Raw genomic sequence first — 57,201 nt, 5'->3', positions numbered from 1 at the left:
TGGTGGTGGACTCCATCCAGACCATGTACCTGCCGGAGCTGGGCAACGCGCCGGGCAGCATCACCCAGGTGCGCGAGGTGGCGGGCCGGCTGATGGCGTTCGCCAAGCGCAGCGGGGTGCCCACGTTCCTGGTGGGCCACGTGACGAAGGAAGGCTCCATCGCGGGGCCCCGGGTGCTGGAGCACATGGTGGACACGGTCCTCTACTTCGAGGGCGAGCGAGGCCATCCGTTCCGGCTCCTGCGCGCGCACAAGAACCGCTTCGGCAGCACCAACGAGATTGGCGTCTTCGAGATGAAGGGCGCGGGGCTGGTGGAGGTGGCGGACCCGTCCGCGCTGTTCCTCTCCGAGCGTCCGCAGGGCAAGTCCGGCAGCGTGGTGACGAGCACACTCAACGGCACGCGGCCGCTGTTGGTGGAGGTGCAGGCGCTGGTGGCGCCCACGGGCTACGGCACGGCGCGGCGCACGGCGATTGGCGTGGACGGCAACCGCGTGGCGCTGCTGGCGGCGGTGCTGGAGAAGAAGGAAGAGATTCCACTGGTGGGCTGCGACCTGTTCGTCAACGTGGCGGGCGGCATGCAGTTGAGCGAACCGGCGTGCGACCTGGCGGTGTGCGCGGCGCTGGTGAGCAGCCTGCAGAACCGGCCGTTGGACGCGAAGACGCTGGTGCTGGGAGAGGTGGGGCTCGCGGGCGAGGTGCGCGCGGTGGGCCAGGTGGAGCCGAGGCTCGCGGAGGCCGCGAAGATGGGCTTCCAGCGGGTGGTGTTGCCGGCCGGCAGCGCGCGGCGCGTGGAGAAGACAAAGCTCCAGGTGGTGGGCGTGGAGACCTTGAGCGAAGCCCTGGCGGCGATGTTCGACTGACGTCTGGGGCGTCAGTGCTTGTGCAGCATCCAGGACACGTCCGGCACGCGCGTGGGCTTCGTGAGGGTCGGCAGGTCGAAGAAGGACTCGCGGCCCAGGGTGGCGATGAGCTGGCTCTCCGCGGCGTCACCTTCCGGGGTCATGGCCTGGGTGGGCAGCTCATAGGGCTGGACGAGGACGAGGCCCCCGTCGAGTGACTGGCGCTGGGACGCGGGGATGGCGTCCAGGCGCGGGCCGAAAAGGTCCACGAAGGGGGCGCCGAAGATGTTGCGCCAGTAGAGGCCTTCGAGTCCTTCGCTGTAGTCGCGAAGATTGAAGACCAGGGTGGAGCCAAAGCCATCTGCGTTGGGCTCGATCCGGTCTCCCTTGCGCTGGAAGTCGTCATCGAGACCTGACTGGGCCAGTGGGGAGCCCAGCAGGGTCATGATTTCAACCACCTGACGCAGGTGGGCTTCACGCCAACGGGCCGTCCGGGCTTCCACGACGGACGTCATCCAACTGAATGATCCAACGAATGGATACTTCCCACGGCGGTCGGGGGAGAAATGGAGGAAGTCCCGATCTGTCTTCGCACCGATGAAGAGGCGCTTGGACTCATCGTAGTAGGCCGCGAGCACATCCGGGTCGAAAGAACCGGGCTCGAACTGCGCATCCACTCCGACGCCCCCGTAGCGCACAGGTTGGAACCAGCGGCCCTCCGTGAAGAATCGATGGACCAGTTCGCGAACGACGCTCGTGGGTGGAGCGCCAGGAGGCAGCGCGAAATTCGTGCTCAGGTATCGAATGGCCATGAAGCGTTCTCACGGAAAGGGCCTGACCGTTGCCTGGCCCTGCTTGCCAAGGTCGCGCAGTTCCTTGGCCAGAGGATTGGTCAGCCGCGTTGCCCCCTCGGAATGTTTGGCGGAACGGATCCAGAGTTCGAGCGAACCACCGTACTTCTGGACGTACTCAATCATGGCCTTGATGTTCCCCGTGAGGGCCATCTCCGCGCGCCCCTTCACTTCGATGAAATCGTAGGGGCTACCCCAGACCAGGTCGCCCTTGTGCCCCGTCACGGCATCCGGGACGAACCCCTGGGCCTTGCTACCGGGTGGCGGCAACAAGAGGTCCGTATTCTTCGGCAGCTTCCGGCTCTGGAGCACGGACTGTTCGAACGCACTGCCCACGCCCTTGTTCTTGATGACCGTCTGGTAGAGCCGCTCCCACTCCGCATCCACGGCGTAATTGAAACGGGGGTACTTGCCCGGGTGACGGAACTGGTAGTCCACCCACGCCTGCGCCAGATGCTCCGCGCTGCCCGGCACCAGCCGCGCGCCCTCCGCCGTCGCACGTGAGCCCACCAGCGCCACGCGCTTACCCTTGGCCAGCACGCGCCCAGCCTCCGCGAGCGGCGCCTCCAACCTCTTCGCCAGAGCCCGCAGCTTCTCCACATCCTCCACGGACACCGCCTCACCACGCCCCGCCGCGCGCAGCACCTGGCGAAGCTCCTGGGCCTCCAGCGGCGACAGGTGCTGCACCACCCGCTGCAACACCTGAACCTCGCGCAGGCTCCGGCCCGTGAGCAACGCGACGCGCTCCGCCCCCTGCGCGCCTTCCGACAGCAAGCGTCCCGACACCACCGGCAGCGCCACGCTCACCGCGCACAACAGCCGCTCGCCGTCCGTCAGCGGATATCCCAGGATGCTCTGCCCCAGCACCACGCCGCCCACGTCCGCCACCTCGCCGGTGACGGGCAGCAGGCCCAGGGCGATCTCCAGCACCACCTCTTCCGGAGGGATGGGCGGAGGCTCAGGGGTCGGGTCCCACGTCGGGGGCGCGAAGCGGCCCACCTCCACCGCCGATGCGAGGAGGCTGTCGCGCGCCAGCAGGTAGAGCGCCACCTCACTGGGGCTCTTGCGCGGAAAGTCCGGGTCCTCCGTATGCGTGAACGCCCAGTCCAGCACCGCATCCACCAGCGCCAGCTGCGTCTCCTCGTAGAGCGCGCTCTCGGTGAGCAGCCCGTCACTCCCGAGGCGGCGGAAGTGCGCGTCCGCCAGGACCTGACGACGCGCATCCGCCCAGCGGTGGAACTCCTCCAGCTTCGCCTCCGCCCGCGCGGACCGCTTGCCGTCCTCAAGGAGCGCCTGCGCGTGCTTCGCCTTCAGCCGCAGGTACACCTCCAGCGGCTCGTCCTTCGCGAGCTCCTCCTCCGTCCGCGCGGACGCCCAGAGCATCAGGTCGTTGAGCGCGGCATGGCCCACCTGACGATCCGTCTCCATCACGGCGGGCTGCTTCAACGCGGCCCGCTTCTGGCGGATGAACGCGAGGTAGCGGCCCAATTCCTCTCCACCCACGGTGCCGTTCGAACCCGCGCCGCCCCAGGCGGTGTCACGCGTGAACGAAGCCGGGGATGCACTGTGATAGCGCCCGTAGCCGTGCATCCCCACCGGCAGGGTCCGGGAGCCCGGCGTCCCGCAGGCCGTGAGCGACAGGACCAGCACCAGCCCCGCGCTGAATCGTCCCAGCCATCCTGTCAGCATGACGCGCCCCCTCAATCACTCATCACATCTACCAGCCGTGTCTGACGTGTTTCGTGAGCCTCTTCCTGACGCGCTTGGGGCCGCGCCCCCCCCTTCGGTCATGGAGCAGGGACAACAGGCTCCGGCAACAGGTTCCACGGCATGCGCCCCACCTCCTCGCGCGGCTCGCGGAACGAGGACTGGCCACGGACGGGGGCATGCCGTTTGATGCGGGGGTGTCAGGAGCACCGCCCGGATGACGCATCGCCCCCATTCCTCCCGTCTGCGGGACGCGCTGGGCTCCCTGTCCGCGCGGCTGCTGCTGGCGTTCCTCCTGCCCACCCTGCTCTTCCTGTCGCTCGCGGGCGCTTCCGTGTACGCGCTGGCCCGCGCGAGCCTGGAGGACGAACTGGGCGCGAGCCTGTCCGCGCTCGCCGCCGCCACCGCCAGCCAGGTCAGCGGCGAGCGCATGCTCACCATCGAGCCCGGCGACGACGTGTCCGGCACCCGCACGTGGCGCAACCTGGTGCGCCTGCTGGATGGCGTGCGCACCGCGAGCGGCGTGCGCCGGGTCTACGCCGTGGACGCGCGGGGCCGTGTGCGCGCGGACGCGGGCGGCAGCCTGCCCGTGGGCACGGAGCTCCCGGACCTCGCGCGCGACCGGCTGGAGCTGACGCGCGTCCTCGCCGGCAAGCGCGCCGCCAGCCAGGTGCTCTTCACCGGCTCCGACGGGCTGCTCTACAAGACGGGCTACGCCCCCGTGGTCCAGGACGGCCAGGTGGTGGGCGCCATCGGCGTGGAGGGCAGCGCGGCCTTCTTCGGACCGCTGCGACGGCTGTGGCGCACCTTCGTCATGGCCAGCGCCGTGGCGCTCGTCGCGCTGGCCGTCATCGCCGTCATCACCGCCCGGGGGCTGGCCCGTCCGCTGCGGCGGCTGATGGACTCCGCGCTGAGAATCGGCCGGGGAGACCTGACCACGCCCGTGCCGCCGGAGCCCACCCGCGAAATCGGCGTGCTCGCGCGCGAGCTGGAGGTCATGCGCGGCGCGCTGGAGAGCCGGGACCGGCAGCTCAAGCTCATGCTCGCGGGCGTGGCCCACGAGGTACGCAACCCGCTGGGCGGCATCGCGCTCTTCTCCGGCCTCTTGCAGGAGGACCTGCGCGCGGGCGCCCACGCGGACGCGACCAGCCACGTGGACCGCATCCAGCGCGAGGTCGCCTACCTCCAGCGCATCGTCGAGGACTTCCTCGCCTTCGCCCGCGAACAGCCGCTGGCGCGCGCGCCCATGGAAGCGCCCGACCTCGTCTCCAACGCGTGCGAGCTGCTCTCCGCGGAGGCGCACAACAAGGGCGTGGCCCTGGACGTGGCCGCCTCGCCCGCGCACCTGGAGGCGGATGGCAGCCTGCTGACCGCCGCGCTCGTGAACCTGGTGAAGAACGCCGTGCAGGCCGCGCCCGCCGGAAGCCACGTGCGGATCCGCGGCGAGCTGCGCGACGGGCGCTATGCCATCGACGTCCAGGACTCGGGCCCGGGCGTGCCCGAAGCCGAGCGCGAGCGCATCTTCGAGCCCTTCTTCACCACCCGCGAGCAGGGCACCGGCCTGGGCCTGCCGCTCGCACGGAAGATCGTCCGCGCCCACGGCGGCGAGCTCTCCCTGCGCTCCACGCCCGGCGAGACCGTCTTCACGCTCACGCTGCCTTGCCCTGCCCCCGGAGCCGTGGCGGCACCGGCGTACTGACGGACTCCGCCTCCTGGACGTCGAACTGCAGCGCCATCTGCCCCACCTCTCCGGAGACGACCTGCAGCGTCCGCGTGGCCTCCTGCGTGGAGGACAGCCGGTGCAGGGTGCCGTCCATCAGCTGCGACAGGTCCGCGATGACGGTGGTGATCTGCGAGAAGGCCGCGTTCTGCTGCGTCACCGCGTTGGCGATCTTCCGCGCCGCCTCGGAGCTCTCCTGCGAGCTGTGCGACAGCGCTCGCAGGGACTCGCCGGAGGCGCGCATCTGGTCCAATCCGGCGGCCACCCGACGGCCGCCCTGCTCGCTCATGGACGCCGCGTCGCGGATGCCCTGGCTGATGTCCGCGAGGATGTCGCGGATGCGCCGGGTGGCCTGGACGGACTGGTCCGACAGCCCGCGGATCTCCTTCGCCACCACCGCGAAGCCCCGCCCCGCCTCGCCCGAGCGCGCCGCCTCGATGGCCGCGTTGACGGCGAGCAGGTGGGACTGGTCCGCCAGGTCCTTCACCGCGCCGGTGATTTCTCCAATCTGCACCGTGCTCTCCTCCAGACGCGACAGCCGCTGCTGGATGCCGGACACCGCGCTCCGGATGGCCGACAGTCCCTCCAGGCTCAGGACCACCGCGGCCTCGCCCTGCTGCCCCAGGGTCTCCGCGCGGCGGGCCACGCGCAGGACCTCCTCCGCGGAGTCCGCGGCGATGCGCGACGCCCGCCGCAGCTCTTCCGACGTCACCTGCGCCTCGTGCAGCGCCGCTGCCTGCCGGGTGAGGCCCTGCTGCTGCTCTTCGTTCGACACGCGCAGCTCCGTTCCCGCCTGACCCAGCCGCTGCGCGGAGGTCTGGAGGAGCCGGGGAAACCTCCGCAGCCGGGACAGCGCTCCGTTCATCCCCGACGCCAGGTCGCCCATCTCGTCCGTGGACACCCAGCGCGGTGAGCGGATCCGCCCGGACGCCAGTCCGGAGATGGCCCCGTGCACCGCGCTTGCGCTCGTCGCCTGCCGCCTCGCCAGCATCCACGTGGTGAAGGCCGGCAGCACGAACACCAGCGCGCCCACCCAGGGCAGCGCGAAGCCCAGGTCCGCGAACAGCGAGCTGCCCACGTCATCCAGCCGCGCCGCGGCCTGCGTGGCCCCATCCGCCAGCAGCACCTCCTGCAGGAGGGTGCGCACCGCCAGGAGCTTCACCACCACCACGCACGCGCTCAGCACCACCGTGGCGAAGATGGTGGACAGGAACGTGAGCGGCAGGAACCACGACTGCCGGGGCCAGAAGGGGCCGGAACCCGCCGGCGTCAGCTCCGGATGCGCGTCCTGTTCACGCAGCGCCCACGGCAGGACCAGCCGCTCCAGCCCCAGCGCGATGGGGAACGCCACCACCACGCCGAAGCAGAACGCGATGAGCGTGCCCAGCCCCAGCCGGAACCAGTCCTTGCCGAACCACAGACACACCGGGAGGCTGAAGAAGAAGCCGCCCAGCGTCCACGCCGCGCACGTGGTGAAGACCATGGAGCGCCAGGGCAGCTCCAGGACGCGCCGCAGCCGGTCCCCCGGTCCGTCCCCATGGCGACGCCGCAAGGCCTGGCCCGCCAGCCACCGCAGCGTCACATAGGGATGCAGCAGCCCGAACACGAGCACGATGAACGGCAGGACGGTGGCCGTGACGAGCAGCCCCTCCTGGCTGGACAGCCCCATCACCATCGCGATGAGGTAGGCGCAGACGATGGAGGGCGGCAGCACCCACCGCAGGAACAACCACATCCCACGCCAGGCCAGGTCCCGGATGTCTTGTGTTTCATTCATGTGCGTACGCCCCCCATCCGGTCCGACGGGAGGCCGGACCGGCGTACATCGCGACTGCGTCGTCACCACCGATGAAACGGCTGCTTCAACCCGCGCGGGGGCTCACTCCTCGCAGCAGGACTCGAACACGCGCGCCAGCAACATCAGGGACTGGTGCGCCGCGATCTCCACGCGCACCGGCTCTCCCGTCGTCACGTCCGTGGACAGCTTGATGATCTCCAGCGCCTCGTCCGGGTGCGCGTCGTCGTAGCGGGCATGAGCCCGGAGCCAGCGCAGCGCGTTCGCGTCCATGCGCACGCCGTGCCGGGCATACGCGGTGAAGGGCTCCACCACGGCGCGCGTCCAGATGCCTGTCACTCCCTCGATGGCCCAGTTGGACGCGGCGATGCCCTCCGCCAGCGACCCACCGAGGCAGGTGGCCAGCAGGTGCTGGTGGAGCGCCCGGACCTCCGGCGTCAGCGGCGTCTCGAAGGCCCTGGGGGCGTCCACGCCCGAAGCCTGCATCCAATCAATCCACCACTCGGCGTGACGGGCCTCCACGCCCAGGTTCTGCAAGAGCCAGCGGCGGATGCTCGCGTCGCCCGGGCGCATGCCGTAGGTCGTCTTCGCCAGGGACAGCCCCATGTACTTGGGGAAGTTCTCGACGATGGGGAAGCAGCGCTCCAGGAACCGCTGCCAGGCGCGCAGGGGCGGATGCCGTCCCTCCGCTGTCTCCCGGAACAGCGTGGGCGTGCAGGCCGCGTCCCACGCGGGCTTGAGCGCCCCCAGCATCGTCTCCATCCAGGGAGGGTGTGGCGTGCGCTTCAAGGCGGCGGGCTGATAACGCCGGGAGACCTCCTCCTGTCTCAAGGACGAAACAGGAAACCCTTCCACTGCGGTGCCCTGGGACACTGCGACCGGAGACGACATGAAACGTGCTCCTGCTCCCGGGTGAACGACAAGCCGTCATGGCCGCCCCCCTCCACCCTGAGCAGCTTCAGGGTGCAGGGATGTCTGTGTTTCATCCAGTCCCCCCTGAAAAATGAAGCGAGCCTCAAGCCTTGTTTGTCTCAAACCTCGCGAACACCCTGCCAGGATTCAGGATTTCCGGTCTTGGACGTTCATCCAATTGACACTCCCAATCCAAGACCGATCAGGACTTGCGGTAAACGAGCGCGCGGGCCTTGAGCAGCATCCGGCGCAGCGGTGCTTCATCCGCGCGCGTCAGCGCCTCGTCCCAGCCCAGCCACTGGATGCCAAACGACTCCGCCGGATCATGCGCGAGCGACTCGGGGTCCTCCGCCACCACCAGGTAGCGGACATCCAGGTGACAGTGCTCCGGCTCGTCCTTGCGCGCGGGGATGACGTGCACGTCCACGTCCAGCGGGCGCGGCGCGGTGGGATGCAGGTGCACGCGGCAGCCGGTCTCCTCACGGGCTTCGCGCAGCGCGGTGGCCTCCATGTCGCCTCCGTCCGTGACCTCCGAATGCCCCCCCGGCTGCAACCAGCGCTTGAGCTTCGCGTGGTGCAGCATCGCCACCCGCTCGCCCGCCGCGTCCACCACCACCACGCTGCCGGTGAAGTGCGCCTCGGCCTGCGAGCGGGAGAAGGGCTCCTTCAGCGACGTGGAGAAGTGGCGCATGCGCGAAAGGTCCTCGCGCTCCTTGTCGTCCGTGGGGACGTGGCGCGCGAGCAGTTCTGCGAGGACAGCCGGGGCAGCGGAGACGGAGGCCATGCGCCGGGATAGACACCCGCTTGGGCCCGTGACGCCAGCCCTTTCAAGGAAGGCCCCACCTCCGCCCCGCCAGGTCCGGTGTAGGGTGGCCTGGCGTGTGCACTCCGCCGCCAACCCACCGGCTGTCACCCCACCCTTCCTTCCCGAGCAGGCGCATGGCCCGCATCCTCGTCATCGACGACCACGACACCCTCCGCGAGGGCATGACCGTCACCCTCACCCGCTCTGGCCACACCGTGTCCGCGGTGAGGAGCGGGGCGGACGGGCTCGCCGCGTACAAGAAGGGCCCCTTCGACCTGGTCGTCACGGACCTGAAGATGGACGGCATGGACGGCATCGCCGTGACGCGCGCGCTCAAGCAGGCGGACCCTGGCGCCGTCGTCATGGTGGTGACGGCGTTCGGCACCATCGAGACCGCCGTGCAGGCCATGCAGGAGGGCGCCTACGACTTCATCACCAAGCCCTTCCCCCCGGACGTGCTGCGCGCCAAGGTGGACAAGGGCCTGGAGCTGTCCGCCACGCGCCGCCAGGTGGAGCGCCTCACCGCCCGCACGGACGCGCACGACGCCGACGCCGCCCTCACCCACCGCGACCTGGTGGGCGACAGCGAGCCCATGCAGAAGCTGCTCACCCAGGTGCGCAAGGTGGCCGCGAGCGACGCCACCGTGCTGGTGCGCGGCGAGAGCGGCACCGGCAAGGAGCTGGTCGCGCGGATGATCCACCAGCGCTCGCCTCGCAAGGACGGCGCCTTCGTCGTGGTGCACTGCGCGGCCCTGGCGGAGACGCTGCTGGAGAGCGAGCTGTTCGGCCACGAGCGCGGCTCCTTCACCGGCGCGGTGAAGCGCAAGCTGGGCCGCTTCGAGCTGGCCGACGGCGGCACCCTCTTCCTGGACGAGATTGGAGAGATTCCCGCCTCCGTGCAGACCAAGCTCTTGCGCGTGCTCCAGGAGAAGGAGCTGCAGCGCGTGGGCGGAGAAGAGACGCTCAAGGTGGACGTGCGCGTGGTGAGCGCCACGCACCGCGACCTCCAGGCGGAGGTGAAGGCAGGCCGCTTCCGCGAGGACCTCTACTACCGGCTGCACATCGTCCCGCTCACCCTGCCGCCCCTGCGCGAGCGCCCCGAGGACCTGCCCGCGCTCGCGCGCCACTTCGTCGCCAAGCACGCGCCCCGGGTCAACCGGCGGGTCACCGGCATCGACGACGCGACGCTGCACGCGCTCACCCGCCACGCGTGGCCCGGCAACGTGCGCGAGCTGGAGAACGTGATGGAGCAGGCGCTCGTCTTCGCCGAGGGCGACACGCTCACCCCGCAGGACTTGCCCTCGCACCTGGCCGGCCAGACGCCGCGCATGGACGCGGGGCTGCCCGTGCCCCAGGGCGACCGCCCCCTGCCGGACATCCTGGAGGACCTGGAGCGCCAGCTCATCGCCCGCGCCTACGAGAAGGCAGGCGGTGTGAAGACGGAGACCGCCCGGCTGCTGGGCATCAAGACCTCCGCGCTCTACTACAAGCTGGAGAAGTACGGCTTCCTGCCGCGCGGCGAACGCCCCGAGGAGGCCTCGTAGGTGCTCCGTAGGTGAAGGAGCGGTGCCCGTGCCTTGGGGGCCTCGGAAATCCGTCACCCGCGCCCCGGCCCCATGACTTTCCACCGTCCGGCCCACCCACCCCGCCCCACCCTGCCCGTGCAGGTGCCCGGAACCAGGGCGCTTTCCGTCGGACCTGGGAACGGGGTAGGAGGAAGGGACTGGCATCCGCCTTGCTGACGGTGTTCCCCCGATGATGTTGCGTGCCCTCCCCCTCCTCCTGTGCCTGTTCGTGGCCGCTCCCGCCGGGGCGGCGTCCGGCCTGGAGCAGGCGCGCGCGAAGGCCCAGTCAGCGCGAACGGAGGCACGCACCCTGCGCACCCGGCAGCAGGGGCTGCGCGACGAGCTCAACGGCGTGGCCGCGCGCATCGAAGCGCTCAAGGCCCAGCGCCAGGGGAAGCTCACGGCGGGCGGAGAGCTGGAGTCCGCGCTGCGCCGCTCGCAGGAGCTGAGCGGGGAGCTGACGGGGCTGGCGCAGTCGGTGTCCGGCGCGGACGGCGAGGTGGAGCGCGCGCACCTGGCGCTGCACGGCGCGCTGTCCCAGGAGCTGACGCGGCTGCGCGCATCGTGGGACGCGACGACGGACCGGACGGAGCGGGCGCGGCTGGTGGAGCAGATGCGGTCCGTGCGCGGCGAACGCGAGGCCGTGCGCGCGGCGCTGCCCGCCTCCCAGGTGCCGGCGCTGGATGGCGCGGCGCGCGGGGATGATCCAGAGGACCTGCTCGCGCAGGCGGACGCGCTGCGCGACTCCCAGGACAAGGTGCGCCAGCGGCTCCAGGCCCTGAAGGCGCGCATCACCGAGGTGCGCGAGGAGCGCGACCTGGACCGCCGCATGAACGACTTCCTGGGCGAGGAGTCCATGTTCGACGACCAGGACCGCCGCCTGCGCCTGCGCTCGATGGGCAACCAGGGCCTACAGGTTGCCCCCACCCAGCGGGGCGGCCGGCTGCCAGTGGTGATCCCGACCGACTCGATGGAGTCGCCGGACTACGCGAGCGACCCGAACCAGGGACCGAATGTCGGCGGGGGCAATCCCACCGTGGGCGGTCCGTCCCTGTCCGCCACCGCCAGCGACCGGCGGCCCCAGGTGGACCCGGTGCGCGCCCAGGCGCTGGCCGCGGGAGGCCTGGAGGACCTGTCCTCGCTGGAGCAGGAAGCCGCGCGGCTGGAGTCCCTGGCCAGCGAGCTGGACGGGCGCGCGGGCTCACTGGAGCGCCGCGCGAAGACGCTGGCCCCCTGAAGCAGCGACGGGTGGCCGCTACAGCAGGCCGCCCTCCACCTCCAGCACCACCGTGGCCTGCACGCGCACCTCGCGCTCCGGCAGACGCCCCGTGCCGCGCAGGATGATGGCCATGCTGGGCGCGGCCACATAGGGCCTCAAGTCCACGCTGCCGTCCGCGTTCAGCCCCACCGTGGGGTTGGGCGCGTTCAAGCCCAGGCCCGCGATGCCGTCCCGGGCAGCGAAGCGCGACTCGGAGTTGCCCGCGCGGGCCACGGCCTCCAGCGAGTCCAGGAAGCCGAAGTCCTGGTCGTTGGGGCTCAGGACCTTGAGCCTCATCGACGTCACCTGCACGCGCGTCACCTCGTCCTTGGTGACGTCGCGGTTCTTGAAGTCCTGGTTCTCGTTGAAGTCCAGCGCGGAGAAGCTGCTGATGGAGGGAAAGGCATTGAGGAGCGTGGAGGTGCCAGCGGGGTTCGCGGGCACCGTCGCCTCGCCCTGGACCTCCGTGGTGAAGGACGCCGGGGAACAGGCGACGAGCCCCAGACCGGCCACCGCCGCGAGGAAGGACGCGTAAGACATGGCCGCAATGTACCGGGCGGCCGGGTGCGGCGTCACCGACCGCGGGCACACCCCGGGTGTCCCGGGGACGACGCGGCCGCACGGGGCACTTGCGAGCGTGGGGATGCCAGCGGGCCGGAGTATGGTGCGCGCGTCTTGGACCGTCGCCTCCTCCCGCTCCTCCTGGCCCTCAGCCTCCCCTGGGGCGGAGGTGCGCGCGCGGCCGAGTGGCAGGGCTCGCTCCGGGGCACCGGCCGGCTGCTCGTGGACAGCAACGCCCCGCGCGACTTCTCCGACGGCGCCACGCCCGGCCCCGGCGCGGACCTGGCCATGAGCGTGCTGGGCGTGGCGGAGGGACGGGGCACCGGCGAGCAGGCCCAGGTGGTGGGCCGGTACGAGCTGGGTGCGCGCAAGTACCTGGGCTACGACAACGAGGACACGCTGGTGCAGGCGGGCGCGCTGGAGGGCTCGCTCGCCCTGGGCACCGAGTGGGGCGTGGGCGCGGAAGGCCACGCCAAGGACCGGCGGGGCGGCAGCCGCGCGTACTCGGATTTGGGCACCAGCCTCTTCGCCGAGTACGCCCCGGACGTGCGCCTGGCCCTGCGCGTGCGCCTGGGTGCCCGCCGCTTCGTGTACCGCCCGGACCACACGGCCGACTTCGGCGGCCCGGAGGTGGGCGTCCTGGGCCGCTACCGGTTGAACCCGCGCCACACCCTGAGCGTGTTCGGCGAATGGGGTTCGCGCCGCTACGGCCCCTTCGCCCGGCCCTTCCCGGGCGTCAGCACGTCCCCCGTGCGGCGGCAGGACGGCGCGCTGGTGGCGGGGGCGGGCTACACGTACCGGGGGCCGGTGAAGCTGTCGCTCAGCTATGCCTTCCAGGAGGTCAGCTCCAACAGCTTCGGTGAGACGGCCATGCGCCACCGGCTCGTCGGCAGCGCCGGGGTGCGGCTGCCGTGGCGGGTGACGCTGCTGGCCCAGGGGACGCTGGGCCTGGCGCGCTACCCGGACGGCATCTTCCTGTCGCCGGAGATCATCCTGGTGGAGGAGGACGAGGGGCAGAACTCGCTGTCCCTCAAGCTGGCCCGGCCCGTCTCCGCCCGCGTGGACATGGAGGTGTCCTGGGGCCTCTGGAGCACGCGCCTGCCGCGCAATGACTTGCGATACACGCGCCAGGTGTTTGGCGTGGGCTTCACCTGGCGGGACCAGGACTAGGAGCCCAGGCTCTGGAGCACCGTCAGTCCAGGTCGGCGATGCGCTCGTCGATTTCCTCGGCCAGGCTGGGGTGCTGCTGGGCGAGCGCGTGGTCCCGGGCGGTGGTGAGCACCTGCTTCGCCTTGTCCGTCTGGCCGGCCCCCGCGTAGGCATCCCCCAGGGAGACGAGGGCGGCGGCGTACTTCGGGTCCAGGCGGACCGCGGACTCCAGGCTCTGGATGGCGCTGTCGTATTCCTTGCGTTCCAGGTGGAGCTTCCCCAGGGAGAACCAGGCCATGGGGGCGTCGGGGAACTGGGCCACCATCTTCTTGAACTGCTCCAGGCGGGCGTCGCTCATGGACGGAACCCATTAGAGGAGCGCTGGAAGCTTGCCAAGGGTGCGATAGGGTATCCGCCACATGGCCACGAAGAAGAAGACCCCTGCATCCAAGAAGGCGAAGGCGAAGGCGAAGAGCGCGACCCGTGCTCCGGCCCGCAAGAAGACGGCCGCCAAGAAGGCGAAGCCGGGCCTGCGTCCGCCGCCGCGCAAGAAGACCGCTGCCGCGCGCAGGAAGGCGCCGAAGCCCGCCGCCCCTCCGCCGTTGCCCAAGCCCGCGGACAACCCCAAGGCACGTGAGCTGGCGCGCCGCATCGGCGACCTGCTGCTGGACAAGAAGGCCACGGACGTCGTCATCCTCGACATGCGTGGGATGACGTCCTACGCGGACTACATCGTCATCGCCTCCGGCGAGAGCGACCGTCAGGTGAGCGCCATGGCGGAGAACGTCCAGGTGCAGCTCAAGCAGGAGCAGCAGCCCCTGCGCCCCATCAGCACGGAAGGCCTGGAGACGGGCCAGTGGGTGCTGCTGGACTACGACGACGTCGTGGCCCACCTGTTCAACGGCGAGGTGCGCGCCTTCTACGACCTGGACGGGCTGTGGGCGGACGCGCCCCGGGTGAAGCTGTCCTAGTCCCGTGAAGGTCCGCCTCCTCTCCATCGGCAAGGACCGCTCCGGGCTGTTCGAGCCCGCCGTGCAGGAGTACGCGCGGCGGCTCGAGCACTACACGCGCTTCGAGCTCTTGGAGCTGACGGAAGCGTCGGGCCGCAAGCTCAAGCCCGGCGAGGCGAAGTCCGCGGAGGCCGCCGCCATCCTCGGCAAGCGCAAGCCGCAGGACTGGATCGTCGCGCTGGACGAGCGCGGCACCCTGCTGGATTCGGTGGAGCTTGCCCGCTACGTCGCCAAGGCGCAGACGGGCTCGAAGGACCTGCTCTTCGTCATTGGCGGGGACGAGGGCCTGGACGACTCGGTGCGCGGCGCGGCGCATCAGGTGATGTCGCTGTCGCGGATGACGCTGCCCCACCGGCTGGCGCGGGTGGTGCTCATCGAGCAGCTCTACCGCGCGTTCACCATCCTGAAGGGCGAGCCCTACCATAAGTAGGCGGCCGGGCAGCCCGCCCCGAGGTGCTGGGGGCCCGGGCGTCAGGGCGCGTGAAGGGACCGCGTCGGAGCGGCCATCATGAACACGCCCTCTTCTGAAACCTCCACGGCCGCCACCGTGCGCATCATCGCCTCGCCCCAGTCCTGGGTGGAGGGCGAGGCCGTCCGCCAACTGGAGGCCGTGTCGCGCCTGCCCGGGATGAGACTCGCGGTGGGCTTGCCGGACCTGCATCCCGGCAAGGGCGCTCCGGTGGGCGCGGCCTTCGAGTCCGAGGGCTTCCTCTATCCCTATCTCGTGGGCAGCGACATCGGCTGTGGCATGGGGTTGTGGGACGTGGACCTGCTGACGCGCAAGGCGAAGGCGGAGCGGTGGGCGGCGAAGTTGGACCTGGAAGGGCCGTGGGTGGGGGACACGGAGGCGGTGCTCGCGGAGCACGGCGCGCGCGGCATGGGCTTCGAGTCGGCGCTGGGCACGGTGGGCGGCGGCAACCACTTCGCGGAGGTGCAGCGGGTGGAGGAGGTGCACGACACGCGCGTCTTCGAGGCGCTGGGCCTGCGGGAGGAGCGGTTGCTGTTGCTCGTGCACTCGGGGTCGCGCGGGCTGGGGGAGTCCATCCTGCGCAAGCATGTCGACCGGCATGCGGCGGGCGGACTGGCGGCGGATTCGGACGAGGCGCGCGAATACCTCAAGCGGCATGACGGCGCGGTGCTGTGGGCGAAGGCGAACCGGGCACTGGTGGCGCAGCGGACGTTGGATGGGATTGGGGCGACGGGGCGGCGGGTGTTGGACGTGTGCCACAACAGCGTGACCGCGCGGCATGCGGACGGACGCGTGGGGTGGTTGCACCGCAAGGGCGCGGCGCCGTGGGACGAGGGTCCGGTGGTGATTCCCGGCAGCCGCGGTGCCCTGAGCTATCTGGTGTTGCCGGTGGGCACGGGCGAGCAGAGCGCGTACAGCCTGGCGCACGGCGCGGGACGCAAATGGACGCGTACGGCGGCGCGGGAGCGGCTGAAGGAGCGCTTCACGGCGGAGTCGCTGACGCGCACGTCCTTCAAGAGCCACGTGGTGTGCGAGGACCGGGACCTGCTCTTCGAGGAGGCGCCGCCGGCATACAAAGCCATCGACCGCGTGGTGACGGACCTGGTGGAGGCGGGGCTGGTGAGGGTGGTGGCGACGCTGGCGCCGGTGCTCACGTACAAGACGCGAGGCCGCACGGCGGAGTGAGCGGCACGGGGCTCGCACGAGGGGCAAGGGATGCGCTGCCCCTGTGAGTCCCGGTGATGTGGAAGGCCCTGTTGGACCTGGTCTATCCGCCCATGTGTCTGGCCTGCGCGAAGGTGCTGCCGGGCGTGGGCGCGGTGTTCTGCGAGTCGTGTGACACGGCGCTGGAGCGGCTGCCGCCGGTGTGTTGCCGGACGTGCGCGGAGCCCGGCGTGTTCCCGGGGAACACCTGTCCCCGGTGCCGGACGGTGCCGCCACCGTTCAGCCGGGCCTGGGCGCCCTTCGCGCATGAGGGGCCGGTGGCTCGGGCCATCCACCGGTTCAAGTACGAGGACCACCCGGACCTCGCGGCGCCATTGGGGGTGCTGCTCGCGGACGAGGCGCGGCGGTTCTTGAGGACCGCGCCCGGGTGCGTGGTGGCGTTGCCGCTGCACGTGCGGCGCTTCCGGAAGCGGCAGTACGACCAGGCGCATCTGCTCGCGAGCGAGCTGGCGAAGGCCACGGGGCGGACTGCGCCGGGGGATTGGCTGAAGCGCACGCGAGAGACGCGCAGGCAGGTGGGGTTGAGTGAAGCGGAGCGCGCGGGCAACGTGGCCGGAGCGTTCGTGGCGTCGCGGGCGGTGAAGGGGCAGGAGGTGTTGCTCCTGGACGACGTGTTCACCACCGGGTCCACCGCGCGGGCCGCCGCGATCGCTCTGCGGGAAGCGGGGGCCACGCGCGTGGAGGTGCTGACATTGGCGAGGGCGTTCACCCTCGCCTGATGACTGTGATTCAGCCCTGGGACTTCTTGAGCCGGGCGAGCTCGGCCTCGAGTTCCTTGGACCGGCGTTCGGCCTCATTCGCGCGCCGGGATTCTTCCTCCGCGCGCCGGGCCTCCTCGTCCGCGCGCCGAGCCTCCTCGTCCGCGCGCCGGGATTCTTCCTGGGCACGGCGTTGCAGGCTCATCGTCTGGTCTTCCAGGCGTTCGATGAACTCCTCGGAGACCAGCAACGGCGCGTTGCCCGCCCAGAAACGCACGTCCTCGCCCTCGACCTGGAGTTCGAGCCCCAGCACCTCCGAGACGAAGCGTCCGTTCCGGGACTCCATGCGCGTGTAGACGCGCGCATCCGGCGTCGCCAGTCGGTAGCCCTCCAGCGTGAGCCGTCCCCCATCGAAGATGAAGTACTCAGGGATTCCCAGGCGGGCATACCGCCGCACGTTGAACTCGGCGTCCTTCTTCCTGTCGCCCCCGACGTGGATCTCCATCACCCAGTCGAGCCCGTGCCCCTCGTGGCTGACCAGCCATTTCTTCCGGCGATGATTCTCGACGTCCAGCACGACCAACAGGTCTGGCGCGAAGCGCCGTTCCCCTGGGTAATACACAGGCAATTCCGCGACCACGTAGGCCTTGCGCCCACGGCGCTTGAAGTAGCCCCGGAGCGCCTCGCGCGCGAGCGTCTTGGGCTCCTGATGGCTGTCCCCCTCGGGCATCGCCATCTCTTCGTACGTCACCTCGCCCGGCAGTGTTGCCACCACCCGGTCCCGCTCCTCCTGCCCCATCCGATCCCACTCTTCCTGAGAAGGTGCCCGGGGGAAGGCATCTCCAACCTTGTCGGTATGACGTCCCATGACCCTCAGCCTGCGTCGGGCAGACCCTCGGGTCAATCGCCCCCGCGCGGGCCTTGAGCAAGCAACGCGCCAAGGAATTCTCGGACCGCCGTCTATGCTGCGCGGTGAATGACATCCACACCGGCCCCCATTCCTGGCAACGAGCCGAACGCGCAGCCACGGTGTGGCCCGCATTCCAGGGTCGCGACGGAGGAGTGCTCGCGCTGCGGCGGCTTCATGTGCCGGGCGTGCATTGCGCCGGACAGTGAGCCCAAGCACTGCCGGACGTGCCGGAAGCACCTGCTGGCGACGGGCGCCATCGTCCCCAGCAGCCACTCCACCCTGGGCGAATACCTGGCCCAGTTCAGCTGGTTGATTGCCTTCCTCACTGCAGCGGGCATCTACCTGGCGCGCAGGACGGACAGCGCCGGACTGTGGCTGATCATCTTCCGGGTCGGCTTCACGCTGGGCCTGGCCTGTGGCGTCGTGGCGCTCATCCGGGAAAAGGGCCGACTCAGCCCCGGGGTCGTCGTGCCCGCCGTCATCGGCATCGTGCTCAACACCCCTCCGTTCCTCTGGGGAATGCTGATAGCCGTGGCCGGCGTGTAGTGAATCAGCGCGTCTTCGCCGTCTCCAGCGCGAGCGCCTCACCGCGCAACTGAGCGTCCAGCCAGAACGTCCCGCCCGGCACGATCGACGCCATGACGGCCACGGCGATCCGCTTCACGCCCCAGCGGTATTCGATGACCGCCATCATCAGCGTGTAGAGATACGCCATGAACAGCACGCCGTGCGCCATGCCCACCACGCGCACGCCCAGGGGCATGTTCAGCGCGTACTTCAACGGCATGGCGATGAGCAGCAGCACCAGGAAGGACAGGCCTTCCCAGAAGGCGACAGCGCGGAAACGGCCCAGGGCGGTCTTCAGCATGACGTCCTCTCTCCTCCGCCCCTCTCGCACCGTCAAGGCGCGCGGCCCGCGCAGTATCGCCTCCGGTCGTCAGCGCGGTGAGCCCCGGTGATACCGGCCGGAGTGCCTGCCCGCTCCAGGTCCGGCCTGACGTCACGGCCTCCGGGCGGAGCAGCGGATGTCGGACGCATCACGCCCGGCGCCTTCCTCCACCCGTCCACCCCCGGAGGCTGTTATCCCCCTGCGCGTGGACTCCACCCCGAAGAACCCTTCCCTCCCCGCCCTCGCACGCGAGGCCGCCGAGGCTCCAGCCGCCGCCCGCCGCCAGCTTGAGCGCTGCCGCGACACCTTCACCTACCTGGGCGCCCGCCTGCGCCGCACGCCGCCCCGCTTCGTCGTCACCTGCGCCCGGGGCAGCTCCGACCATGCGGCCGTCTACGGCAAGTACCTCATCGAAACCACGCTGGGCCGCGCCGTGGCCTCGCTGGGCCCCAGCGTCGCGTCCGTCTACAACACGCGCTCCCTGGACCTGCGCGACGCGCTCTTCATCGCCGTGTCCCAATCCGGCCAGAGCCCCGACCTCCTGCGCATGACCGAGGCCGCCCGCGCGGGAGGCGCCGTCGTGCTGGGCTTCATCAACGACGAAGCCTCTCCGTTGGCCGCGCTGTGCGACGTGCGCATCCCGCTGTCCGCCGGCCCCGAGCACAGCGTCGCCGCCACCAAGTCCTATCTGCTCTCCGGGCTCGCCTTCCTCCAGCTCGTCGCGCACTGGTCGGACTCCGCGGAGCTGCATGACGCCGCCCGGCGGTTCCCGGACGCGCTGGAGGCCGCGGGCAAGCTCGACTGGTGGCCGGCGCTCTCAACGCTCAAGGACGCCAACAGCCTTTATGTCGTCGGCCGGGGCAGCGGACTGGGCGCCGCGCTGGAGATGGCCCTCAAGCTCAAGGAGACCTGCCGTCTGCACGCGGAAGCCTTCAGCACCGCGGAGGTCCTCCATGGTCCGCTCGGGCTCGTGCGGCCGGGCTTCCCCGTGCTCGCGCTGGGGCAGGAGGACAACGCCGCGCAAGGCACTCGCGAAGTCGTGCAGCGCATGGTCGAACTGGGCGCGAACGTCCACACCGCCCTGCCCGTCCCCGGCGCGCAGGCCCTGCCCACGCTGCCGGACCTCCCCGCGTCCATCGCGCCGCTCTGCCAGGTGCAGAGCTTCTACTTCGCGGTGCACCAGCTCGCGACGGCGCGAGGCCTGAACCCGGATGCGCCCGCGCACCTGCGCAAGGTCACGGAGACCGTGTGATGACGACCGTCCTCCAGGGCGCACGCGTCTTCACCGGGGACCAGGTCCTCGAAGGTCACGCCATCGTCATCGAGGACGGCACCGTCCGCGCCGTGGTGCCCCAAGCCGGACTCCCCACCGGAGCCACCGTGCACACGCTGCCCGGAGACACGCTCCTGGCTCCCGGCTTCGTGGACGTGCAGGTCAACGGCGCGGGCGGCGTGCTCTTCAACGACACGCCCACCGAGGAGGCAGCGCTCGCCATCGCCTCCGCCATGCGCGCGTGCGGCACCACGGGCCTCTTGCCCACCTTCATCACCGACGACGCCGCCCGCATGCGCGAAGCCTGCGAGGCCGCGCTCACCGCCACCGCGCGCCCGGACAGCGGAGTGCTCGGCATCCACCTGGAAGGCCCCTTCATCAGTCGCGAGCGCGCCGGCGTCCACGTGCCCTCGTTCATCCGCACGCCCGACCCTCGCGACCTCGACTACCTCACCGCCCTGCCCCGCCGCTTCGCCGCGCACGGCGGCCGCGTGTTGATGACGCTCGCTCCCGAGTGCGTGGACGATGCCACCTTGCGCCGCCTCGCCACCTCCGGCGTCGTGCTCAGCGCGGGCCACACCGCTGCCACCAGCGAGCGCACCACCCAGGCTCTAAACGCAGGCGTGCGCGGCTTCACCCACCTGTTCAACGCCATGCCTCCGGTGATGAACCGCCAGCCCGGGCCCGTCGTCGCCGCGCTCACCCATGACGACGCGTGGTGCGGCGTCATCGCGGACGGCGTGCACGTGCACGCGGACAACCTGCGCCTGCTCCTCAAGGTCAAACCGCCGGGCAAGGTGTTCCTCGTCACGGACGCCATGCCGCCCGTCGGCACGCCCGTCACGTCCTTCACCCTTCAGGGACGCACCATCCTGCGCCGCCACGGCCGCCTGGAGACGGAGGACGGCACGCTCGCGGGCGCGGACATCGACCTCACCGCGGCGGTGCGCCACTGCGTCCATGTACTCAACGTGCCCTTGGAGGAAGCGCTGCGCATGGCCTCACTCCATCCCGCCACCTTCATGGGACTGCATGGCCACCGGGGCCGCATCGCCCCCAGCCATCGCGCGGACCTGGTGCTGTTGAACCCAGACCTTTCCGTCCACACCACCTGGGTGGGCGGGCAGGCGAAAAGCATTCACAGCGATTAACCCGGAAAAATGGGTGCGTGACTCCTTCCGCGTGTACCGCAGGCGAGGAGAACACGAATGCGTCGTAGCAAATGGATTGTGGGCCTGGTGGCGTCCGCGCTGACCGTCGCTGGCTGTGGCCAGGAGTCCTTCGCTCCCGAAGCCGAGGGCCCGGGCAGCGTGATGAAGGCACCGCTGGATGCCGCGTGGGCCGTGGGCGTCGCCTATTCAGTGGGAACTCGCGTCACCTTCGAAGGCCGCGTCTATCAATGCCGTCAGGCCCACACGTCCCAGGCGGACTGGACGCCGACGGCCGTGGCGGCGCTGTGGCTGGACCTGGGCCCCGTGACGGGCGGCGGCGACACCACCGCGCCCGTCGTCACCGCGACCAGCAGCAAGACGAGCGTCACCACCGCGGGCTCCATCACCATCTCCGGCAGCGCCACCGACGACACAGGCGTGACGAAGATTGAAATCCTGGAGAACGGCACGCTCGTCGCCACCGCGTCGTCGTTCACCCGAGCGTTCTCCGGCTCCGGGCAGAACGGCACGTACACGTACACCGTGAAGGCCTATGACGCCGCGGGCAACGTGGGCTCGAAGACCGTCACCGTCACCGTCGCCATTCCCTCCACCGGCGACGTCACCGCCCCCGTCGTCACCGCCAACGCCAGCGCGTCGCGCATCACCGCCGCGGGCTCCTTCACCGTCTCCGGCAGCGCCACCGACGACACGGGCGTGACGAAGATCGAAATCCTGGAGAACGGCACGCTCGTGGCCACCGCGTCGTCGTTCACGCGCGCCATCTCCACGTCCGCGCAGAACGGCACGTACACGTACACCGTGAAGGCGTACGACGCCGCCGGCAACGTGGGCACCAAGACCGTGAGCGTCGTGGTGGAGCTGCCCGGCACTCCTCCGGGCGGCAAGAAGATCATCGGCTACTTCACCGCGTGGGGCATCTACGGCCGCAACTACCAGGTGTCCAACGTCCCGGCGTCGAAGCTCACGCACATCAACTACGCCTTCTCCAACATCTCCCCGGACGGCAAGTGCATCCTCGGTGACGCGTTCGCGGACATCGACAAGGGCTTCGGCTACCCCGGCGAGTGGGACCCCGGCGCGCTGCGCGGCAACTTCCGCGCGTTCAAGGAGCTGAAGAAGACGAACCCGAACCTCAAGCTGCTCATCTCCATTGGCGGCTGGTCCTGGTCCAAGTACTTCTCACAGGTCGCCGCCACCGCCGCGTCGCGCACCGCGTTCGTGAAGTCCTGCGTGGACCTGTACGTGAAGGGCCAGTTCCCCGGCGTCACCCCGGCCAACGGCGTGGGCGTGTTCGACGGCATCGACGTGGACTGGGAGTACCCCACCGGCGGCGGCCTGCCGGACAACATCAGCAGCCCCGCGGACAAGGTGAACTACACCCTGCTCATGCAGGAGTTCCGCACCCAGCTGGCCGCCGTGACGGCGCAGACGGGCCAGTCCTACCTGCTCACCATCGCGTCGGGCGCGTCGCCGGACCTGCTCGCCAACAAGCAGGAGACCGTGAAGCTGGCCGGCATCCTCGATTGGATCAACGTGATGTCCTACGACTACCACGGCGCCTTCGAGAGCACGGTCAACTTCCACTCCGCGCTCAACCGCGTGACGGGCGACCCGGGCGCCAACGACGGCTTCTACACCGACGGCTCCATCGCGAAGATGCTCCAGCTGGGCGTGCCCGCCTCCAAGATTGTCCTGGGCGTGCCCTTCTACGGCCGCGGCTGGGGCAACGTGCCCAACGTGAACAACGGCCTGTTCCAGTCCGGCGTCCCCACCAAGGGCACCTGGGATGACGGCCAGTCCGGCCTCACCGGCGTGTTCGACTACAAGGACCTCAAGGCCAACTACGAGCGCGCCGGCTCCGGCTACACGAAGTTCCTCCACCCGGAGAGCAAGCAGGCCTACGTCTACAGCCCGTCCACCAAGGTGTGGGTGGCCTACGACGACCCGGAGAGCCTCGCCGCCAAGTCGGACTACATCCTGGCCAAGGGCCTGGGCGGCGCGATGTTCTGGGAGCTGAGCGGCGACGATGGCGGCCTCGTCAACGCGCTCTACACCAAGCTCCACTGACGTCCGCCCCTCCACGGGGACACACATCGGGGCCGGCACGGGCATCACGCCCGCGCCGGCCCTGTGCGTTTTCGTGCCCCGGCCTTCACGGGCCCACCCCGCCCCACACCGGTCCGGCATAGAGTGGGACGTGAATGGGTTGCCTGCCCGCCGTCCGGGGCCACATGCAGGGGAAGGCCGTGACGGGTCCGCCTGTTCACTGGCGTCATCGCCCCCTGCCTGCCCCCGGGCGCCGTCGAACTTCGAGGAGAACGGATGTCGCGTTTCACATCGCTGGCCGCACTTGTCGTGCTCACCTGCCCCGTGCTGGGGCTCGCGAAGCCGAACGCGGACGACCGGGCCCGCGAGTACGCGGCCGAGGCCGTCAAGGCCGCCAACTCGCCACGCGGCGGCGCCGCACTCCTGCGCATGCACGCGCTGGTGGATGACGTGGAGGACCTCACCCCGCTGGTGAGCACCTACCAGCAGATTGCGTCGCGCCGCACGTCGGACGCGAACACGCGCACCACCGCGCAGCTGCTGCTGATGGACGCGGAGCGCTCGCGCGGCCGGATGGTGCGCGCCAACGAGGTCCGCCAGTGGCTGGGCTTCGTCAACGACTACTACGTCGTGGGCGGCTTCGAGAACGAGGGCAAGGCCGGCTGCGACACGGACTTCGGTCCGGAGGCCGCCAACCTGGACCTCACCGCGCGCTACCCCGGCGCCAAGGGCCACGAGGCCACCTGGCGCAAGCTGTCCGTCACGTCCGCGGACGGCTACGTGGACCTGGCCACCGCCGTGCGCCCCAACAAGGAGTCCGTGGCGTACGCGCTCACCTGGCTGGAAGTGCCCCAGGACACGCGCGTGGCGCTGGGCCTGGGTACCTCCGGCGGCTACCGCCTGTGGGTGAACGGCCAGCTCGCGTCCAAGGAGGACCGCTACAACCTGCCGCGCCCGGACCAGACGCGCGTGTCGGTGAAGCTCAAGAAGGGCCTCAACCGCGTGCTGGTGAAGGTGTGCCAGGAGTCCGGCCCGCTGGGCTTCTACCTGCGCTCGGAGTCCGCGTCTGCCCGCGCCTCGCTGCCCGCCAAGGCCCCCGCCCTGGAGCGCATGCCCGCGCCCGCGCCGCAGCCCCTGCCCACGCTGACCTCCTCGCTGCGCGCGCTGGTGGAGAAGAACCCGGACGACGCGGCCCTGCGCGGCGACTACGCCCAGGTGCTGTCCTTCTTCCGCGCGTATGACGAGCGCGAGCACACCGCCAGCGCCGAGGCCGCGCTCGCCGCGGAGAGCGCCCCCAACGACGCGCGTCTGCAAGTGCTGGCCGCCAACACCCAGACGGACGACCTCAACGAGCGCCGCCGCTTCCTGGAGGCCGCCGTGAAGGCGGACCCCACCTACGCCCCGGCGCGCCTGGCGCTGGCGGACCATGAGATGGACCGCGGCCACCCGGAGCGCGTGCAGCCGATGCTCGCCCCCATCCTGGAGGTGGAGGACGGCCGCAACGTGCCGGGCGCGCGCCTCCTGCTCGCCCGCGCGGCGGAGGCCCTGGGCGAGCGTGCCCGGGCGCACGCACTGATCGAGGAGGCCTTCCGTCAGCAGCCTCGCGTGCCCCGCGTGGTGCGCGTGGCCGCCGCGGCGTCCCGTCAACTGGGCCGCAACCAGGAGGCCATGGACCGCATGCGCGTGGTGCTGGCGCTGCGCTACGACGACTCCAACACCCGCCGCCAGCTGGCTTCCATGCTCGCGGACGCGGGCAAGGTGGACGCCGCCGAGCGCGAGTACGCGAAGCTCACCGACCTGAACCCCTTCGACAACGGCAGCCGCGTGCGGCTGGCGGAGCTGAAGGCCGCCAACGGCGCCGCGGAGGAGGCCACCATCCTCTTCACCGAGGCCAAGGCGCTCTCTCCGGATGAGCCGGAAGTGTACGAGCGCGAGGGCCGCGCGCTGCTCGCCGCCGGTCAGCGTGAGCCCGCCCTGGCCGCCTTCGAGAAGTCGCTGGTGCTGCGCCCGCAGAACCCCGGCCTCAAGGAGGCCCTGCGCACGCTCAAGGGTGAGTCCGAGAGCGCGGGCACCCAGTACCTGGTGGACTCGAAGCCCCTGTCCAAGGAGGCCGAGGGCTACATGAACGAGGACGCCCTGTACCTCGTGGACAACACCTACGTGCGCGTGCAGAAGAGCGGCCTGTCCAGCCGCATGCAGCAGATGGCGGTGCGCGTGTACAACCAGCGCGGCGTGGACGCGTTCCGCAGCGTCCCCATCACCTACTCACCGGACCGCCAGGAGGTGCGCGTGCTGCGCGCCCGCGTGACGAAGCCGGACGGCTCCGTGGTGGACAGCTACGGCGACGCGGACCGCAACATCAACGAGCCGTGGACGGGCATGTACTACGACGCCCGCGCGCGCATCCTGTCGTTCCCGTCGCTGGCCGCCGGTGACACGCTGGAGCTCACCTACCGCCTGGACGACACCGCGCAGGACAACCTGCTGTCGGACTACTGGGGCGACGTGGAGAGCGTGCAGGGCGTCTACCCGAAGGTGCGCTTCCAGTACGTCGTGGACATGCCCAAGGAGCGGCCGCTGTACTGGAACAAGAGCCGCCTGGCCGGCGTGGACCAGCAGCAGGAGTCCCCCGAGTCCGGTCGCACCGTGTACCGCTTCGGCGCGAAGCACGTCTCCAAGGTGGTGCCGGAGCCGGGCATGCCGGGCTGGGCGGAGGTCGCCCAGAACCTGCACATCTCCACGTACAAGACGTGGGACCAGGTGGGCCACTACTGGTGGGGCCTGGTGCGCGACCAACTCCAGCCCAACGCGGAGCTGAAGACCACCGTGGACCAGGTGCTCACCGGCGTGGACCGCAAGGACCAGCTGGCCGTCGTGCGCGCCATCTACTCCTTCGTCGTCACCAACACCCGCTACGTGGCGCTGGAGTTCGGCATCCACGGCTTCAAGCCGTATCGCGTGGACCGCGTGCTGGCGCGCCGCTTCGGCGACTGCAAGGACAAGGCGAGCCTCATCCACTCCATGCTGAAGGTGGCGGGCGTGGACAGCCGGCTGGTGCTGCTGCGCATGCGCAACCTGGGCGCGCTGGACGCGGAGCCCGCGTCGCTGGCGGCCTTCAACCACGCCATCGCGTACGTGCCGAAGTTCGACCTGTACCTGGACGGCACGGCGGAGTTCCACGGCGCCAAGGAGCTCCCCAGCGCGGACCGCGTGGCCAACGTGCTGGTGGTGGACCCCAACGGGACGAGCAACTTCCTCACCACGCCGGAGGCCAAGGCGGAGGACAACAAGACGACGCTGGCCATGGACGTGGCGCTGCGGCCTGACGGCGGCGCGGACGTGAAGGGCCAGAGCAGCGTGTCCGGCCAGTCCGCGCCGGACTACCGCCGCGCCTACCGCCCGGAGTCCACGCGCAAGTCCACCTTCGAGCGCGCCTGGGCGCAGAGCTTCCCCGGCCTCACCGTGCGCGAGGTGAAGCTCAGCGACACCACCCGCCTGGATGACGACGTGACGCTGGACTTCAACATGGGCATCCCGCGCTACGCGGAGGTGCTGCCCGGCGGCAGCCTGCGCTTCCTGCCCTTCGGCACGGGGCGCACCTACCAGCAGGCGTACGCGTCGCTCGCCGAGCGCCGCTTCGACCTGGTGATGTCCAGCCCCTGGGTGAACACCTTCAAGCTGCGCTACACGCTGCCCGGCGGCTACACCGTGGCGGAGATGCCGCAGGCGGTGGAGGAGACCACCCAGTTCGGCCGCGTGAAGCTCAGCTACCGCGTGGAGAACGGCGCGCTCATCGCCGACGGCGAGGTGGCCCTCTCCGTCGCCCGCATCAAGGCGGACGAGTACCCCCAGTTCCGTGAGTTCCTGGGCCGGGTGGACCGCGCCTTCGGCCGCCGCATCATGCTGCAGGGGCCGGGGCAGAAGACGGCTTCGCGGTAATCGCGGACACTCGCGGCGCCTGCCTGGTGTCGCATGAGCACGGAGGGCTTGACCCGGACGCGGCCCTCCGTGCTTAAGCAGATGCATGCACCCTGCACGCGCGCTCGTCCTTGGCTGCCTGCTGGTGGCGACGGTCGCCACCGCCGCCACCCCCGTCGTCCAGCTCCCCGAAGGTGGCCGGGCGGTGGAGGTCATCCCCAAGGGCGTGCTGTGCGGCCCGGTGCGCGGCGGCTGGGTGCTGGAGGGCCGCACGCTCAAGCCGCCCACACGCGCGGATGACGCCAGCCGCACGCTGGAGCTGAAGGTCGCCGCGGACGAGGCCTCCTGCGCCACGGCCACCGACACCGTGGTGGTGGTGGCCACCGGGCCCTTCCCGCGCATCGACAGCGCCGCCACCACGTTCTACCCGGACGACGGGCGCCTGGAGCTCAAGGGCACTGGCCTGAAGAACGTGGCCATCGCCTGGTCCGGGACACCCCGGGGCGTGGATCCGAAGACGGCCTCCGTGGACGGCCAGGACTTCTGCCTGGAGCCCAACGCCCCCAACGAGTGCGCCGTCCCGCTGACGCCCGGCCTGCCCACGGACGCGACGCTGTCGTGGGTCCCCGCCTACGGCCGCAGGGGCGCGGGTGTATCGACGTACGACGCCAACGGTCGCTTCCTGGACGACGAATACTTCCGCCTGCGCCCCGGCCGCACCGTGCTCACGCGGCCCCTGGTGCAGTCCTCCGGCGTGGACCTGTCCAAGGGCCCCGGCTACGCGGCGGTGACGCACTCGGAGGCCATCGCGTCCGTGGACTGCGGCACCGCGCGCTGCGAGGTGACCGAGGGCGCCGTGTCCATCCGCAACGTGCCGGGGTTGAACCCCACGGTGTCCTTGCGCCTGCGGCTGGTGCCGCGCGTGTTCTTCGCGAAGGGCGACGCGCTGGAGACGTCCTTCTCCGAGACGCTGCCCGTGCTCGCGTGCCCCATCACCGCGGTGGAGGGCACGGTGCTGCGCGACGCGGAGGACTCTGGCCTGGTGATGCGCCTGGACCCGGCCTGCGCGCACGACCCGCGCGGCCTGTTGTGGACGGTGAACGGCGCGCGCGTGCGGGTGGAGCGCGTGGTGAAGGCGCAGGACGGCACCTACGTGCTCCTGCGCACCAGCGGCACCAACGAGCCGCAGGTGACCGTCACCGCCATCACGTCACGCGTGGACGGCACGGTGGTGGCGTCGGAGACGGCGGACACGAAGCCCGTGCCGGACCCGCGCGCGACGCTGGAATTGCCCGGCCACGGCAGCATCGACTTCGTGCCCACCAACCGCCCGGCGGAGGTGACGGTGGCGTCCAACGGCGGCCTGGGCCGCTTCGTGCTGCGCCCGCTGGGCGGCGCGTACACCGTGACGATGCGAGAAACCACCACGCTCATCCAGGGCGAGGCCACCGCCGGCGGCTTCGTGTCGCTGCGCTTCGCCTACCGGCTGCCCACGCTGCCCGCGGAGCTGGCCACGTCCGACCTGTTCGTCACCAACGAGCGCGTGCAGCGCGCGGTGCGTGAAGCCAGCGTGCCCACCAACGTGGAGAATCTGGTGGAGTTCATCTGCGCGGATAAAGAGGGCAACGACGAGAAGCTCGCGCCCAGCCGTCCACACCGGCTGGAGTACGGCATGCGCAACACCTGCCGCGTCATCATCCACCGCGAGCGCCTCACGCTGGAGGAGGGCAACCAGGAAATCACCCTGCGCATCACCGTGACGAAGTCCGACAACTCCGTCCGGGGCGAGAGCAGCGTGGACCAGCGCCTGTTCCTGCGGCCCAAGGGTGAGATGCGCGTCATCCCCGTGCAGGGCAACCTGGGCCAGTACGACCGCATCCTCGTGCAGGTGGCGCACGTCGCGGATGAGTCCCGCTACGCCCTCTCCACGGTGGACCGCACGGGCCTGCCGTCCGCGCAGTGGACCGCCATCGTGCGCGGCGGAATGTTCCGCCTCTACACCATGGCCACCATTCCCGCGGGCCTCTACCGCGCGACGCAGCCCACGGGACAGCTGGCCATCAACTTCGGCGTGCTGTCGCGCCTGGCGCTGCTCAACAACGAGGGCCAGGAGCGCCTGCTGGGCATCGAGATGGGCCTGATGGGCCTGGGCCTGGTGCCGCAGTCCGGGGACATCCAGTTCCCGCCCACGCTGGCGGCCGTGCTGGGCCTGGGCCTGCGCGTGCCCATTGGCCCGGGCGCGGCGGTGGGTGCCAACGCATGGATTGCCCGCGAGTTCCGGGGCGACATCACCCGGCGCACCAGCGGCGACCCCACCACCGACACCGTGGTGCCCTCCAGCAAGTGGTCCTTCATCTTCGGACCCAGCATCTCCGTGGGCAACGTGGGCTTCAATCTCTGAAGCCCACGGGCCGCCCCGCGGCTACTTCCCGAGCAGCGCCTTCAGGAACCGCCGCACCTCCGGCGGCCCCTCCACGCGGTACGCCGCGCACGTGTGCTTGTTGCCCGCGTGCACGGTGATGCCGCCCGGGGGCACCGCGGCGAAGAGGTCCTCGTCGGTGACGTCGTCGCCCAGGGCCACCACGCGCACGTCCGGCGCCTCCTGCTTCAGCACCTCTGGCACCACGCGGCCCTTGTTGACGCCCCGGGGCCGCACCTCCACCACCCGGTCGCCGGGCAGGATGTGCATGGGCTCCTGGGAGAACTTCTCGTAGAGCAGCAGGCGCAGCTCGCGCGCCTGGAGCGCTCCGAACTCCGCGTCCACCTTGCGGTAGTGCCACGCGAGCGACGCCGTCTTCTCCTCCACGAACGAGCCCGTCACCCGCGCCGCGAACGCGTCCAGCACGGGCTTCACCTTTGGCTTCCACTCGAAGGACACGCCCGGCAGCGCCTGCCACGGCTGGCCCCGCCGCATGCGCGACCACAGGCCGTGCTCCGCGTGCAACCCCACGGGCAGCTCACCGAACCACGCATCCAGCGTCTCGCGCGGGCGGCCGCTCACGATGTGCACGGAGATATCCGGCCGGGCGCACAGCTCCTGGAGCAGCGTCATCAACTCCGCGTCCGGCGCGGCCAGCTCCGGCATGGAAGCGAAGCCCACGAGCGTGCCGTCGTAGTCCAGGAACAGCACCTTGCGGCCCGGCCCCTTCAGCTTGTCCAACGCGAGCATGCCGTCCGGCAGCGGCGGCTTCTCCGCCACCGAGGGCAGCCCCTGGAGCCGGTCCAGGAAGCTGGCCACCCACCAGTGCACGTCTCGCGCCTTCACGCCCGCGCGCAGGTTGCGCATGCGCTCCTGGCGCTCGGGCCTGGGCATCTCCAGCGCCTGTTCGATGGCGTCCGCCATGCCCTCCACGTCGTAGGGGTTCACCAGCAGCGCGTCGCGCATCTCCGCCGCCGCGCCCGCGAACTCGCTGAGCACCAGCACGCCGTCGTCGTCCGGGCGGGCCGCGCAGAACTCCTTGGCCACCAGGTTCATGCCGTCGCGCACGGGCGTCACCAGCATCACGTCCGCGCCACGGTAGAGGCTCACCAGCTGCTTCTCGTTGAGCGAGCGGTAGAGGTAGTGCACGGGCGTGCTGTGCACGGTGCCGTAGAGGCCGTTGATGCGGCCCACCAGCTCGTCCACCGTCTCGCGGTATTCGGCGTAGGCCTGCACCTGCGTGCGGCTGGGCACGGCCACCTGGATGAAGCGCAGGCGCCCGCGCAGGGCCGGCTCCCGCTCCAGCACGCGCTGCACCGCGAGCAGGCGCCGGGGAATGCCCTTGGTGTAGTCCAGCCGGTCGATGCCCACGAGCAGCCGCTCGTCACGCGAGCGCTCGTGCAGGACCTTCACCTCGTCCATGACGGCGGGCTCGCGCGCCAGCGTCTCGAAGGCGGTGGCGTCGATGCCCATGGGGAAGGCGCCCACGCGCACCTCGCGCCCCTGGAAGAGGACGCGGTCGACGTCCGTGTCCAGCCCCAGGTGCCGCAGCAGCGTGCCGGAGAAGTGCCGCACGTAGCTCACCGCGTGGAAGCCGATGAGGTCCGCGCCCAAGAGGCCCCGGAGCAGCTCCCCGCGCCGGGGCAGCGTGCTGAAGATTTCGGACGACGGGAACGGGATGTGGTGGAAGTAGCCGATGCGCGCGTGCGGCAGGCGCGCTCTCAACATCCCGGGCACCAGCATGAGCTGGTAGTCGTGCACCCAGATGGTGTCGCCCGGCTGATAGTGCTTCGCGGCCAGGTCGGCGAAGCGCTCGTTCGCCTTGCGGTAGGCGTCCCAGTCCCGGTCCTGCCGGGGGACGCGGTCCAGCATGTAGTGACACAGCGGCCAGAGCACCCGGTTGGAGTAGCCCTCGTAGAAGCGGCTGACCTCGCTGGCGGACAGGTACAGCGGCACGCAGCGCAGGTCCGCCAGCTGCTTCTCCACCTGCGCGCGCTGGGCGTCCGTCAGCCTTGAGACATCCCCGGGCCAGCCAATCCACATGCCTCCGGAGCGCTCGTGCGGGCGGCTGAGCCCGGTGGCGAGCCCCCCGGCGCTGCGCACCACGGAGACGACATCCTTCTCCGCCTTGACGGTGACGGGAAGACGGTTCGAAACGAGCAGGAGTCGAGCCATAGACCCACTAGCTCTATTCACCTCCTCCGGGAATGGCTACCACCTTGTGCGCCTGGCTGACGTTTGAGGCCCCCTGGCCCGCCCGTGCCCAGCCGAGCCGCACCAGCAGCGCGGGCTCCCTGCCGGCCTTCCAGATGAAGGCGTCCAACACGTAGTGCGTGGCCTGCGGCAGCGCAAGCAGCGGCACCACGAGCGCCAGCACATCCGCCTCCAGCGCGGGGCCACTGTCGCCGAACAATACCGGACGGTCGTGCCACACCAGCACGTCCCACAACCCCTCTTCCAAGAGCGCCAGGCCCGCGAGGAACAGCAGGAAGCCCGGCAGCCCCGCACGCAGGAGCACGCCCAAATCGCCGAAGCCCCCTTCCGCGTGGCGCCCGCGCGCGTAGCGGAACAGCAGCGCGAAGTACGGCACGCCGTGCAGCACCACGTTCATCACCGTGAACGCGAAGTCGTCCCGCGCGAGCACGATGCCGCCGAACCACGCCACCCACGTGGCCACGACCAGCAGCACCTTGCCGGCCTGCACGCCTTCGCCCCGCGCGATGCGCAAGCACTGGAAGCCCGCCCACAGCGTGAGCACCGCCGCGTGCGCGCCCAGCGCCGCGGTGCCCATCCACGGCGGGAGGCCGGAGATGAAGTCGTTCTCCACGAACCACCAGAAGGAGCGAGGCAGGTTCGCGTGCCACCACACGACGGGGCCCAGCGTGGCGGCGTAGACGGCCGCGGCATCCAGGCGCCGCTCGAAGGCGGACGCGCGCGCCTTGCGGTCGTAGAGCGCCACCCAGCCGTACTGCTGGCGGATGAAGTGGAACAGCGCCACGTACGCGAACAGGCTCCAGAACGTTCCGGGAGACACCATGTACGCGAAGACGCCCGCCGTGTACGCGGCGAGCGGCGCGCCCACGTAGAGGCCCGGGCGGCGCGACACCTCCTCGCCGTCCAGGTACGTGCGGAACAGCGTGGACCAGACGTGCGCCACGTCCACGCCCACCACGAACAGGAGCCACGCCCACGCGGGCGTGTCCCCCACCGCCCCCAGCCACGGCGAGGCCAGCACGAAGGCCACGGACACGAGCGCGCTGCCGGCGAACACGGAGAGGTCCACGCCACGGCCGAACAGCCAGGCCTGCGCGGGCGAGAGGAGACGGGGCATCGAGACCGGGAGATTAGCGCACTCTCCGGTCCTCCCTGGTCCTGGCGCACCCACTTGATTTACACAATATCCAGACAATCCTCTCCATCTGAGCAGTCATTGAGGCGCAAGCAGCGCGCGGCCACGACGGCGAGTGCGTGTCATTCCGTGCAGGCGATTCGTTAGGGTTTGCACCCCGCGCCCTCCTCTCCACCGGCTCCCGTCTGGACGGACGCGCTCCCACGCCCATGCGCAATGCCTCACCGGTTCCGGCCCGCTGGAACGCGACGTCCTCCACGCTGCTCTGCCTGCTCCTCGCCTCACTTCCCGCCCTGGGCGCCGAGCGCGCCTTGCCCTGGGAAGGGCCGGCCTTCACGGCTTCCGCCTCCGCCATGGCCACCAGCGCCGCGAAGCTGCCCGCGCCGGCGGGGGGCGGTGACGTGGAGGTCCTGCTGCGGGAAGGGAACTACCAGGAGCTGGGGCCCCACCGCTGGCGCACCACCCACCGCAACGTCTTCCGCATCCTCACCGCCGCGGGCGTGCGCCAGTGGGCCGAGGCCCGCGCCGAGTGGTCCCCCTGGCGCCAGCAGCGCCCCGTCCTCCGCGCCCGCGTCATCACGCCGGATGGGAAGGAGCACCCGCTGGATGAAGGGACGTTGCACGACGCGCCCGTGGAGGACGCGGCGCCTGACGTCTACAGCGACACCCGCGCGTTGCGCGCGCCGCTGCCCTCGCTCCGGCCCGGCAGCATCGTGGAGGTGGAATCGGTGGTGGAGGACACGCAAGCGTTCTTCGACGCGGGCGTCGTCACGCACTTCTACTTCGCCAGCCCTGTGCCCGTGCGCAAGGTGCGCCTGGCCATCGACGTGGCCCCCAGCACCCAGCTCGCGCTGCGCGTCCAGGGGCTGCCGCTGGAGCCGCTGCCGCAGCACCAGTCCGACCGCAAGCGGCTGAGCTTCGAGGGCGGCCCCTACGCCGCCGTGACGGCGCTGGAAGCGGACATGCCCGCGGCCCAGGCCTTCCAGCCGCACGTGGCCTTCTCCACGGGCCGCTCCTGGAACGAGGTGGCCCGGGCCTATGACACCATCGTCGAGGAACAGCTGGATGGCTCGTCGCTCCAGGCCCGGGCCCGCGCGCTCGCGAAGGGCTCCAAGGACCGTCGCGTCGTGGCGCAGCGGCTGCTGGAGGAGGTGCGGGAGTCGGTGCGCTACACGGGCCTGGAGTTCGGCGCCGCCGCCATCATTCCCGCTCCGCCGAAGCAGGTGCTCGCGCGCCAGTACGGCGACTGCAAGGAGATGTCCACGCTGCTCGTGGGCCTGCTGCGCGGCGCGGGCATCCCCGCCCACGTGGCGTTGGTGCGCTCCGGGCGCGAGGACGTGCCTGAGCTTCCGGGCATGGGCTTCTTCAATCACGCCATCGTCCACGTTCCCGGGGCGCCCGCCCTGTGGATCGACCCCACGGATCCAGGCGCGGAGGCCGGGATGCTCGCCCCGGAGCTTCAGGGACGTCACGCGCTGGTGGCCGCGCAGGACACCCAGGGGCTCACCGTCATCGACGAGGCGCCCCCTTCGGCGAACACCGCCCTCTTCACCCGCACCGTGGAGCTGTCCGACGAGGGCCCGGCCCGCGTGAAGGAGACGCGCGAGCTGTCGGGCTCGCTGGCGGTGCAGTACCGCCGCCTGCTGCGCGCGGTGCGCCCGGACGACCTGCGCCGCAACCTGGAGGCGCTCGCCACCGCGCAGTACCAGGGCACCCTGGAGGACCTGAAGCACACGTCGCTGGAGGAGGGCACCGGCCCCTTCCGGCTGGAGCTGGACGTCGCGTCCGCGCGCTTCGCCACCACGGGCTGGCGCGGCGTGCGCGTCCCCCTGCGGCTCGACTCGCCCCTGGCCTGGCTGCCGGACTCACTGGACGACGTGCGGGAGCTGCTGCCGGACGAGCTGGGCCGCAAGCCCGCCCTGCCCTCGAAGCGCAAGGCGGACCTGGTGCTCCCGGTGGCCTACCGCGCGGAGGTGCGCTACCGCCTGCGCCCGCCCCAGGGCTTCGGCGTGCGGACCGTCCCCCGCGACGAGACGCTGTCCCTGGGGCCCGCGACGCTCGCGCTGGCCTACACGCGCGAGTCCGACGGCGGCCTCAGCGCCACCTTCCGCTTCGACACCGTGAAGCGCCGCTACACGCCGGACGAGGTGACGGCCTTCCGCACGGCGCTGGCCACGTTCGCGCACCGGGCACCGATGGAGGTGGAGTTCGAGGACCGGGGCGCCCGGCTGGTGGAGGCGGGGCGGGTGAAGGACGGCCTGGACCTCTACGAGAAGCGGCTCACCTCGCGCGCGGAGTCGGCGCAGGTGCGCGCGCGCTACGCCGGCACGCTCTTGCGGTTGGGCTTTGGCGAGCAGGCCCGCATCGAGGCGCGCCGGGCCGTGGAGCAGCGGCCGTCCTCGCCGCTGGTCCACCACGTGCTCGCGTGGGTCCTGCAGCATGACCCGCAGGGCCAGCCGATGCTGCCGGGCGCGGACCTGGAGGGCGCGGTGGCGGCGTGCCGCAAGGCCATCGCGCTGGAGCCGGACAACATCTCCGCGAACGTGCTCCTGGCGGACCTGCTGGAGCACAACCGCGAGGGCGAGCGCTTCGGCCGGGGCGCGCCTCTCGCCGAGGCGGTGGCCACCTGGCGCCACCTGCGCGATGACCTGCACGCCCAGGACGTGGACGACCGGCTCATCGCGGCCCTGTTCCGCTCGGGCGCCACCGCCGAGGCGCTGGAGGCCGCGCGCAAGGCCGCGCCCTCCGACCTGCGGACGAAGGTGCTGGTGATGACCACGGCGGAACGCCAGGGCATCCCGGAGGCCATCGCGGCGGCGGACCTCGAGTTCGAGGGGCCGGACGCGCGCCGCCAGGCGCTGGCGCTCGCGGGCAACCACCTGCTCACGCGGGGCCGGGCCGGTGACGCGGTGAAGCTCTTCGAGGCGGCGCTCAAGGGCGCCTACGACCCGGACCGCCAGTTCCAGCTGGAGCTGGCGAAGAACGCCCGCGACGGCAAGAACGCGAAGGAGGAGAAGGGGCCGGAGGCGCTGGTGCGCCGCATCGTCAAGGCGGCCTGGACGGCACGCGACGCGAAGGACTTCAAGGCCACCATCCGCCCCTTGCTGTCCAACCGCGACCGCGAGGACAGCACGCTGGACCGCAAGCTGGAGCTGCTCCAGGCCCAGGCCTCGCGCTTCTCACGGACCTCCCTGGACACCGTGGGCGAGTCCTCCATGGCGGACCTCGCGGTGGCCGCGCTCGACCTCAAGGTGGAGGGACAGGAGAAGATCGGCTACCGGGTGCGGCTGAAGTTCCTGCTGGGCGCGCAGGTGTACGAGGACGCCTGGTACATCGTGAATGAGAGCAACCAGCTGCGCCTGCTGGGCTCGGTGACGGATCCGCGCCCGCTGGGAGCGGAGGCGCTGCGATGGCTGGATGCCGGCAAGCTCAAGCAGGCCCTGGTGTGGATTGAATGGGCCGTGGCGGACACCCGCGCGGTGGAGCCGACGGGCCTGTCCCCCCTGGCCTCCTTCGCGAACACGCTGCGGGGCTTCTCCGGCGCGGAGGGCGTGACGCACCTGCGCGCCGCATGCGCCTACCTGGGCGCGAGCACGGGTGACGCGCGCGTGCTCGCCGCGCTGCGGGCCCAGGCGCAGTACGCGTCGGGTCAGGAGCGGCACCGGCTGATGCTGGCGCTGGCGGTGGCCACGCGGGCGAACGGCCAGAGCCCGAACGCCGAGGTCATCCTGGACGAGGTGCGCTCGGACGTACCGCAATCCGCGGATGCCTTCTGGCTCAAGCGCGAGATGCTTTCGGAGAGCGGCCGGTGGGCGGAGCTGCGCCAGGTGTCCGAGAGCCGGCTCGGGCTGCTGCACACGGACAGCCTGGGCTTCGAGTCCCTGATGCTGGCCTCCCTGAACCTGGGCAACTGGGAGAGGCTGGACGAAGCCACGCGCGAGCTGATGGACCTGGGAGGCGGGGGGGCTGACGCGTACCGGACCCTGGCCTGGGCGGCGCTGTACCGCGGCCGGGTGAGGCCCGAGGACATCGCGTGGGCCCAGAAGGCCGTGCGCCTGGGCGCGGAAGGAGACACGACGCCCACCGCCCTGCTCGCGGCGCTGCTGGCGGAGTCCGGCAAGCTGGTGGAGGCACGAAAGCTGGTGGACGACGCCATGGACCTGGGCGGCGCTGACACGCCGACGAACGCGGGCCTGCTCTACGTGAAGGCCCGGCTCGCGGAGTCCTTCGGGCTGACGGAAGCGGCTCGGGGGCTCTATCGCGCGGTCCCCCGCGACGACACATCCGACTCGCGCTCGTTCCACCGGCTGGCGCAGACCCGTCTCAATCGCCGGTGAGCGGCCCTGCGGTTTTCCACATGGGTCCACAATCACCGGATGCTTGCTGCCTGATCAGAAAATGCGACCGGCAGCGGCGCTGGCGGACAGCCGCCGTGGAATCTTCCTGAGACAAAGGGGCGGTTTAAAGACAACAACCCGACACGTGAGACTAACTTGCAAGGTTTTCCTTCCTGGGCGTTATCATGGTTGAAGACACACAGACGCAGGGCTGAGCGAGGAGGCTGTCATGTCCGGAACGGCGATGATGAATGGACTGGTTCACACCTCGGACCTCGAGTGGAAGCCGCTCGGGCCTGGAACGTCCTACCGCCTGCTGCGCGTGAGCGCGGAGACGGGTGTGTGGAGCGCCATCCTGAAGATGGAGAAGGGCGCCGTCTTCGCGCCGCACAAGCACCTGGGCCCGGCGGAGATCTTCATCCTCTCCGGCTCGACGCAGGACCGCCTGGGCATCACCCGCGCGGGCGACTACGAGTTCGAGCCGCTGGGCGCCGAGCACCCCGCCACCACCGCGCTGGAGGAGTCGCTCGTGCACTTCACCGCGCACGGCCCCATCGCGTTCCATGACGACAAGGGCCGCATCGTGATGCTGCTCGACTCGGAGTTCTTCCTGAAGGCGCAGGCCGAGGAGCCGCAGTACAGCATCAAGAAGGCGGCCTGACGCACCGCAGGGCTGTGTTTCACACGCCGGGTGTCTGACATTGACACCCGGCGTCAAGGCAGGCGGCCAGGTATCAGGCCGCCTCCAGCAGGCGCAGGAAGGCCCGGGCCGCGTCGGCGTCGCTGATGGAGCCCAGCCCCTCGCTCACCTGCAGCTCCGTGGACACGACGCCGGGCACGCGCGTCTGTCCGAAGCCTCCCGCCACCCAGACGCGGTCCTCGCGCGCGATGCGGTCGCGCTGGCGGTTGTACGCCTGGGGCGAGCCGCGCAGGAACACGTGGAACATGTTCGTCTGCACGGGCTGCGGCAGCACGGTGACGCGGGAGTCCGCCGCGATGAGCGTGGTGAGCGCCTTCGCGCGCTTCACGTAGCCGGGGATGGCGGTCAGCGCCGCGTCGAAGCGCATGGCGGCGGAGGCCACCAGCGGGGCCAGGTGGAACAGGTTGCCGCCGTGCCGGTGGCGCCACACGCGCGACTCCTTGATGAAGTCGCGGTTGCCCACCAGCATCGCGCCGCCGATGCCGCCCACCATCTTGTAGAAGGACACGTAGACGGAGTCGAAGCCCTTGCAGATGTCCGCGTAGGAGCGGCCGTAGAAGGGCTGGCTCTCCCACAGCCGCGCGCCGTCCATGTGCAGCTTCACCTTCTTGTCGCGGCAGGTGCGCTTGAGCTCCTGGAGCTGCTCCCACGTCTGGAGCTGCCCGCCCAGCCAGCGCACCGGAAGCTCCACGCTGACGGTCCCCAGCGCGTCGCGCGCCTGCACCACGTCCTCCGCCAGCAGCGGCCGCGTCCACGGGCCCAGGTTCACCGCGCGCAGCTGGTGCAGCACGGAGTAGGCGTCGTCTTCATGCAGCACGTGGTGGGACGACGGGTGCACGCCCACCGTGCGCACGTTGCTCGCGTCCGCGTAGATGCGCAGCGCGATGAGCTGCGCCATGGTGCCCGTGGGCATGAAGCACGCGTCCTCGAAGCCCAGCAGGTCCGCGAGCTTCTTCTCGAAGGCCTGCACGAAGTCGCCGTTGCCGTAAAAGTCGCTGGTCAGCTTCTGGCGCTGCATCCACTCGCCAATGCGCACGTACTCCGCGCCGTCGTCGGACGTGGAGCTGACGGGCAGCGACGCGGTGCAGCCCTTGCGCAGCTGTTCATACTCGGCCTGCGAGACCGGCTTGGGAGCCGCCTCCGCGGCGGGGACGCCCGCGAGCCCCGGCGACTTGACGGTGCGCAGGGACGGCGTGCCTCCGTCAGGAGCCGCCTGGCTCCGGGTCGGGAACAGCGTGGAGCCCGCGAGCAGGCTGGTGAGTCCGAGGAACTCCGCCCGGCTGAAGCGACTGTCCTTCATGTGCCCTTCCCTCCCGCTTCCAATGGCTACAACCAACTGGCGGTCTTGAGCCCCATTCCCGCCAGGGCCCGCTCCGCGGCCTGCACGCCGAACCAGTTGGCCTCCTCGAAGAGGGCCATGCCGCCCAGGTCCGTGTGCGCGAAGTGCAGGTGCCGTCCCAGGCTCTGTTGCGCGGCGCGGCGAGCTTCGCCCCAGAGGAAGCCCGGCTGGGGCCGCACCATGGCGTGGCCCCAGCGCTGCACCTCCAGCCGCTGCGCGAGCGCGCCCACCCCGGGGTGCGCCGGCAACAGGTCCGCCATCACCAGCGCCTCCCAGTCCCCGTACGTCGCGGAGAGTGCCTGATTGCGCTCCGCCTTCACGTCCGCGCCGGCCATGGGCAGGTACCAGGTGAGCACCGTGGGCCCGCGCGAGTCCTGGCGCAGCGACTGGTGCGTGGACACCACGTAGCCCAGGCTCCGGCTCTCGTAGAAGACGTTGTCCCAGGCCAGCGGGAAGCCCCGAGACGCCGGTGGCGCGGACACCGTCAGGTTCGCCACCACCCACGGGCTGTAGACGAAGGCATCCATCCACGCAGGGCGCGCCTCGCGCCACGGCGCCACCACGTGCGCGGCGACGAAGCGCGGGCACGCCAGCACCACCTGCCGCGCACGAAAGGCCCGGGGCGCCCCGGTGCGCGCATCCAACGCGTGCACGAGGCAGCCTTCCTCTCCGAGCTCCACCGTGTGCACCAGCACCTGCGTCTCCAGCTGACGCGGGCCCAGCGACGACGCCAGCTGCTTCACCAGCCGGCCGTTGCCCTCGGGCCAGGAGAGGAAGCCGTCGCTGCGCTCACCCTTCCCGTTCTGCCGCGCGGCGAAGTACCAGATGCCCGCCCAGGCGGAGACGTGCTCGGAGGTGGTGCCGTAGTCGTCGCGGCACGCGTAGTCCACGAACCACTTCAGCCGGGGCGAGCGGAAGCCCTCCGCCTCCATCCATCGCGCCATGCTCAGCGCATCCAGCGAGGTCCACTCCGCGTCGTCGCTGGAGAGCGCCACGGGCACCGCGAACGCCTTGCGCCCCTTCGCGTCGCGCGCGGCGGCGAAGGTGTTCATCCGCGCATCGAAGCGCTCCAGCTCCGCCAGGTCTTCCGGGCTCGCGCCCGCGCGCAGGTACAGCCCTTCGTACCAGTGGCCCCTGTAGAAGACGCGCTCGTCGGGCTCCTGGATGAGCAGCTCCTCCGCGAACGACGGATGGCCCTCCGCGTCCACGCCGGTGACGGCGTCCATCTCCCGCAGCAGGCGCATCACCGGCCCTTTGTCCTCCAGGGGGGACGGCAGGTAGTGCGCGCCCCACGGGAACGCGGACACGGCGTTGCGGCCCGAGCGGGACGTGCCCCCAGCCTCTGTCTCCAGCTCCACCACGCGCAGGTCCTTCACGCCCGCGGCGGACAGGCGCCACGCGGCGGACAGCCCGGCCGCGCCCGCGCCGACAATCAACACGCCCACCGGCTCGAAGTCCTGCGCGCGAGGCAGCGGCCCTGTGCGCAACTTGTGGCCGGTGTCCACCGCCCGGTCCACGATGGCGCCCGGCACCGGCGCGCGAGCGGCCTGCCGCGTACAGGCGCTCGCCACGGAGGCGCCCAGGAACGCGGCCACCAGCTCGCGCCGCGTCAGTTCCACCGGCGCCACTCCTCTTCGTAGTAGTGCACCAGCACCTGGTTGTTCAGCCGGTTCACCTCCGCCGGCAGCGGGGACATGTCCGGGGAGAAGCGCGTGAGCCCCTCCAGCGTGTCCTCGTCCAGGAACGCCAGCCCCTCCGGCAGCGGGCGGTAGCGGCCGGGCCGGTCCTGCGCCACCAGCACGTAGCCCCACTCACCGAACGACGGCACCAGCGCGTGGTACGGCTGCGTCCAGAAGCCCGCCGCCTTCAACGTGGTCTCCACGCACCAGAACGAGCGCCGCGCGAACAGCGGGCTCGTGCTCTGGATGACCGCCACGCCGCCCGGCGACAGGTGCCTCTTCAGAATCTTGTAGAAGCCCGTCGTGTACAGCTTCCCCAGCGCGAAGTTGTTGGGGTCCGGGAAGTCCACGATGACGACGTCCCAGGCGTTGGCGCCTTCGGCCAGGAACTGCATGGCGTCCGTGTTGATGACGCGCATCTTCGGGTGCGTCATGGAGTGGTGGTTGAGCGCCGCCAGCTCCGCGTAGTTCATCGCGAGCCCGGTGATGGCGGGGTCCAGGTCCACCAGCGTGACGGACTTCACGTCGGGATACTTCAGCACCTCGCGCGCCGCGAGCCCGTCCCCGCCGCCCAGGATCAGCACGTGCTCCACCTTCTGCGCGCGCACCATGGCCGGGTGCACCAGGGACTCGTGGTAGCGGTACTCGTCGATGCTGGCGAACTGGAGGTTGCCGTTGAGGAACAGCGAGAAGCCCCGCTTGCCGCGCGTGACGATGATGCGCTGATAGGGGGAGCTCGTGGCGTGGACGACGTCATCCGCGTAGAGCTGGTCCTCGTAGAACGTGGTGAGCCGGTCTCCCAGCGCGAAGCACACGAGCAGCCCCGCGCACAGCGCCACTGCCTTGATGCGCAGGCGCACGGGGTTGGCCAGCACGGGCGCGAGCAGCCACGTGCTCCACAACCCCACGCCCGCGTTGAGCAGGCCGAAGAGCAGTGACGTGCGCACCAGCCCCAGCTTCGGCACCAGCAGCAGCGGGAAGGCCACGCTGGCCGCGAGCGCGCCCAGGTAGTCGAACGTCAGCACCTGGCTGACCAGGTCCTTGAACTTGAGCTGGTCCTGCAGGATGCGCAGCAGGAGGGGAATCTCCAGCCCCACCAGCGTGCCGATGAGCAGCACGCTGCCGTACAGCACCACGGGGAACACGCTGGTGAGCGTGAAGGTGAGGAACAGCATCGGCGCGCACAGCCCGCCGACCAGGGCCACGGCCAGCTCTATCTCCACGAAGCGCTGGGCCACCCCGCGCTCCACGAAGCGCGACAGGTAGCTGCCAATGCCCATGGCGAAGAGGTAGCCGCCAATGACGGTGGAGAACTGGGTGATGCTGTCCCCCAGCAGATAGCTGGCGAGCGTCCCGACGATGAGCTCGTAGATGAGCCCGCACGTCGCGATGACGAGGACGGTAAGGAAGAGCAGCGTCTTGTTCAAAGCGTCACGTGTTTCAGCCGCTGATGGCCGCCGCGATGATGATGGCCAGGCCCAGGATGAACGAGCCGATGACGATGCCCAGGGCGGTGTTCTGGTCGACCTCGATTTCCTTGTGCACGTCGTACGGCAGGATGAGGCGGATGACGTAGAAGCCGGCCACGAACACCACCAGGCCGATGAGCGAATAGATGACGCTCGCCAGCACTCCCTGCAGGGTGACCACCACTCCGAGCAACAGCATCACTTGCCTCCCATGAATCCACCGGTCCACAGCAGCACGCCGCCGGGACCGCGCTTCACGTCGCCGGTCACCCGCCCGCGCTCCTCGTCACTGAATGGGGCCCAGCCCGTATAGGTGGCCCACGCATACGCCACGAGCACCAGTCCGCCCAGGTACTTCATCGTCCACCTCCCAGCCCGCGCACTACAGGTTGCTTTCCTTCCACCGCTCGGTCTCGAAGCCGTGGGCGAAGAAGAACGACAGCGCCGGAATCACCAACAGCAGCACCAGCGAAATGACGAACCAGCTCTCGTTGGGCGTGTCGTGCGTGAGCAGCACCTGGTAGCTGAGCACCGGCCCCAGCGAGGGGCCCGTGAGCTTCAGGTTCGGGTCGAACGACGTGGTCGTCCGCAGCACGTACTTCCCCTTGGGCAGCGACGACAGGAACACGCTGCCATTCTGCCCGCCCTCGCTCCAGGAGCCGTCGCTGTCGCGCCCGTGGTAGTAGCTCACCTCTTCGTAGAAGCTCACCACGTCCTGCGTGTCCTGGTTCACCAGGTCGCCCTGCACGCCCACCCAGGAGTTGTCGAGCGACTGCGACATGTGGATCTCGGCCCGCACGTTGCCGTCCCGCAGAAGCTCGAAGGGCTCGCTGAAGTGCATGGCGTCCGGGGAGCCGGAGGTCGCGGTCCGGGGCAGCGTCACCCGCAGGTCCAGCACCCGCGCGTTGAGCGCGCGCGCGTGGAGCAGACCCGCCAGCGCGAACAGCCCCAGGAGCCACACCGCGGACCAGCGCAGCGTGCGCATCATCGACTCGCGGCGCAGGTTGGGCTGGCTGGGCGCGATGCCCCGGGGCCCGGGCAGCGGCTCCTTCAGCTTGAACGCGTCGCGCACCTTCTCCGGGGAGAGGTACTCGCCATGCGTGTACGTGACTTCGTTGTCGGTGGCGTCCTCGTTCACCGAGTACGGCGGCGCGACGTACTCCGTGGCGCGCGCCTTCTCGCCCTGGAAGACCTTCCAGTAGAACTCGCCCACCACCGCGTCGGTGACGGCGGTGACGGACTGGAAGGCCTTGTAGCGGCGGCGTTCGTAGAAGGCGGACACCTGCGGCACGACGCTCGCGTCACCGGCGGCCATGGGCGTCAGGAACACCCAGTGGCCGTTGGACTCCATCAGCCAGGTGAAGCCGCGCGCCGCGTTGTAGAGCAGGTACTCCATCCACGGGTAGCGCGTGCCCTCCACCACGCACGAGCGCTCCTGGTAGCCGATGCAGATCCACTCCGTGCCGTCGAGCGTGCCCTTCTGCCCCAGGGCGATGGCCGCCGGCAGCTCCGGCTTCTGGAGCAGCTTGAGGAAGGCCAGCTTGCCCTGCGTCACGCTCATCAGCGCGCCGCAGTACGGGCACGCCACGCGCATCGCCTGGTCCGGCGCGCGCAGCTCCAGCGGGCCGTTGCAGTTGGTGCAGCGCGCCTGCTGGAGCTGGGCCTTGCGCACGCGAGGACGCAGCTCCCCCGCGGGGATGCCCAGTTGCTTGAGCTCCAGCCGCTGCCCCAGGAAGACCTCCGGGTCGCGGTCGCGCCTGCCGAAGTCCAGCGTGACGAACAGGCCGCGCGGGCCGGTGGCGTCCACGTAGTAGCTGTCCGCATCTGGATCCACGTCGCTGGGGAGCTGTCCCTCCGCGGCGACGACGCGCCCGTGGCCTCGCTCCTCCACCACCAGCGGACGGTTGCGCAGGCGCAGGCGGTCACCGGGGTGGAGGTGCTCCAGCTCGATGCCCTCCTCCACGCCCGCATCGGAGAGCAGGTGGAAGGCGCCCTCGGACTCGCTGAGCCAGCCGGTGCGGCCGTCGGCCATCTCCACGTACCACTCGTCCCAGGGGCCGGCGCCGTGGTCCTTTTGGAGGTGCCCGACGATTTGATACGAGGTGCCGTTGACGCGGCCCTCCAGCCCCAGGCGCAGCGGAGAGTCCGTCTCCACGATGCGGGCCACGCGGCCGTGGTCCTCCAGCTCCGCGCCCACGCGGGCCACCATCGTCTGACAGTGGCCGCACACCACGACCTGCGCCGACCCGGCGGAGAACTCCACGCTCGCGCCACACGACGGACACGCCCCCTGCGTCACGCCTCCACCCCTCTCGACAGCTCGCGCACGCGGCACGACGTGGCGCCCAGATGCTTCGCCGCCAGCGCGGCGAAGTCCGGACGCGCGCGGGTGCGGCAGCAGTAGACGTTGAGCGCGGCGAAGCCATGCTCCGGGAAGGTGTGGACGGTCAGGTGGCTTTCGGCCAGGAGCGCCAGGCCGGTGACGCCGCCGGGCTCCGGGAAGACGTGCCACTGCGGCTGGCCCACGACCTTCAGGTCCATCAGGACGACCAGCTCCTCGAAGAGTGCCGCCAGCGCGGCCGCGTCCTTGAGCCGCTCCGGCGCGCAGCCGCTCGCGTCAACCAGCCATTCCTGTCCGGTTGTCACAGGGGAAACCTCCGGGAGTAGAGACCCTCTTTAACACGCTGGAGCCGGGTCGAAAGCCGCTAGGATGCCCGCCCCATGCGCACCCGATTCCTGACCGCTGGACTCCTCTGCCTCGCCCTGACCGCGTGCTCCAAGGACAAGGAGCAGCCGCCCGCCGCGAAGGCCCCCGCCGCTCAACCCTCCAACTCCGCGGCGGCCCCTCGCACGGTGAGCCTGCAGACGGACGTGGCCTCCGCGAAGGGCTTCCAGAAGAAGGCCCTGGAGGGCCAGGACCTCTGGGCCACGATGGAGACGAGCGAAGGCACCATCGTCATCAAGCTCTTCTCCAAGGACGCGCCCAAGACGGTGGCGAACTTCGTGGGCCTGGCGACCGGCGAGCAGCCGTGGATCAACCCCAAGACGGGTGAGCGCGAGGAGGGCAAGCCGCTCTACGACGGCGTCATCTTCCACCGCGTCATCCCGGACTTCATGATCCAGGGTGGCGACCCCACGGGCACCGGCCGTGGCGACCCGGGCTACCGCTTCGGGGACGAGTTCAAGAGCAACCGGGACTTCGACAAGGAGGGCCTGCTGGCCATGGCCAACGCGGGTCCGGGCACCAACGGCAGCCAGTTCTTCATCACCACGTCCAAGCCGCAGTTCCTCAAGGGCAAGCACACCATCTTCGGTGAGACGGTGAAGGGCTACGACGTGGTGCAGAAGATCGCCGGCGTGGAGCGCAACCGGTCGGACCGGCCGTTCTCGGACGTGAGCATCAAGCACATCACCATCAGCGACACGCAGCCGTGAGCCTCCGTCCGCGCCACGTGCGCACGAAGCTGGGTGAGCTGGACTGCCACGTGGTGGACGCGCTCCCCGAGGGCGCGACGCCGGAGCTGGTGGTGGTGTTGAGCCACGGCTTTGGCGCGCCGGGCACGGACCTGGTGGCGCTGGCGCCCGAGCTGATGATGGCCGCGCCCCGCCTGGCGCAGGGCGTGCGGTTCGTCTTCCCGGAGGCGTTGCTGTCACTGGACGCCCTGGGCATGCCCGGGGGCCGCGCGTGGTTTGAAATCCCCGTGGCCATCCTGATGGGCCAGGGACGGGACTGGCCGCAGTACTCGCAGACCGTGCCGCCGGGGATGCCCGCCGCGCGCCGGGCGTTGATGAGCGTGGTGGCGGCGCTCCAGGTGCCCCTGAACCGCGTGGTGCTGGGAGGCTTCAGCCAGGGCGCGATGATGTCCACGGACGTGGCGCTGCGGCTGGAGGAGTGCCCCGCCGGCCTGTGTCTGCTGTCCGGGGCCATGGTCGCCGGCAAGGAGTGGGAGCCCAAGGTCCGCGGTCGACCGGCGCTGCCGGTGTTCCAGGGACACGGCCGGCAGGATCCGGTGCTGCCCTTCCAGGAAGGCGAGCGCCTGCGCGACCTGCTGACGGGCGCGGGGCTGCCGGTGGAGTTCCTGCCATTCGACGGCGGGCACACCATCATCACCGAGGAGCTGGAGCAGCTGGCGGCGTTCCTGGTGAAGCAGCTGGACGGGCGCTGACCCGCGGGACACGGAGGGTTTCGCGTGTATCAGGCGAAGGAGCTGACGGTGTCCACGCGAGGCCGAGGCCTGGTGGACATCACCGGTGAGGTGCAGCAGGCGGTGAAGGGCACGGGCATCCGCGAGGGCCTGTGCACGGTGTTCCTGCACCACACCAGCGCGTCGCTGATCATCGGCGAGAACGCGGACCCCGTCGTCCAGCGCGACCTGGAGGCGTTCTTTTCCCGGCTGGTGAAGGACGGAGACCCGCTGTTCCAGCACGACGCGGAGGGCCCGGACGACATGCCGGCGCACGTGCGCACGGTGCTGACGCAGGTGTCCCTGAGCATCCCGGTGAAGGACGGCGAGGCGGACCTGGGCACATGGCAGGGCGTCTACGTCTGGGAGCACCGCACGTCACCGCACCGCCGCCGCGTCACGGTGTCCGTGCTGGGCGGATAGAGCGCGGCGCCGTCGCTCCCCTGGCCGCTCGGAAGCGGTTGATTCGCGAAGCACGCCCAATTATCTAGCGCACTAGATAATAGCGAACGAGAGAATTTCGCCTTGGAACAGAAAAGCGTCGGCACCCAGCTGTCCTTCGCGCTCTATGGAGCGGCCAACCGGATGGTGCGTCTGCACAAGCCGTTCCTTGAGCCGTTGGGCCTGACGTTCCCCCAGTACCTCGTGATTCTCGCGCTGCTGGAGGGTGCACCCCTCTCCGTCGGCGAGTTGGGCGCCCGCCTGGACATGGACACGGGGACCATCACGCCGCTGGTCAAGCGGCTCGGGGCGGCGGGGTTCGTCACGCGGAAACGCGATCCGGCCGACGAACGCCGCGTGCTGGTGGACCTGACACCCCGGGGCCGAGCGCTCGAAGCCAAGGTCCGGGGCATCGCAGGGAAGATCAAGACGGCATGCCAGCTGACCGACCGGGGGCTGGACGACCTTCGTCGCACGCTCGAAGCGCTCGCGCACCCGGCAGACGAGTGAAGCCCTCAACAAGCAAAGGAGATTCCATCATGAAGATTGGCATCGTTGGCGTTGGACACATCGGGAAGACCCTGGCGCGCAAGCTGGGTGCGGCCGGACATGACGTGAAGGTGGCCAACTCGCGTGGCCCGGAGACGATCGAGGCCGATGCGCTGGCCTCCGGCGCACGCGCGGTCACGGCCGCGGAAGCGGTGGCCGACGTGGACATCGTCATCCTCTCGATTCCCCTGAACCGTCTCCCCGGGATCGCACCGCTCATCGCCAGCGTTCCCGCCGGGACGGTGATCATCGACACGTCGAACTACTATCCCTTCCGTGACGGAAAGATCGCCGCCATCGAGGCCGGACAGGTCGAAAGCCTGTGGGTGGCCGAGCTGCTGGGCCGGCCGGTCGTCAAGGCGTGGAATTCCATTGGCTCCGCGTCTTTCGCGACGAAGGGAATGGCTCCGGGGATCCCGGGACGCATCGCGCTGCCCGTGGCGGCGGACCGGGACACGGATCGCAAGGTGGGCATGGCGCTCGTCGAGGACACCGGATTCGACGCATTCGACGCGGGCACGCTCGCGGAGTCGTGGCGGCAGCAGCCTGGCGCGCCGTGCTACTGCACGGACCTCACCCGCGAGCAGATGCTGGCGGCGCTGGCGGCAGCCGAGGCGGCGCGCCTGCCCAAGCGGCGCGACCTGGGGGTGGCGGCCATCACGGAACGGGTCGGGGACGGCACCACGAATCCCGATGCGGAGTACGGGGTCCGCCTCAATCGCGCGTTGTTCATGTAGCCCTTCGACAGCCGGCTAGAGGTCGCGCACGGTGGCCACGACGGGCGCGCCCTTGCGGCGCTTCTTCGGCGCCTCGTGGGCCTGTCCCCGGATGCGCACCCAGGTGCCGGGGTCGTCCGGCATCGCGTGGGCCATGGACCAGCCGGTGGGCACTTCTGGCGTGGTCCAGCCGTAGAGGGCACGCGCGTCCTTGGGGGCCAGGTTGATGCAACCGTGGCTCACGGGTTCGCCGAAGCGGTCGTGCCAGTAGGCGGTGTGCAGGGCGAAGTCGCCCTCGAAGAACATGGTCCATGGCACGGTGGCCACGCGGTAGCTGGCCTTGCCCATGCTGCCCGTCATGTCTGCCTCCGCGAACTTCACCCAGATGCGGAAGAGACCTTCTGGCGTGTCCGTGCCGGGGTTGCCGGAGGAGATGAGCGTGGCGTAGACGGGGCGGTCGCCCTCGTAGGCGATGAGCGTCTGGGCCTCCAGGTCCACGTCCAGCCAGCGCGCCCCGGGATCCACGATGGACGGTGACGCCAGCGACCACGCGACGTGCAGGTCGTCGCGCGCCACCCAGTGGTCCTCGGCGATGCGGACCCACTGGCCGTCGGGGGACAGCTCACGCACGGAGACGAGCGTGCGCGGCGGGAGGGTCGTCTCTCGTTCCGCTCGCGCGTCCGGGGCCTTGCGCACCACCACGTCGGTGCGGGGAGCGGCGCGGGACTGGGCCCAGCCGAAGGGCATTGGCAGGGACGCGAGCGCCTCCGCGTCCAGGCCGCTGAAGTCGGAGGGGCGGTGCTCGCGCAGCACGCGCGCTTCGAAGTACTGGCCGTCGGAGGTGCGCCAGAAGGTGCGCCGGCCGACCTTCACCTGGCCCAGGAGCTTCACGGTGACGGAGCCCTTGAGCAGCACGCCCTGCTTCTTCCGGCGGGCGAGCGCGAGGCTCGGATAGGCGCGCACGCGGTGGCCCACCACGCGCGCGTAGACGCCGGGGGTGAGCGAGCCCTCCTCCACGCGAGGCAGCGGGCGGACGCGGGGCTCGCGGAAGTTCTGCTCCAGGTAGCGCTCGCAGACCCAGCCACGCGGTTGCAGTTGCACCCAGGTGTCGCAGTCCGGCCCGCGCATCGCGCCCTGCCACGTCACGCGCATGTCCTGGGCCACGGTGCCCAGCGAAGGTGAGTCCTGCCGGGGCTCGGAGCGCACCGCGATGGAGCGGCGCACACGCAGCGAGCCCGCGTCCGGCGCGTACGGGATGGCGTAGGGCTCCATGCCCGCGTCGACTTCCGTGAGCGGTGTTTCGGCGACCGTGTCCTCGTCACCGTCGGTGCCCACGGCGACAACAGCACTCCCACCGTCCGGAGCCTGTGCGATGGCGTCATCGTCCACGTCGATCAACGGCTCACCGTCCGGTCCCAGCTCCAGCACGGGGACCTCGGACTCGGTGATGACCTGGGGCTCCTCTTCGCCCGGCAGGGCTTCGGTGTTCGCGCCGACGGAGATGGATTGCGCCAGCGAGGGCTCCAGCGATTGCGCACGGCCCGCGTCCTCCTGCTCCTCCATGACGTCCAGCAGCGCGGGAGCAGCCGCATGCGTGACACCACCGTCATCAGAGGGCTCCGGAGCGGTGGCCTGCCATGCGGAGTGAAGCGCCTGCGCGGACTCCGTCGGCACGGCCTCCACCTCGGGCGCGGGGGCCTGTGCCGTCACGGTGCCCGCATCCACCGGCGCGGCGGGAACGTGGGGCTCCACCGGAGCGCACGCGAAGAACAACAGGGGGAGTCCGAGGGGGAACCAGCGGCGGCGCATACGGGCCGCAACGGTACGGGTCCCCGCTGACATCCTCAACGTCGGCTCAGGTGCGATCTCCTGCGCGCGGAAGCGCGTGGGTGGGCAGGGCTTGCGCCCTGAACGGCGATTGCCACGAACGGCGGAAACCGCCTCCGCGGATCAGCTCCGCCCCTCCGCGGGCGGAATCCCTTCAGGCGACTCCGGCGCCTCCAGGAGCTTGTAGAGCGTCTTGCGGTCCACGCCCAACAGGCGCGCCGCTTCGCTCTTGTTGCCGCCCACGTGCTGGAGCACGTGCGCCGCGTAGCGCCTCGACAGCTCCGCGAGGCTCGGCAAATCCCCCGCGAGCCCCGTCAGCCGCTTGGGCGCGTCACCGATGGGCTCCGGGAAGTCCGGCGGCCCCAGCACGCCCGTCACGTTCAGCGCGAGCGCCCGCGCCATCACGTTCTCCAACTGCCGCACGTTGCCCGGCCAGTCGTACACCGTGAGCCGCGCCATCGCGTCCGCAGTCACCACCGGCCGCACCCCGCCCCTCGCGTGCAGCGACGCGAAGTGCTCCACCAACGCCGGGATGTCCTCGCGCCGCTCACGCAGCGGCGGCAGGTGCAGGTGCACCACGTCCAGCCGGTACAGCAGGTCCTCGCGGAACAGCCCATCCGCCACCCGCGCCTTCAAGTCCTTGTTCGTCGCCGCCAGCACCCGCACGTCCACCTTCACCGGGACGCTCTCGCCCACGCGGCGGATCTCCCCCTCCTGGAGCACGCGCAAGAGCTGCGACTGGACCTTCATCCCCACGTCGCCAATCTCGTCCAGGAACAGCGTGCCGCCGCTGGCCTCCTCGAACAGGCCGCGCCGCGCGCCCGACGCCCCCGTGAAGCTGCCCTTCGCGTGGCCGAACAGCTCGCTCTCCATCAGCGACTCGGTGATGGCGCCGCAGTCCACCGGGATGAACTGCCCCGACGTGCGCGCCGAGCGCTTGTGCAGCGCCCGCGCCACCATCTCCTTGCCCGTGCCCGTCTCACCCGTAATCAGCACCGGCACGTTGCTGGTCGCCGCGCGGGCCACCTGCTTGTAGACCTCCAGCAGCGCAGGGCTGCGGCCCACCAGCGACGTGCGCTCCACCTGCTTGCGCAGCGTGCGGTTCTCCTCCACCAGCCGCTTCTGCTCCAGCGCGCGCTTCGCCACCCGCATGATGGCGTCCACGTCGAACGGCTTCGACAGGTAGTCGAAGGCACCCAACTGGATGCTGTCCAGCGCGCCCTCGATGTTGCCGAACGCCGTCACGACAATCACCGGCGTGTCCGGCAGGTTCGACTTCACCGTCTGGAGCACCTTCAGGCCGTCGCCCGGGTCGGGCATGGCCATGTCCGTGAGCACCAGGTCGAAGGACTGCTCGCCCATCCGCTCCGCCGCGCCCTTGGGGTCCGGCGCCTGCGTCACTGGCCCCAGCACGCCCAGCAGACGCTGGAGCAGGTCCCGCGCATGCGGATCATCATCGACGACGAGGATTCGGGCTGTGCTCATGAGGCCTTGCGGATGGAGTGGACGTCGGACTCCACCACAAGCGGCGCCGGAGTGCGCGCCACACGTGCGAACCGCACGCGGATCCGCGTGCCCTTGCCCTCTTCTGAATGAACCGTGAGCGTGCCGCCGTGCGCCTCCACCACGCGCCGGGTGGTGGCCAGCCCCAGGCCGTGCCCCGGGATGCCCCGCACCTCCGCGGCCCGGAAGAACGGCTGGAACAGCGACGCCTGCGTCGCCGCGCTCATCCCCAGCCCGTTGTCCGTCACCTCCACCACCGCGTCCGCCCCTTCCGTCGCCACCCGCACCTTCACGCTCGGATCCGGCCGCCCCGCCGTGTACTTCACCGCGTTGGACAAGAGGTTGCGCGCCACCACCTGGAGCAGCTGCGCCGGACAATCCACCAGCACGCCCGGCTCCAGCTCGCGCTCCAGGGACACGCCCAGCGCCGTCGCCGTCTGGCTCACCTCCAGCAGCAGCGTGCTCACCGCCGTGTCCAATTCCCCCATCGTCCCGTCGCCCCGGGTGCCCGCGCGGCAGAAGCGCAGCAGCGCTTCAATGAGCTCCCCCATGCGCACCGCGCTGGATTCGCACTGCGAAATCATCTCCAGCGCGCCCGGGTCCTTCACCGCGCCGGAGCGCCGGATGAGCGTCAGGTAGCCCTTGAGCGGGGACAGCGGGCCCATCAGGTCGTGCGCCACGCGCCGGGTGAACGCATCCAGCTCCTGGTTGTGCCGCCCCAGCTCCTCCAACTGGCCCTGGATGGTGGCGTCCTGGCGCTTGAGCAGGGAGATGATGTGCCAGCCCACCAGCATGGACAGCAGGATGGCCAGCAGCGTGGTGGCCGCGCCCAGTGCCGTGTTGCGCACCCGCAGCGTGCCCAGCCGCCCCACCAGCACGCGCGCGTCGGACGCGTTCTCCGTGGCCAGCTGTCCCGCCAGCTGGTCCACCTCCGCCGCCAGGGGACGGATGCTCTCCACCAGGTGGCGCCGGGCGCGCTCCGCGTCGCGCTGCCGTGAGAACACCGCCGCCGCGCGCACCTGATCCGCCAGCCCCTGGCACGCGCCGTTGAAGCGCAGCCAGATCTCCTTCTCGCCGGGCGGCAGGTGGCGCATGTACGCCTCCGAGGACTGGCGGATACTGCCCAGGATGTCCTCCATCACCGCGTCGGCTTCCTTGCGCTCGGCGTCGCCGCTGGAGCGCACGTGCGCCTCGATGGCGGACTCCAGCGCCATCACGTCCACGCGGATGCGGCCGATGAGGCTCGCGCGCTCCAGGGCCTCCAGCACCAGCGCGTCCACCTGACGCCCGGTGCGCACCTCCGTCAGGAGCATGAAGCCGGTGACGCCCGACAGGAGCATCACCACGAAGAAGAAACCCGCGCGGTATCCACGGATGGGGGTCCGCGAGTTCATCGCCACGGGGACGCTCCTTGGGTCGACAGAGGAAGAACCAGCGGGCGTCCCGTCACGGACGCCCACGCGAAACTCACGGCACCGGCCTGGCTGCCTCGGTGGAGGTGGCACCCGGCAGGGGCGGCTGGGTGCGCCGCCGCGCGCGCTCCAGCGCGGACTCGTACCAGACGTCCGACAGCTCTTCGTGCAGCGCCGCCAGCTCGCGCTGCCGCGCCAACAGCTGCGCGTTGTGCTCCTCCAGCGAGTGGCGCTCCGTCTCCAGCCGCGCCAGCTCTTCCGTGGCGGTCGCTCGCGCCTGCTCCGCCTCCGCGCGCGCCTGCTCCGCCTCCGCGCGCTCCTGCGCCAGCTCCTCCAGCGCGGACTCCAGCGCCGCCAGCTTCGCCGCCAGGGCCTCGGTGCGCTCGCGCTCGGACTGGTACTCGCGCTGCCAGCGCTCCGTCTCCAACACCTGGGCCTGGAGGCGCTCGGGGGGAATGGTCGCGGCGCATCCCACTCCCAGCCACGCCACACTCCATGCCACCAGCAGGTGCCGCATACGCCATCTCTCCCGACACCTGGCCGCGCGACATGCACGACGAGGACGTCCGGGCTTCATGCTCCCCTTCATGTCCCGGCGCGTGGTGCTCGGAACGGAAGGTTGCGGTGCAGCTTGCAGAAGAGCGCCGTTGCCGTCAAAGCAACGTGCGCCTGCCTGGGGAGCTTGCACCCATTGTTGCAATCGCAACTGAGGAGTTTCTCCCCATGGCGGATCCGCTCCCACCCGGAGAACCCCGCGAAGTTGCTCAAAACCGGTGCTGGCACGGCGAGTGCTCAAGGGTCATGGCATCAACCGATGCAATTCCGCGTCGGCGTGTCGTCCCCGGAGCCATCCATGAAGACCGTCATCGTCGCCGCCCTCTTCGCCGCCACCACCGCGTTCGCCAACACCCCGGCTCCCGCCGCCGCCCCCGCCGCGCAGCCGGCTCCCGCCGCCGAGGCGAAGACCGAGGCCGCCGCCCCCGCCCCCGAGATGCAGGGTGAGGTGAAGACCGAGTCCAAGACCGAGACCAAGCACGAGGGCAAGGCCGGCAAGAAGGGCACGAAGACCAAGACCGAGAAGAAGACCACCACCGAGACGAAGACCGAGGGCTGATCCCTCGCTTCACTCGCGCCCTGTCCGCCTCCAAGGGACGGACAGGATGCGGTCCCGGCAGGGGCGCTCTCCTCACGAGGGCGCCCCTGTTGTCGTTTGGGCGTGAGAGCGGAATCGTTGCCACTCCAGCGGCCTTCAACCTGTGGCGTGTGAGCGGGCTCCACGTGATGGCGAGTGAATAAACAAACCTCCGCCCCCCTCTAGAGCCGCGATGACGATGCCCGGCGCACTCCAGCGCGGGCCGTCTGTCACGACTCCGAGCCCATCATCATGAAGACCTTCCTCGTCGCCGCCCTGTTCGCCGCCTCCGCCGCCATCGCCTCCCCGCCGCCCACCAAGGCGCCCACGGATACGCGGGGCCCGGTCAATCCCCCCGCGACCGGCACCCTCGAGACCCCCACCGGCGACGACATCCAGGCCGACCCGCACGCCCCCGCGAAGACCGAGGGCAAGACCGAGGCGGCCACCGAGACCGCGCCCTCCGGCCGCACGGAGACGATGATGCAGGGCACCGGCGGCACCAAGAAGCCCGTGAAGGCCCCCGCCTCCAAGAAGTCCGCGCAGTAGTCCGCCGCCCTCCTCCAAGGGACGCACCACACGCCGTGCCCGACAGGGGTGCTCTCCTTCACGAGAGCGCCCCTGTTCGCGTTTCCAGGCCCCGGAGCCACTCACCTCTCCCCTTCTTGGATTTCCAGTAAAACCACCATTTGACAGGAACAGAGGAATCCTGCATAACGGGACATGTGTGGATGACAGCTCATCCACGACAGGAAGGGGTGACCCCCTCCCCCCCTTCAAGCGAGACGGTCATGGTGGAAGCGTTCACGAAGGTGTCCGAAGCGTCGCGGTTGCTGCTGGACAAGGGCCTGTGCCCGGCCACCGGTTCGGATGCGCTGGGCATGGTGGCCCGCCCGATGAAGGTGGACCGCGCGTGCCTCTTCGAGAACCGGACCACGAACCTGGCCGGCCGGTTCCTCACGGACCTGCGCTACGCCTGGGCGGAGCCGGGTGTGGTGTCCCCGCTGGCGCACCCGGTGCTGCGCTCGCTGCCGATGCGCGACTACGCGATGGCGTGGGCGGACATGCTGGAGGCGCAGATGGTGGTCTCCTGCACCACCAAGGAAGCGCCGCCGATGATGCGCGAGCTGCTGGAGCGCCAGGGCGTGCAGTCCGTGCTGATGTGCCCCATCGTCCCGGCCAAGCAGTGGTGGGGCTTCGTGGCCTTCGAGGACTGCCGCCAGGCCCGCCTGTGGCGCCCGGAGGAGATTTCGCTGCTCAAGTCGCTGGCGCGGGCCATTGGCGCGTCGGTGCGGCACGCGAACATGCGCTCCTCGCTGTCGCAGGTGCGCACCAACCTCACCAGCGTGCTGCGCCCCGTGGCCGGGGACTCCTGAGCCGACACCGGAGCCGACCTGGGGAGCCCATTTGGAGCTCCCACGGGAAGTGACAGCACCCGGGTCATGGCCGCCCGCCCACCCGGCGAGCGGGAGGGGGCCGGAAGGGCAGCTGGGGAGCGGTAACGCGGCGCCCCGTTTCTGCTACCCTCGCCGCCCTGTCCCCCGCCCATGTCCTCGTTCGAGCCTACCGCCATCAGTCGTTCCCGGCCTCCTGATCTCGTCAGCGGCTACCGCCTGGAGAAGCTCGTCGGCGCTGGCGGCATGGGAGAGGTCCACAAGGCCACCCAGCTGTCGCTCGGCCGCACGGTCGCGGTGAAGCTGCTGAATCCGGACCTGGCCAAGGATCCGTCGTTCATCGCGCGCTTCCAGAAGGAAGCCGCGGCGCTGGCGACGCTGAGCCACCCCCACGTCGTCGCCATCGTCGACAAGGGGAAGACGGACAACACGTACTACCTGGTGATGGAGTTCGTGGACGGGCCGTCCCTGCGCGAGCTCATGCGCAACCCGTCCATGGACACGCCGGCGCTCCTGCGCCGGATGCTCGAAATCTGCCGGGCCATCGAGTACGCGCACGGCCGGGGCGTCATCCACCGCGACCTGAAGCCGGAGAACATCCTGCTGGATCAGCAGGCCGGCGGCATCGCGAAGGTGTCCGACTTCGGGCTGGCGTCCTTCCTGGACGACGCGTCCGCGGCGTCGCGCTTCGCGCTCACGTCCACGCACGTGTCCATGGGCACCATCTCGTACATGGCGCCCGAGCAGCGCGTGGACGCGAAGAGCGCGGACGCGCGCGCGGACATCTTCTCCCTGGGCGTCATCCTCTACGAGACCTTCACCGGCGAGGTGCCGCTGGGCACCTTTGATCCGCCGTCGCGCAAGCGCGCGGGGCTGGACTCGCGCGTGGACGCCATCGTGATGCGGTGCCTCAAGCCGGATCCGGACGAGCGCTATCCGTCCGTCGCCGCGCTCATCGCGGACCTGGAGCCGCTGGTCCCCGGAAGCCTGCTGTCCATGCCGCCGCTGAGGCTGACGCGCTGGCAGCGGGCGAAGGCCGCGATGCGCCGCGCCGCGCGCGTGACGGCGCAGACGGCCGCGGGGGTGATGGTGCTGGCCGCCGCGGGCGTGCTGGGCGTGGCGTACAACCGCAGCGGGCAGGTGCGCGTCCAGCCGCCGCTGGCCGGCAAGGCCATCATGGACCAGGCGCTGCGGGACGCGCCCCGCAACGGTCCAGGCCGGGTGGAGGACGTCACCCCGGACAAGCGCCGCGTGACCATGGGAGACGGTCCGGATCTGCCCCAGATGCTGGTGGCCGGCCGGACGCTGAACTTCGAGAACAAGGCCCTGGTCTTCCCTCCCGTGGACGACAACGAGGCGTCGCGCGTGGGCCGGGCGCGCGTGGATGTGCTGGGGCTGGTGGGCGGTGTGGCCCGGCTGACCGCGCGCGTGCGCGCTGAAGCTCCGCCGACCACGTGGAAGCGCCGCCTGAAGGAAGTCTGGGACGGCCAGCCGCCGGAGCCGGTGGCCTCGCTGGGGCTGATGGGCCGGGACGGCCGCTACGTCACGCTCGTGCACCATGGCGCGGGCGCGCCGCTGACCCTGGAGTGGTCCCTGGGCGAGCGCGGCGGCGCCATGCTGGGCCTCGCGTCCCCGGAGGGCGAGGTGCGGCTGGAGCTGTTCGTCACCGAGGACGGCGTGATGCAGGCCTTCGTCGGCCAGGGGAAGGACCAGCGCCCCATCGCGGAGACGCTGAACCTGGGCCCGGACTGGCAGGCCCACTTCGGCGAGCCCCCCATGCCGGCCATCGGCTGCATCGAGGGCACCTGCACCATCGAGGGGCTCACCTACACGGTGGACAAGCCCGCGCCCGTGACGGAGGCCCCGTCCACGCCGGTGGTCGTCGTCCCGCAGGCGCCGGTGCGCACGGTGGCCGCCAACACGGTGCCGGCGAAGGCGGTGGTGGCCAAGAAGCCCGCCCCGCCGCCCCCGCCCAAG

General features: G+C 70.5%; 48 protein-coding genes (1 of these 48 only partly in view). 26 read left to right on the top strand and 22 right to left on the bottom strand.

Going from position 1 to position 57,201, the window contains the following annotated elements; translation table 11 throughout:
* A protein-coding gene (gene radA, locus D7X99_RS20595) for a DNA repair protein RadA (protein ID WP_121779265.1) crosses the window boundary here: on the top strand, positions 1-860 show its 3' portion. The gene continues 502 nt to the left of window position 1, outside the view; the window shows 860 of its 1,362 coding nt (coding positions 503-1,362); its start codon lies beyond the left edge, outside the window; it ends in the stop codon at positions 858-860.
* 11 nt (positions 861-871) lie between these two features.
* Here radA and D7X99_RS20590 read toward each other — a convergent pair whose 3' ends face one another.
* Positions 872-1,651, bottom strand: coding sequence for a hypothetical protein (locus D7X99_RS20590; RefSeq protein WP_121779264.1), 780 nt, complete (start codon positions 1,649-1,651; stop codon positions 872-874).
* Between the two features lie 9 nt (positions 1,652-1,660).
* Positions 1,661-3,379: a hypothetical protein gene (locus tag D7X99_RS20585; protein WP_121779263.1), complete on the bottom strand. Its 1,719-nt coding sequence runs from the start codon at positions 3,377-3,379 to the stop codon at positions 1,661-1,663.
* Between the two features lie 235 nt (positions 3,380-3,614).
* On the opposite strand from D7X99_RS20585, the gene D7X99_RS20580 reads away from it, so the two are divergent.
* Positions 3,615-5,096: a HAMP domain-containing sensor histidine kinase gene (locus D7X99_RS20580; RefSeq protein WP_121779262.1), complete on the top strand. Its 1,482-nt coding sequence runs from the start codon at positions 3,615-3,617 to the stop codon at positions 5,094-5,096.
* Here the strand turns inward: D7X99_RS20580 and D7X99_RS20575 are convergent.
* From D7X99_RS20575 to D7X99_RS20565, 3 genes are all read right to left on the bottom strand, one after another.
* The gene (locus tag D7X99_RS20575; RefSeq protein ID WP_121779261.1) at positions 5,047-6,894 is read right to left on the bottom strand and encodes a methyl-accepting chemotaxis protein; all 1,848 of its coding nucleotides are present in this window, start codon (positions 6,892-6,894) and stop codon (positions 5,047-5,049) included. The genes D7X99_RS20580 and D7X99_RS20575 overlap by 50 nt on opposite strands.
* Positions 6,895-6,996: 102 nt before the next feature.
* Positions 6,997-7,803 (bottom strand): TenA family transcriptional regulator, encoded by an 807-nt coding sequence (locus D7X99_RS20570; RefSeq protein ID WP_121779260.1) that lies wholly within the window; start codon positions 7,801-7,803, stop codon positions 6,997-6,999.
* 223 nt (positions 7,804-8,026) lie between these two features.
* The gene (locus D7X99_RS20565) at positions 8,027-8,608 is read right to left on the bottom strand and encodes an NUDIX hydrolase (RefSeq protein ID WP_121779259.1); all 582 of its coding nucleotides are present in this window, start codon (positions 8,606-8,608) and stop codon (positions 8,027-8,029) included.
* 155 nt (positions 8,609-8,763) lie between these two features.
* Here D7X99_RS20565 and D7X99_RS20560 point away from each other — a divergent pair, with 155 nt between their 5' ends.
* Together D7X99_RS20560 and D7X99_RS20555 are read left to right on the top strand one after the other, a co-directional pair.
* Entirely contained in the window at positions 8,764-10,173 is a 1,410-nt protein-coding gene (locus D7X99_RS20560) for a sigma-54 dependent transcriptional regulator (RefSeq protein ID WP_121779258.1), read from the top strand.
* A gap of 211 nt (positions 10,174-10,384) precedes the next feature.
* Complete coding sequence (locus tag D7X99_RS20555) at positions 10,385-11,431, top strand: TetR family transcriptional regulator (protein ID WP_121779257.1); 1,047 nt, start codon at positions 10,385-10,387, stop codon at positions 11,429-11,431.
* Positions 11,432-11,449: 18 nt separating this feature from the next.
* Here the strand turns inward: D7X99_RS20555 and D7X99_RS20550 are convergent, their stop codons facing one another.
* Positions 11,450-11,992, bottom strand: coding sequence for a hypothetical protein (locus D7X99_RS20550; protein WP_169827940.1), 543 nt, complete (start codon positions 11,990-11,992; stop codon positions 11,450-11,452).
* 135 nt (positions 11,993-12,127) lie between these two features.
* On the opposite strand from D7X99_RS20550, the gene D7X99_RS20545 reads away from it, so the two are divergent.
* Positions 12,128-13,183 carry a hypothetical protein gene (locus D7X99_RS20545; protein WP_121779256.1) on the top strand — a complete coding sequence of 352 codons (1,056 nt, stop codon included), beginning with the start codon at positions 12,128-12,130 and terminating at the stop codon, positions 13,181-13,183.
* A 22-nt stretch (positions 13,184-13,205) separates the two neighbouring features.
* On the opposite strand, the gene D7X99_RS20540 is transcribed toward D7X99_RS20545, so the two are convergent.
* Positions 13,206-13,520, bottom strand: coding sequence for a tetratricopeptide repeat protein (locus D7X99_RS20540; RefSeq protein ID WP_120581195.1), 315 nt, complete (start codon positions 13,518-13,520; stop codon positions 13,206-13,208).
* A gap of 61 nt (positions 13,521-13,581) precedes the next feature.
* Between D7X99_RS20540 and rsfS the strand changes: the two genes are divergently transcribed.
* From rsfS to D7X99_RS43180, 4 genes are all read left to right on the top strand, one after another.
* Entirely contained in the window at positions 13,582-14,133 is a 552-nt protein-coding gene (rsfS, locus tag D7X99_RS20530) for a ribosome silencing factor (RefSeq protein WP_171805559.1), read from the top strand.
* A gap of 4 nt (positions 14,134-14,137) precedes the next feature.
* Entirely contained in the window at positions 14,138-14,602 is a 465-nt protein-coding gene (locus tag D7X99_RS20525; protein ID WP_120581194.1) for a 23S rRNA (pseudouridine(1915)-N(3))-methyltransferase RlmH, read from the top strand.
* A gap of 78 nt (positions 14,603-14,680) precedes the next feature.
* A complete protein-coding gene (locus D7X99_RS20520; RefSeq protein WP_121779255.1) occupies positions 14,681-15,826 on the top strand; it encodes an RNA ligase RtcB family protein in 1,146 nt (381 codons plus the stop codon).
* A 56-nt stretch (positions 15,827-15,882) separates the two neighbouring features.
* Positions 15,883-16,584, top strand: a complete 702-nt coding sequence (locus D7X99_RS43180) for a ComF family protein (protein ID WP_169827943.1) — start codon at positions 15,883-15,885, stop codon at positions 16,582-16,584.
* 10 nt (positions 16,585-16,594) lie between these two features.
* Here D7X99_RS43180 and D7X99_RS20505 read toward each other — a convergent pair whose 3' ends face one another.
* The gene (locus D7X99_RS20505) at positions 16,595-17,362 is read right to left on the bottom strand and encodes a Uma2 family endonuclease (RefSeq protein ID WP_233601279.1); all 768 of its coding nucleotides are present in this window, start codon (positions 17,360-17,362) and stop codon (positions 16,595-16,597) included.
* Positions 17,363-17,539: 177 nt separating this feature from the next.
* Here D7X99_RS20505 and D7X99_RS20500 point away from each other — a divergent pair, with 177 nt between their 5' ends.
* Positions 17,540-18,019 carry a hypothetical protein gene (locus tag D7X99_RS20500; RefSeq protein ID WP_158627040.1) on the top strand — a complete coding sequence of 160 codons (480 nt, stop codon included), beginning with the start codon at positions 17,540-17,542 and terminating at the stop codon, positions 18,017-18,019.
* A 4-nt stretch (positions 18,020-18,023) separates the two neighbouring features.
* Here D7X99_RS20500 and D7X99_RS20495 read toward each other — a convergent pair whose 3' ends face one another.
* The gene (locus D7X99_RS20495; protein ID WP_120599676.1) at positions 18,024-18,341 is read right to left on the bottom strand and encodes a DUF3817 domain-containing protein; all 318 of its coding nucleotides are present in this window, start codon (positions 18,339-18,341) and stop codon (positions 18,024-18,026) included.
* A 226-nt stretch (positions 18,342-18,567) separates the two neighbouring features.
* Between D7X99_RS20495 and D7X99_RS20490 the strand changes: the two genes are divergently transcribed.
* The 5 genes from D7X99_RS20490 to D7X99_RS20470 all read left to right on the top strand — a co-directional run bounded on the left by D7X99_RS20490 (position 18,568) and on the right by D7X99_RS20470 (position 29,175).
* Positions 18,568-19,614 carry an SIS domain-containing protein gene (locus tag D7X99_RS20490; RefSeq protein ID WP_233613565.1) on the top strand — a complete coding sequence of 349 codons (1,047 nt, stop codon included), beginning with the start codon at positions 18,568-18,570 and terminating at the stop codon, positions 19,612-19,614.
* Entirely contained in the window at positions 19,614-20,786 is a 1,173-nt protein-coding gene (nagA, locus tag D7X99_RS20485; protein WP_121779254.1) for an N-acetylglucosamine-6-phosphate deacetylase, read from the top strand. The genes D7X99_RS20490 and nagA overlap by 1 nt, the downstream gene beginning before the upstream one ends.
* A gap of 57 nt (positions 20,787-20,843) precedes the next feature.
* On the top strand, positions 20,844-22,877 hold the full coding sequence (locus D7X99_RS20480) for a glycosyl hydrolase family 18 protein (RefSeq protein WP_121779253.1): 2,034 nt from the start codon (positions 20,844-20,846) through the stop codon (positions 22,875-22,877).
* Positions 22,878-23,132: 255 nt separating this feature from the next.
* Positions 23,133-26,795 carry a DUF3857 domain-containing protein gene (locus D7X99_RS20475; RefSeq protein WP_121779252.1) on the top strand — a complete coding sequence of 1,221 codons (3,663 nt, stop codon included), beginning with the start codon at positions 23,133-23,135 and terminating at the stop codon, positions 26,793-26,795.
* A gap of 85 nt (positions 26,796-26,880) precedes the next feature.
* The gene (locus D7X99_RS20470) at positions 26,881-29,175 is read left to right on the top strand and encodes a hypothetical protein (protein ID WP_169831108.1); all 2,295 of its coding nucleotides are present in this window, start codon (positions 26,881-26,883) and stop codon (positions 29,173-29,175) included.
* A 21-nt stretch (positions 29,176-29,196) separates the two neighbouring features.
* On the opposite strand, the gene D7X99_RS20465 is transcribed toward D7X99_RS20470, so the two are convergent.
* Complete coding sequence (locus D7X99_RS20465) at positions 29,197-31,368, bottom strand: bifunctional alpha,alpha-trehalose-phosphate synthase (UDP-forming)/trehalose-phosphatase (protein ID WP_121779251.1); 2,172 nt, start codon at positions 31,366-31,368, stop codon at positions 29,197-29,199.
* Positions 31,369-31,381: 13 nt separating this feature from the next.
* The gene (locus D7X99_RS20460; RefSeq protein WP_121779250.1) at positions 31,382-32,524 is read right to left on the bottom strand and encodes a hypothetical protein; all 1,143 of its coding nucleotides are present in this window, start codon (positions 32,522-32,524) and stop codon (positions 31,382-31,384) included.
* A 227-nt stretch (positions 32,525-32,751) separates the two neighbouring features.
* On the opposite strand from D7X99_RS20460, the gene D7X99_RS20455 reads away from it, so the two are divergent.
* Together D7X99_RS20455 and D7X99_RS20450 are read left to right on the top strand one after the other, a co-directional pair.
* Complete coding sequence (locus D7X99_RS20455; protein WP_121779249.1) at positions 32,752-36,879, top strand: DUF3857 domain-containing protein; 4,128 nt, start codon at positions 32,752-32,754, stop codon at positions 36,877-36,879.
* Positions 36,880-37,108: 229 nt separating this feature from the next.
* Positions 37,109-37,540 carry a cupin domain-containing protein gene (locus tag D7X99_RS20450; protein ID WP_121779248.1) on the top strand — a complete coding sequence of 144 codons (432 nt, stop codon included), beginning with the start codon at positions 37,109-37,111 and terminating at the stop codon, positions 37,538-37,540.
* Between the two features lie 73 nt (positions 37,541-37,613).
* Here D7X99_RS20450 and D7X99_RS20445 read toward each other — a convergent pair whose 3' ends face one another.
* Genes D7X99_RS20445 through speD form a run of 7 tightly spaced genes read right to left on the bottom strand, consistent with a single transcriptional unit; the run spans position 37,614 to position 44,712 of the window.
* Entirely contained in the window at positions 37,614-38,879 is a 1,266-nt protein-coding gene (locus D7X99_RS20445; RefSeq protein ID WP_121779247.1) for a low specificity L-threonine aldolase, read from the bottom strand.
* Between the two features lie 26 nt (positions 38,880-38,905).
* Positions 38,906-40,537: an FAD-dependent oxidoreductase gene (locus D7X99_RS20440; RefSeq protein ID WP_171805268.1), complete on the bottom strand. Its 1,632-nt coding sequence runs from the start codon at positions 40,535-40,537 to the stop codon at positions 38,906-38,908.
* The gene (locus D7X99_RS20435; RefSeq protein ID WP_121779245.1) at positions 40,528-42,024 is read right to left on the bottom strand and encodes a polyamine aminopropyltransferase; all 1,497 of its coding nucleotides are present in this window, start codon (positions 42,022-42,024) and stop codon (positions 40,528-40,530) included. The genes D7X99_RS20440 and D7X99_RS20435 overlap by 10 nt, the downstream gene beginning before the upstream one ends.
* Positions 42,025-42,037: 13 nt before the next feature.
* On the bottom strand, positions 42,038-42,265 hold the full coding sequence (locus tag D7X99_RS20430; RefSeq protein ID WP_014393984.1) for a DUF350 domain-containing protein: 228 nt from the start codon (positions 42,263-42,265) through the stop codon (positions 42,038-42,040).
* Entirely contained in the window at positions 42,265-42,426 is a 162-nt protein-coding gene (locus tag D7X99_RS43175; protein WP_014393983.1) for a hypothetical protein, read from the bottom strand. Before D7X99_RS43175 ends, D7X99_RS20430 begins: the two co-directional genes overlap by 1 nt.
* A 22-nt stretch (positions 42,427-42,448) precedes the next feature.
* Positions 42,449-44,365: a DUF4178 domain-containing protein gene (locus D7X99_RS20425; protein ID WP_121779244.1), complete on the bottom strand. Its 1,917-nt coding sequence runs from the start codon at positions 44,363-44,365 to the stop codon at positions 42,449-42,451.
* On the bottom strand, positions 44,362-44,712 hold the full coding sequence (gene speD / locus D7X99_RS20420; protein ID WP_120577377.1) for an adenosylmethionine decarboxylase: 351 nt from the start codon (positions 44,710-44,712) through the stop codon (positions 44,362-44,364). Before speD ends, D7X99_RS20425 begins: the two co-directional genes overlap by 4 nt.
* A 75-nt stretch (positions 44,713-44,787) precedes the next feature.
* Between speD and D7X99_RS20415 the strand changes: the two genes are divergently transcribed.
* From D7X99_RS20415 to D7X99_RS20395, 5 genes are all read left to right on the top strand, one after another.
* Positions 44,788-45,501, top strand: coding sequence for a peptidylprolyl isomerase (locus tag D7X99_RS20415; RefSeq protein WP_121779243.1), 714 nt, complete (start codon positions 44,788-44,790; stop codon positions 45,499-45,501).
* The gene (locus tag D7X99_RS20410) at positions 45,498-46,232 is read left to right on the top strand and encodes an alpha/beta hydrolase (protein WP_121779242.1); all 735 of its coding nucleotides are present in this window, start codon (positions 45,498-45,500) and stop codon (positions 46,230-46,232) included. Before D7X99_RS20415 ends, D7X99_RS20410 begins: the two co-directional genes overlap by 4 nt.
* A gap of 24 nt (positions 46,233-46,256) precedes the next feature.
* The gene (locus D7X99_RS20405) at positions 46,257-46,673 is read left to right on the top strand and encodes a secondary thiamine-phosphate synthase enzyme YjbQ (RefSeq protein WP_121779241.1); all 417 of its coding nucleotides are present in this window, start codon (positions 46,257-46,259) and stop codon (positions 46,671-46,673) included.
* Between the two features lie 102 nt (positions 46,674-46,775).
* Complete coding sequence (locus D7X99_RS20400) at positions 46,776-47,201, top strand: MarR family winged helix-turn-helix transcriptional regulator (protein WP_121779240.1); 426 nt, start codon at positions 46,776-46,778, stop codon at positions 47,199-47,201.
* Positions 47,202-47,230: 29 nt separating this feature from the next.
* Positions 47,231-47,977 (top strand): NADPH-dependent F420 reductase, encoded by a 747-nt coding sequence (locus D7X99_RS20395; RefSeq protein WP_121779239.1) that lies wholly within the window; start codon positions 47,231-47,233, stop codon positions 47,975-47,977.
* A gap of 15 nt (positions 47,978-47,992) precedes the next feature.
* Here the strand turns inward: D7X99_RS20395 and D7X99_RS20390 are convergent, their stop codons facing one another.
* The 4 genes from D7X99_RS20390 to D7X99_RS20375 all read right to left on the bottom strand — a co-directional run bounded on the left by D7X99_RS20390 (position 47,993) and on the right by D7X99_RS20375 (position 53,215).
* Positions 47,993-49,729, bottom strand: a complete 1,737-nt coding sequence (locus D7X99_RS20390) for a L,D-transpeptidase family protein (protein ID WP_233613563.1) — start codon at positions 49,727-49,729, stop codon at positions 47,993-47,995.
* 177 nt (positions 49,730-49,906) lie between these two features.
* Positions 49,907-51,268: a sigma-54 dependent transcriptional regulator gene (locus D7X99_RS20385; protein ID WP_121779237.1), complete on the bottom strand. Its 1,362-nt coding sequence runs from the start codon at positions 51,266-51,268 to the stop codon at positions 49,907-49,909.
* Positions 51,265-52,680 carry an ATP-binding protein gene (locus tag D7X99_RS20380; protein WP_121779236.1) on the bottom strand — a complete coding sequence of 472 codons (1,416 nt, stop codon included), beginning with the start codon at positions 52,678-52,680 and terminating at the stop codon, positions 51,265-51,267. The genes D7X99_RS20385 and D7X99_RS20380 overlap by 4 nt, the downstream gene beginning before the upstream one ends.
* 73 nt (positions 52,681-52,753) lie before the next feature.
* Positions 52,754-53,215, bottom strand: coding sequence for a hypothetical protein (locus tag D7X99_RS20375; RefSeq protein ID WP_121779235.1), 462 nt, complete (start codon positions 53,213-53,215; stop codon positions 52,754-52,756).
* Between the two features lie 336 nt (positions 53,216-53,551).
* Between D7X99_RS20375 and D7X99_RS20370 the strand changes: the two genes are divergently transcribed.
* The 4 genes from D7X99_RS20370 to D7X99_RS20355 form a co-directional block, all read left to right on the top strand.
* The gene (locus D7X99_RS20370) at positions 53,552-53,812 is read left to right on the top strand and encodes a hypothetical protein (RefSeq protein WP_121779274.1); all 261 of its coding nucleotides are present in this window, start codon (positions 53,552-53,554) and stop codon (positions 53,810-53,812) included.
* A 270-nt stretch (positions 53,813-54,082) separates the two neighbouring features.
* Complete coding sequence (locus tag D7X99_RS20365) at positions 54,083-54,379, top strand: hypothetical protein (protein ID WP_121756148.1); 297 nt, start codon at positions 54,083-54,085, stop codon at positions 54,377-54,379.
* Between the two features lie 242 nt (positions 54,380-54,621).
* Complete coding sequence (locus D7X99_RS20360) at positions 54,622-55,206, top strand: GAF domain-containing protein (protein ID WP_121779234.1); 585 nt, start codon at positions 54,622-54,624, stop codon at positions 55,204-55,206.
* A 171-nt stretch (positions 55,207-55,377) separates the two neighbouring features.
* The coding region (locus tag D7X99_RS20355; protein ID WP_199756356.1) for a serine/threonine-protein kinase at positions 55,378-57,201 on the top strand (1,824 nt) is incomplete at its 3' end.

The organism is Corallococcus sp. AB032C (assembly GCF_003668935.1).
Lineage (GTDB): Bacteria > Myxococcota > Myxococcia > Myxococcales > Myxococcaceae > Corallococcus > Corallococcus exiguus.
Note: the sequence above shows the minus strand (reverse complement) of the source record. Positions and strands in the feature narration are given on the sequence as shown.

Excerpts from the sequence above, each read along its gene's own strand:
- D7X99_RS20590 (WP_121779264.1), bottom strand. The coding sequence starts at position 1,651 with ATGGCCATTCGATACCTGAGCACGAATTTCGCGCTGCCTCCTGGCGCT.
- D7X99_RS20585 (WP_121779263.1), bottom strand. The coding sequence starts at position 3,379 with ATGCTGACAGGATGGCTGGGACGATTCAGCGCGGGGCTGGTGCTGGTC.
- D7X99_RS20580 (WP_121779262.1), top strand. The coding sequence starts at position 3,615 with ATGACGCATCGCCCCCATTCCTCCCGTCTGCGGGACGCGCTGGGCTCC.
- D7X99_RS20575 (WP_121779261.1), bottom strand. The coding sequence starts at position 6,894 with ATGAATGAAACACAAGACATCCGGGACCTGGCCTGGCGTGGGATGTGG.
- D7X99_RS20570 (WP_121779260.1), bottom strand. The coding sequence starts at position 7,803 with ATGTCGTCTCCGGTCGCAGTGTCCCAGGGCACCGCAGTGGAAGGGTTT.
- D7X99_RS20565 (WP_121779259.1), bottom strand. The coding sequence starts at position 8,608 with ATGGCCTCCGTCTCCGCTGCCCCGGCTGTCCTCGCAGAACTGCTCGCG.
- D7X99_RS20560 (WP_121779258.1), top strand. The coding sequence starts at position 8,764 with ATGGCCCGCATCCTCGTCATCGACGACCACGACACCCTCCGCGAGGGC.
- D7X99_RS20555 (WP_121779257.1), top strand. The coding sequence starts at position 10,385 with ATGATGTTGCGTGCCCTCCCCCTCCTCCTGTGCCTGTTCGTGGCCGCT.
- D7X99_RS20550 (WP_169827940.1), bottom strand. The coding sequence starts at position 11,992 with ATGTCTTACGCGTCCTTCCTCGCGGCGGTGGCCGGTCTGGGGCTCGTC.
- D7X99_RS20540 (WP_120581195.1), bottom strand. The coding sequence starts at position 13,520 with ATGAGCGACGCCCGCCTGGAGCAGTTCAAGAAGATGGTGGCCCAGTTC.
- rsfS (WP_171805559.1), top strand. The coding sequence starts at position 13,582 with ATGGCCACGAAGAAGAAGACCCCTGCATCCAAGAAGGCGAAGGCGAAG.
- D7X99_RS20520 (WP_121779255.1), top strand. The coding sequence starts at position 14,681 with ATGAACACGCCCTCTTCTGAAACCTCCACGGCCGCCACCGTGCGCATC.
- D7X99_RS43180 (WP_169827943.1), top strand. The coding sequence starts at position 15,883 with ATGTGGAAGGCCCTGTTGGACCTGGTCTATCCGCCCATGTGTCTGGCC.
- D7X99_RS20505 (WP_233601279.1), bottom strand. The coding sequence starts at position 17,362 with ATGGGGCAGGAGGAGCGGGACCGGGTGGTGGCAACACTGCCGGGCGAG.
- D7X99_RS20500 (WP_158627040.1), top strand. The coding sequence starts at position 17,540 with ATGACATCCACACCGGCCCCCATTCCTGGCAACGAGCCGAACGCGCAG.
- D7X99_RS20495 (WP_120599676.1), bottom strand. The coding sequence starts at position 18,341 with ATGCTGAAGACCGCCCTGGGCCGTTTCCGCGCTGTCGCCTTCTGGGAA.
- nagA (WP_121779254.1), top strand. The coding sequence starts at position 19,614 with ATGACGACCGTCCTCCAGGGCGCACGCGTCTTCACCGGGGACCAGGTC.
- D7X99_RS20480 (WP_121779253.1), top strand. The coding sequence starts at position 20,844 with ATGCGTCGTAGCAAATGGATTGTGGGCCTGGTGGCGTCCGCGCTGACC.
- D7X99_RS20475 (WP_121779252.1), top strand. The coding sequence starts at position 23,133 with ATGTCGCGTTTCACATCGCTGGCCGCACTTGTCGTGCTCACCTGCCCC.
- D7X99_RS20470 (WP_169831108.1), top strand. The coding sequence starts at position 26,881 with ATGCACCCTGCACGCGCGCTCGTCCTTGGCTGCCTGCTGGTGGCGACG.
- D7X99_RS20465 (WP_121779251.1), bottom strand. The coding sequence starts at position 31,368 with ATGGCTCGACTCCTGCTCGTTTCGAACCGTCTTCCCGTCACCGTCAAG.
- D7X99_RS20460 (WP_121779250.1), bottom strand. The coding sequence starts at position 32,524 with ATGCCCCGTCTCCTCTCGCCCGCGCAGGCCTGGCTGTTCGGCCGTGGC.
- D7X99_RS20455 (WP_121779249.1), top strand. The coding sequence starts at position 32,752 with ATGCGCAATGCCTCACCGGTTCCGGCCCGCTGGAACGCGACGTCCTCC.
- D7X99_RS20450 (WP_121779248.1), top strand. The coding sequence starts at position 37,109 with ATGTCCGGAACGGCGATGATGAATGGACTGGTTCACACCTCGGACCTC.
- D7X99_RS20445 (WP_121779247.1), bottom strand. The coding sequence starts at position 38,879 with ATGAAGGACAGTCGCTTCAGCCGGGCGGAGTTCCTCGGACTCACCAGC.
- D7X99_RS20430 (WP_014393984.1), bottom strand. The coding sequence starts at position 42,265 with ATGCTGTTGCTCGGAGTGGTGGTCACCCTGCAGGGAGTGCTGGCGAGC.
- D7X99_RS43175 (WP_014393983.1), bottom strand. The coding sequence starts at position 42,426 with ATGAAGTACCTGGGCGGACTGGTGCTCGTGGCGTATGCGTGGGCCACC.
- D7X99_RS20415 (WP_121779243.1), top strand. The coding sequence starts at position 44,788 with ATGCGCACCCGATTCCTGACCGCTGGACTCCTCTGCCTCGCCCTGACC.
- D7X99_RS20395 (WP_121779239.1), top strand. The coding sequence starts at position 47,231 with ATGAAGATTGGCATCGTTGGCGTTGGACACATCGGGAAGACCCTGGCG.
- D7X99_RS20385 (WP_121779237.1), bottom strand. The coding sequence starts at position 51,268 with ATGAGCACAGCCCGAATCCTCGTCGTCGATGATGATCCGCATGCGCGG.
- D7X99_RS20380 (WP_121779236.1), bottom strand. The coding sequence starts at position 52,680 with ATGAACTCGCGGACCCCCATCCGTGGATACCGCGCGGGTTTCTTCTTC.
- D7X99_RS20375 (WP_121779235.1), bottom strand. The coding sequence starts at position 53,215 with ATGCGGCACCTGCTGGTGGCATGGAGTGTGGCGTGGCTGGGAGTGGGA.
- D7X99_RS20370 (WP_121779274.1), top strand. The coding sequence starts at position 53,552 with ATGAAGACCGTCATCGTCGCCGCCCTCTTCGCCGCCACCACCGCGTTC.
- D7X99_RS20365 (WP_121756148.1), top strand. The coding sequence starts at position 54,083 with ATGAAGACCTTCCTCGTCGCCGCCCTGTTCGCCGCCTCCGCCGCCATC.
- D7X99_RS20360 (WP_121779234.1), top strand. The coding sequence starts at position 54,622 with ATGGTGGAAGCGTTCACGAAGGTGTCCGAAGCGTCGCGGTTGCTGCTG.